Annotated in this window: 60 protein-coding genes (1 of these 60 only partly in view); 48 read left to right on the top strand and 12 right to left on the bottom strand. The window is 37.0% G+C overall.

Annotation, left to right across the window (positions count from 1 at the left end; translation table 11 throughout):
• The 5 genes from BGO84_RS02480 to BGO84_RS02500 all read left to right on the top strand — a co-directional run.
• Positions 1 to 1,060 carry the 3' portion of a glycogen debranching enzyme N-terminal domain-containing protein gene (locus BGO84_RS02480; RefSeq protein ID WP_291027349.1) on the top strand. The gene continues 914 nt to the left of window position 1, outside the view, so the window shows 1,060 of its 1,974 coding nt (coding positions 915–1,974); its start codon lies beyond the left edge, outside the window; the stop codon is at positions 1,058 to 1,060.
• A gap of 73 nt (positions 1,061 to 1,133) precedes the next feature.
• On the top strand, positions 1,134 to 2,390 hold the full coding sequence (locus BGO84_RS02485; protein WP_291027351.1) for a glycosyltransferase: 1,257 nt from the start codon (positions 1,134 to 1,136) through the stop codon (positions 2,388 to 2,390).
• Between the two features lie 18 nt (positions 2,391 to 2,408).
• Positions 2,409 to 3,833, top strand: a complete 1,425-nt coding sequence (locus BGO84_RS02490; RefSeq protein ID WP_283687150.1) for a glycoside hydrolase family 57 protein — start codon at positions 2,409 to 2,411, stop codon at positions 3,831 to 3,833.
• Positions 3,834 to 3,912: 79 nt separating this feature from the next.
• Positions 3,913 to 4,386 carry a radical SAM-associated putative lipoprotein gene (locus BGO84_RS02495; protein WP_291027353.1) on the top strand — a complete coding sequence of 158 codons (474 nt, stop codon included), beginning with the start codon at positions 3,913 to 3,915 and terminating at the stop codon, positions 4,384 to 4,386.
• Positions 4,386 to 5,489 (top strand): TIGR04133 family radical SAM/SPASM protein, encoded by a 1,104-nt coding sequence (locus tag BGO84_RS02500; protein ID WP_283687148.1) that lies wholly within the window; start codon positions 4,386 to 4,388, stop codon positions 5,487 to 5,489. Before BGO84_RS02495 ends, BGO84_RS02500 begins: the two co-directional genes overlap by 1 nt.
• Before the next feature lie 7 nt (positions 5,490 to 5,496).
• Here BGO84_RS02500 and BGO84_RS02505 read toward each other — a convergent pair whose 3' ends face one another.
• Positions 5,497 to 6,246: an RDD family protein gene (locus BGO84_RS02505; protein ID WP_291027355.1), complete on the bottom strand. Its 750-nt coding sequence runs from the start codon at positions 6,244 to 6,246 to the stop codon at positions 5,497 to 5,499.
• 130 nt (positions 6,247 to 6,376) lie between these two features.
• Here BGO84_RS02505 and BGO84_RS02510 point away from each other — a divergent pair, with 130 nt between their 5' ends.
• From BGO84_RS02510 to BGO84_RS02535, 6 genes are all read left to right on the top strand, one after another.
• Positions 6,377 to 7,366, top strand: coding sequence for a stage II sporulation protein M (locus BGO84_RS02510; RefSeq protein WP_291027357.1), 990 nt, complete (start codon positions 6,377 to 6,379; stop codon positions 7,364 to 7,366).
• Entirely contained in the window at positions 7,326 to 8,207 is an 882-nt protein-coding gene (locus BGO84_RS02515; RefSeq protein ID WP_291027359.1) for a hypothetical protein, read from the top strand. The genes BGO84_RS02510 and BGO84_RS02515 overlap by 41 nt, the downstream gene beginning before the upstream one ends.
• A gap of 90 nt (positions 8,208 to 8,297) precedes the next feature.
• Positions 8,298 to 8,981: a hypothetical protein gene (locus BGO84_RS02520; protein WP_291027361.1), complete on the top strand. Its 684-nt coding sequence runs from the start codon at positions 8,298 to 8,300 to the stop codon at positions 8,979 to 8,981.
• Complete coding sequence (locus BGO84_RS02525) at positions 8,971 to 10,353, top strand: DUF4350 domain-containing protein (RefSeq protein ID WP_291027362.1); 1,383 nt, start codon at positions 8,971 to 8,973, stop codon at positions 10,351 to 10,353. Before BGO84_RS02520 ends, BGO84_RS02525 begins: the two co-directional genes overlap by 11 nt.
• A gap of 10 nt (positions 10,354 to 10,363) precedes the next feature.
• The gene (locus BGO84_RS02530; protein ID WP_291027364.1) at positions 10,364 to 11,338 is read left to right on the top strand and encodes a MoxR family ATPase; all 975 of its coding nucleotides are present in this window, start codon (positions 10,364 to 10,366) and stop codon (positions 11,336 to 11,338) included.
• Positions 11,302 to 12,669 carry a DUF58 domain-containing protein gene (locus tag BGO84_RS02535; protein ID WP_291027366.1) on the top strand — a complete coding sequence of 456 codons (1,368 nt, stop codon included), beginning with the start codon at positions 11,302 to 11,304 and terminating at the stop codon, positions 12,667 to 12,669. Before BGO84_RS02530 ends, BGO84_RS02535 begins: the two co-directional genes overlap by 37 nt.
• A gap of 50 nt (positions 12,670 to 12,719) precedes the next feature.
• On the opposite strand, the gene hemW is transcribed toward BGO84_RS02535, so the two are convergent.
• Together hemW and BGO84_RS02545 are read right to left on the bottom strand one after the other, a co-directional pair.
• A complete protein-coding gene (gene hemW / locus BGO84_RS02540) occupies positions 12,720 to 13,850 on the bottom strand; it encodes a radical SAM family heme chaperone HemW (RefSeq protein ID WP_291027368.1) in 1,131 nt (376 codons plus the stop codon).
• Positions 13,851 to 13,900: 50 nt separating this feature from the next.
• On the bottom strand, positions 13,901 to 15,709 hold the full coding sequence (locus tag BGO84_RS02545) for a long-chain fatty acid--CoA ligase (RefSeq protein ID WP_283687140.1): 1,809 nt from the start codon (positions 15,707 to 15,709) through the stop codon (positions 13,901 to 13,903).
• A 224-nt stretch (positions 15,710 to 15,933) separates the two neighbouring features.
• Between BGO84_RS02545 and BGO84_RS02550 the strand changes: the two genes are divergently transcribed.
• The 6 genes from BGO84_RS02550 to BGO84_RS02575 all read left to right on the top strand — a co-directional run bounded on the left by BGO84_RS02550 (position 15,934) and on the right by BGO84_RS02575 (position 24,352).
• Positions 15,934 to 17,451, top strand: a complete 1,518-nt coding sequence (locus BGO84_RS02550; RefSeq protein WP_291027370.1) for an oligosaccharide flippase family protein — start codon at positions 15,934 to 15,936, stop codon at positions 17,449 to 17,451.
• A gap of 224 nt (positions 17,452 to 17,675) precedes the next feature.
• Positions 17,676 to 19,805: a S46 family peptidase gene (locus BGO84_RS02555; protein ID WP_291027372.1), complete on the top strand. Its 2,130-nt coding sequence runs from the start codon at positions 17,676 to 17,678 to the stop codon at positions 19,803 to 19,805.
• Positions 19,806 to 20,053: 248 nt separating this feature from the next.
• Positions 20,054 to 21,316, top strand: a complete 1,263-nt coding sequence (locus tag BGO84_RS02560) for a carboxypeptidase-like regulatory domain-containing protein (RefSeq protein ID WP_291027374.1) — start codon at positions 20,054 to 20,056, stop codon at positions 21,314 to 21,316.
• A 51-nt stretch (positions 21,317 to 21,367) separates the two neighbouring features.
• Positions 21,368 to 21,919 carry an RNA polymerase sigma-70 factor gene (locus BGO84_RS02565; RefSeq protein WP_252638087.1) on the top strand — a complete coding sequence of 184 codons (552 nt, stop codon included), beginning with the start codon at positions 21,368 to 21,370 and terminating at the stop codon, positions 21,917 to 21,919.
• Positions 21,916 to 22,767 (top strand): FecR domain-containing protein, encoded by an 852-nt coding sequence (locus tag BGO84_RS02570; protein ID WP_291027376.1) that lies wholly within the window; start codon positions 21,916 to 21,918, stop codon positions 22,765 to 22,767. Before BGO84_RS02565 ends, BGO84_RS02570 begins: the two co-directional genes overlap by 4 nt.
• Before the next feature lie 13 nt (positions 22,768 to 22,780).
• Positions 22,781 to 24,352, top strand: a complete 1,572-nt coding sequence (locus BGO84_RS02575; RefSeq protein WP_291027378.1) for a carboxypeptidase-like regulatory domain-containing protein — start codon at positions 22,781 to 22,783, stop codon at positions 24,350 to 24,352.
• A 38-nt stretch (positions 24,353 to 24,390) separates the two neighbouring features.
• Here the strand turns inward: BGO84_RS02575 and BGO84_RS02580 are convergent, their stop codons facing one another.
• Together BGO84_RS02580 and BGO84_RS02585 are read right to left on the bottom strand one after the other, a co-directional pair.
• Positions 24,391 to 25,539, bottom strand: a complete 1,149-nt coding sequence (locus BGO84_RS02580) for an iron-containing alcohol dehydrogenase (protein WP_291027380.1) — start codon at positions 25,537 to 25,539, stop codon at positions 24,391 to 24,393.
• Between the two features lie 75 nt (positions 25,540 to 25,614).
• Positions 25,615 to 28,032: a TonB-dependent receptor gene (locus BGO84_RS02585; RefSeq protein ID WP_291027382.1), complete on the bottom strand. Its 2,418-nt coding sequence runs from the start codon at positions 28,030 to 28,032 to the stop codon at positions 25,615 to 25,617.
• 556 nt (positions 28,033 to 28,588) lie between these two features.
• Between BGO84_RS02585 and dnaE the strand changes: the two genes are divergently transcribed.
• Both dnaE and trxA read left to right on the top strand, forming a co-directional pair.
• Positions 28,589 to 32,338 (top strand): DNA polymerase III subunit alpha, encoded by a 3,750-nt coding sequence (gene dnaE / locus BGO84_RS02590; protein ID WP_291027384.1) that lies wholly within the window; start codon positions 28,589 to 28,591, stop codon positions 32,336 to 32,338.
• A 93-nt stretch (positions 32,339 to 32,431) separates the two neighbouring features.
• Positions 32,432 to 32,749, top strand: coding sequence for a thioredoxin (gene trxA / locus BGO84_RS02595; protein ID WP_135105233.1), 318 nt, complete (start codon positions 32,432 to 32,434; stop codon positions 32,747 to 32,749).
• A 136-nt stretch (positions 32,750 to 32,885) separates the two neighbouring features.
• Here the strand turns inward: trxA and BGO84_RS02600 are convergent, their stop codons facing one another.
• Genes BGO84_RS02600 through BGO84_RS02610 form a run of 3 tightly spaced genes read right to left on the bottom strand, consistent with a single transcriptional unit; the run spans position 32,886 to position 37,002 of the window.
• Positions 32,886 to 35,690, bottom strand: coding sequence for a M16 family metallopeptidase (locus tag BGO84_RS02600; RefSeq protein ID WP_291027386.1), 2,805 nt, complete (start codon positions 35,688 to 35,690; stop codon positions 32,886 to 32,888).
• 19 nt (positions 35,691 to 35,709) lie between these two features.
• A complete protein-coding gene (locus BGO84_RS02605; RefSeq protein ID WP_291027388.1) occupies positions 35,710 to 36,567 on the bottom strand; it encodes an endonuclease/exonuclease/phosphatase family protein in 858 nt (285 codons plus the stop codon).
• 45 nt (positions 36,568 to 36,612) lie between these two features.
• A complete protein-coding gene (locus BGO84_RS02610) occupies positions 36,613 to 37,002 on the bottom strand; it encodes a diacylglycerol kinase family protein (protein WP_291027390.1) in 390 nt (129 codons plus the stop codon).
• A 159-nt stretch (positions 37,003 to 37,161) separates the two neighbouring features.
• On the opposite strand from BGO84_RS02610, the gene BGO84_RS02615 reads away from it, so the two are divergent.
• On the top strand, positions 37,162 to 37,512 hold the full coding sequence (locus BGO84_RS02615) for a hypothetical protein (RefSeq protein WP_006842816.1): 351 nt from the start codon (positions 37,162 to 37,164) through the stop codon (positions 37,510 to 37,512).
• 142 nt (positions 37,513 to 37,654) lie between these two features.
• A complete protein-coding gene (gene aroC, locus BGO84_RS02620; RefSeq protein WP_291027392.1) occupies positions 37,655 to 38,743 on the top strand; it encodes a chorismate synthase in 1,089 nt (362 codons plus the stop codon).
• Here the strand turns inward: aroC and BGO84_RS02625 are convergent.
• Positions 38,682 to 39,041 (bottom strand): nitrous oxide-stimulated promoter family protein, encoded by a 360-nt coding sequence (locus BGO84_RS02625; protein ID WP_291027510.1) that lies wholly within the window; start codon positions 39,039 to 39,041, stop codon positions 38,682 to 38,684. The two genes, aroC and BGO84_RS02625, sit on opposite strands and share 62 nt — an antisense overlap.
• 62 nt (positions 39,042 to 39,103) lie before the next feature.
• Positions 39,104 to 39,757, bottom strand: a complete 654-nt coding sequence (locus BGO84_RS02630) for a porin family protein (RefSeq protein WP_291027512.1) — start codon at positions 39,755 to 39,757, stop codon at positions 39,104 to 39,106.
• Between the two features lie 344 nt (positions 39,758 to 40,101).
• On the opposite strand from BGO84_RS02630, the gene BGO84_RS02635 reads away from it, so the two are divergent.
• Positions 40,102 to 40,269, top strand: coding sequence for a 4Fe-4S binding protein (locus BGO84_RS02635; RefSeq protein ID WP_006842812.1), 168 nt, complete (start codon positions 40,102 to 40,104; stop codon positions 40,267 to 40,269).
• Positions 40,270 to 40,552: 283 nt separating this feature from the next.
• The gene (locus BGO84_RS02640; protein ID WP_291027394.1) at positions 40,553 to 40,978 is read left to right on the top strand and encodes a hypothetical protein; all 426 of its coding nucleotides are present in this window, start codon (positions 40,553 to 40,555) and stop codon (positions 40,976 to 40,978) included.
• Positions 40,979 to 41,269: 291 nt separating this feature from the next.
• Here the strand turns inward: BGO84_RS02640 and BGO84_RS02645 are convergent, their stop codons facing one another.
• Both BGO84_RS02645 and BGO84_RS02650 read right to left on the bottom strand, forming a co-directional pair.
• Positions 41,270 to 41,542, bottom strand: a complete 273-nt coding sequence (locus tag BGO84_RS02645; RefSeq protein WP_291027396.1) for a helix-turn-helix transcriptional regulator — start codon at positions 41,540 to 41,542, stop codon at positions 41,270 to 41,272.
• 7 nt (positions 41,543 to 41,549) lie between these two features.
• Positions 41,550 to 41,972, bottom strand: a complete 423-nt coding sequence (locus BGO84_RS02650; protein WP_291027398.1) for a hypothetical protein — start codon at positions 41,970 to 41,972, stop codon at positions 41,550 to 41,552.
• Between the two features lie 214 nt (positions 41,973 to 42,186).
• On the opposite strand from BGO84_RS02650, the gene BGO84_RS02655 reads away from it, so the two are divergent.
• The 25 genes from BGO84_RS02655 (at position 42,187) to BGO84_RS02775 (ending at position 57,625) form a co-directional block, all read left to right on the top strand.
• Positions 42,187 to 42,384, top strand: coding sequence for a hypothetical protein (locus tag BGO84_RS02655; RefSeq protein WP_291027400.1), 198 nt, complete (start codon positions 42,187 to 42,189; stop codon positions 42,382 to 42,384).
• A complete protein-coding gene (locus BGO84_RS02660; RefSeq protein WP_291027402.1) occupies positions 42,381 to 42,791 on the top strand; it encodes a hypothetical protein in 411 nt (136 codons plus the stop codon). The genes BGO84_RS02655 and BGO84_RS02660 overlap by 4 nt, the downstream gene beginning before the upstream one ends.
• Positions 42,781 to 42,993 (top strand): hypothetical protein, encoded by a 213-nt coding sequence (locus tag BGO84_RS02665; RefSeq protein WP_291027404.1) that lies wholly within the window; start codon positions 42,781 to 42,783, stop codon positions 42,991 to 42,993. Before BGO84_RS02660 ends, BGO84_RS02665 begins: the two co-directional genes overlap by 11 nt.
• Before the next feature lie 75 nt (positions 42,994 to 43,068).
• Positions 43,069 to 43,275, top strand: a complete 207-nt coding sequence (locus BGO84_RS02670; RefSeq protein ID WP_291027406.1) for a hypothetical protein — start codon at positions 43,069 to 43,071, stop codon at positions 43,273 to 43,275.
• 111 nt (positions 43,276 to 43,386) lie between these two features.
• The gene (locus BGO84_RS02675) at positions 43,387 to 43,665 is read left to right on the top strand and encodes a hypothetical protein (RefSeq protein WP_291027407.1); all 279 of its coding nucleotides are present in this window, start codon (positions 43,387 to 43,389) and stop codon (positions 43,663 to 43,665) included.
• Between the two features lies 1 nt (position 43,666).
• A complete protein-coding gene (locus BGO84_RS02680; RefSeq protein ID WP_291027409.1) occupies positions 43,667 to 44,086 on the top strand; it encodes a hypothetical protein in 420 nt (139 codons plus the stop codon).
• Positions 44,087 to 44,297: 211 nt separating this feature from the next.
• Positions 44,298 to 44,771: a hypothetical protein gene (locus BGO84_RS02685; protein WP_291027411.1), complete on the top strand. Its 474-nt coding sequence runs from the start codon at positions 44,298 to 44,300 to the stop codon at positions 44,769 to 44,771.
• A gap of 20 nt (positions 44,772 to 44,791) precedes the next feature.
• Entirely contained in the window at positions 44,792 to 45,163 is a 372-nt protein-coding gene (locus BGO84_RS02690; RefSeq protein ID WP_291027413.1) for a hypothetical protein, read from the top strand.
• 22 nt (positions 45,164 to 45,185) lie between these two features.
• On the top strand, positions 45,186 to 45,581 hold the full coding sequence (locus BGO84_RS02695; RefSeq protein WP_291027415.1) for a hypothetical protein: 396 nt from the start codon (positions 45,186 to 45,188) through the stop codon (positions 45,579 to 45,581).
• A 223-nt stretch (positions 45,582 to 45,804) separates the two neighbouring features.
• Positions 45,805 to 46,566, top strand: coding sequence for a phosphoadenosine phosphosulfate reductase family protein (locus BGO84_RS02700; protein ID WP_291027417.1), 762 nt, complete (start codon positions 45,805 to 45,807; stop codon positions 46,564 to 46,566).
• 5 nt (positions 46,567 to 46,571) lie between these two features.
• Positions 46,572 to 47,570 carry a reverse transcriptase/maturase family protein gene (locus BGO84_RS02705; protein WP_291027419.1) on the top strand — a complete coding sequence of 333 codons (999 nt, stop codon included), beginning with the start codon at positions 46,572 to 46,574 and terminating at the stop codon, positions 47,568 to 47,570.
• Positions 47,542 to 47,859, top strand: a complete 318-nt coding sequence (locus BGO84_RS02710; RefSeq protein WP_291027421.1) for a hypothetical protein — start codon at positions 47,542 to 47,544, stop codon at positions 47,857 to 47,859. The genes BGO84_RS02705 and BGO84_RS02710 overlap by 29 nt, the downstream gene beginning before the upstream one ends.
• Before the next feature lie 36 nt (positions 47,860 to 47,895).
• The gene (gene dnaG, locus BGO84_RS02715; RefSeq protein ID WP_291027423.1) at positions 47,896 to 51,963 is read left to right on the top strand and encodes a DNA primase; all 4,068 of its coding nucleotides are present in this window, start codon (positions 47,896 to 47,898) and stop codon (positions 51,961 to 51,963) included.
• A 13-nt stretch (positions 51,964 to 51,976) separates the two neighbouring features.
• Positions 51,977 to 52,249, top strand: coding sequence for a hypothetical protein (locus BGO84_RS02720; protein ID WP_291027425.1), 273 nt, complete (start codon positions 51,977 to 51,979; stop codon positions 52,247 to 52,249).
• Positions 52,250 to 52,259: 10 nt separating this feature from the next.
• Positions 52,260 to 52,589: a hypothetical protein gene (locus tag BGO84_RS02725; protein ID WP_291027427.1), complete on the top strand. Its 330-nt coding sequence runs from the start codon at positions 52,260 to 52,262 to the stop codon at positions 52,587 to 52,589.
• Positions 52,586 to 52,759 carry a hypothetical protein gene (locus BGO84_RS02730; protein ID WP_291027429.1) on the top strand — a complete coding sequence of 58 codons (174 nt, stop codon included), beginning with the start codon at positions 52,586 to 52,588 and terminating at the stop codon, positions 52,757 to 52,759. Before BGO84_RS02725 ends, BGO84_RS02730 begins: the two co-directional genes overlap by 4 nt.
• Positions 52,760 to 52,777: 18 nt before the next feature.
• Positions 52,778 to 53,278 (top strand): hypothetical protein, encoded by a 501-nt coding sequence (locus tag BGO84_RS02735; RefSeq protein ID WP_291027431.1) that lies wholly within the window; start codon positions 52,778 to 52,780, stop codon positions 53,276 to 53,278.
• Between the two features lie 11 nt (positions 53,279 to 53,289).
• Positions 53,290 to 53,895 (top strand): hypothetical protein, encoded by a 606-nt coding sequence (locus BGO84_RS02740; protein WP_291027432.1) that lies wholly within the window; start codon positions 53,290 to 53,292, stop codon positions 53,893 to 53,895.
• A 14-nt stretch (positions 53,896 to 53,909) separates the two neighbouring features.
• Positions 53,910 to 54,368: a hypothetical protein gene (locus BGO84_RS02745; RefSeq protein ID WP_291027434.1), complete on the top strand. Its 459-nt coding sequence runs from the start codon at positions 53,910 to 53,912 to the stop codon at positions 54,366 to 54,368.
• Positions 54,369 to 54,370: 2 nt separating this feature from the next.
• Positions 54,371 to 54,646, top strand: a complete 276-nt coding sequence (locus tag BGO84_RS02750) for a hypothetical protein (protein ID WP_291027436.1) — start codon at positions 54,371 to 54,373, stop codon at positions 54,644 to 54,646.
• Positions 54,630 to 55,229 (top strand): hypothetical protein, encoded by a 600-nt coding sequence (locus tag BGO84_RS02755; protein ID WP_291027437.1) that lies wholly within the window; start codon positions 54,630 to 54,632, stop codon positions 55,227 to 55,229. Before BGO84_RS02750 ends, BGO84_RS02755 begins: the two co-directional genes overlap by 17 nt.
• Before the next feature lie 6 nt (positions 55,230 to 55,235).
• Positions 55,236 to 55,751 carry a hypothetical protein gene (locus tag BGO84_RS02760; protein WP_291027439.1) on the top strand — a complete coding sequence of 172 codons (516 nt, stop codon included), beginning with the start codon at positions 55,236 to 55,238 and terminating at the stop codon, positions 55,749 to 55,751.
• A 5-nt stretch (positions 55,752 to 55,756) separates the two neighbouring features.
• Positions 55,757 to 56,209, top strand: a complete 453-nt coding sequence (locus BGO84_RS02765) for a hypothetical protein (protein WP_291027441.1) — start codon at positions 55,757 to 55,759, stop codon at positions 56,207 to 56,209.
• A gap of 4 nt (positions 56,210 to 56,213) precedes the next feature.
• Positions 56,214 to 56,495, top strand: coding sequence for a hypothetical protein (locus BGO84_RS02770; protein ID WP_291027443.1), 282 nt, complete (start codon positions 56,214 to 56,216; stop codon positions 56,493 to 56,495).
• A 635-nt stretch (positions 56,496 to 57,130) separates the two neighbouring features.
• Positions 57,131 to 57,625, top strand: a complete 495-nt coding sequence (locus tag BGO84_RS02775; RefSeq protein ID WP_291027445.1) for a hypothetical protein — start codon at positions 57,131 to 57,133, stop codon at positions 57,623 to 57,625.
• The last annotated feature ends 46 nt before the right edge of the window (positions 57,626 to 57,671 follow it).

Consider the following 57,671-nt stretch of genomic DNA (forward strand, 5'->3'; position numbering starts at 1 on the left):
TCCTTGGGGTGAGGTTAAGGCCCGAGAGCAATTTATGGCTTTGGAAGGACTTACGCTAGGCGTTGGCAAGAAAGATGCTTTTGAAGAGATTGTTGATACTGCTATTCCTACAATCCAGCAATTTATGGAGGGGAAGCCAATAGCCGGATTTCTGAAGGATATAGGTGATGCAGATGTACTTTTATGGGTGATACGCGCCCTTAAAAAGTTTCAGGTGTATGACCCTGAGCGTTTTTATTTAAAATATGCAAGTTTGGTTAGCCAGATCGTAAGCTTTATACAAGAAGGCAATCACCCGAACTTGAAGCCATTAACGAATGGGTTACTTACTGTAGACAATAAAGTTGGTTATCCGAGTTGGATGCATAATAAGATTTCGGACGGACTTTATTTGGCTCCTCGTACAGGGTGCTTGGTTGAGGTTAATGCGTTTTGGTATAATGCACTCAAGTTTAATGAAGAAATAGCACGCAATCAAGATAATCCGAAACTGGAAAGAAAGATGGCTCTATTGGCTGAGATAACCAAAACATCATTTTTGGAAGTCTTTCTTAACGATGGTGGCTATCTGTACGATTATGTTGTAGGTAATTTCGTAGATTGGAGTGTCAGACCTAATATGTTATTGGCTATAGCTGTCGATTATCCACTGCTGGGTAAGCGACAAAGTAAAAGTATAATTGATATAGTAACTAAAGAATTACTTACACCTAAAGGCATTCGTTCCCTTAGTCCGAAGAGCATTGGCTTTCGTCCGAGATGTGAAGGCTCAATATATGATCGCCTCTACAGTGCTTTTAATGGTGCGGCATGGCCGTGGCTGCTGCGGGCATATCAGGAAGCTTACCTTAAAATATTCCAGCAGAGTGGATTGTCTTTTCTCGACCGTCTTTTGATTGGTGTTGAGGATGAAATGTCTAACGATGGCATAGGTTCTTTATCTTCTGTGTATGATGGCAGTATCCCTTATTTCGGACATGGGCAGATTTCTTATGCCATAAATGTTGCCGGAATAATAACTGCTCTCAATGTCCAGAAAATGTTTGGAGATGAATATTGAATGATAAAGAATACGTCTTTATGCAATATGATTTAGATTTTTTAATTTACAGAATAGTTTCGAACTAAAATATATGAAAGCATTAATGTTTGGATGGGAGTTTCCTCCCCACATATTAGGCGGGCTTGGGACAGCCAGTTATGGATTGACAAAAGGTATGTCTTTGCAGCCTGATATGGAAATCACATTTGTTATACCTAAACCCTGGGGCGATGAAGACCAGAGTTTTCTGAAAATAATAGGAGCATGCAATACCCCTGTAGCCTGGCGTGAGGTATACTGGGATTATGTGAGTGAGCGCCTGTCGAAATATATGGACCCTCAGGAATATTATAATCTACGCGATCATATTTATGGCGATTTTAATTATCTGCATACAAATGATTTGGGTTGTATCGAGTTCTCGGGACGTTATCCCGACAATTTGCTCGAGGAGATAAATAATTATTCTATTGTGGCCGGAGTGATTGCACGCACTCATAGTTATGATATAATACACTCACATGATTGGTTGACTTATCCCGCAGGAATACATGCCAAAAATGTTTTGGGGAAACCTTTAGTTATACATGTGCATGCAACAGATTTTGACCGTAGCCGAGGCAAGGTAAATCCGCAGGTTTATCAAATGGAAAAAAATGGTATGGACTACGCAGACCATATTATCTGTGTGAGCGAGCTGACCCGGCGAACAGTGATTGAGAAATATCATCAAGACCCGGCAAAAGTGACTACTGTACATAATGCTGTAGAACCATTAAGTGCCGAGATTGTCGCTATAGAGCCTCAAAAAGGTAAAGACAAAGTTGTAACTTTCTTGGGGCGTATCACGATGCAAAAAGGTCCTGAATATTTTGTGGAGGCTGCCGCTCGTGTACTCGAAAAGGCTAAACACATTCGTTTTGTGATGGCCGGTAGCGGTGATATGATGGAACGTATGATCTATCTTGCAGCCGAAAGAGGAATATCGGATAAATTTCATTTTACTGGTTTCCTTAAAGGAAAACAAGTATATGAAATGCTGAAGCGGAGCGATGTATATGTAATGCCTTCGGTTTCTGAGCCATTTGGGATTTCGCCACTAGAAGCTATGCAGTGCAGTATTCCTACTATTATATCAAAACAATCCGGTTGTGCCGAAATCCTAGATAAAGCGGTGAAGGTTGACTATTGGGATGTTGAGGGTATGGCCGATGCTATATATTCTATTTGTACATACGATGCCATGTCTGAATTCCTGAGCAGAGAAGGCAAAGAAGAGGTGGATAATATAAAATGGGAATATGCCGGACAAAAGGTTAGGGATATTTATAATAGTCTATGTCAATAATAAAAAACAAAATACATTATGAAAAATATATGTTTCTATTTCCAAATACATCAGCCTCACAGGCTAAAGCGCTATAGATTTTTCAACATTGGCGGAGATCATTATTACTATGATGACTTTGCCAATGAGGATTTTATGCAACAGGTGGCTGAAGTGTCGTTTATACCTGCCAACAGGTTGATGCTTGAAATGATAAAAGAATACGAAGGCAAATTTAAGGTTGCGTTCTCTATTTCGGGCGTGGCTTTAGATCAGATGGAAATATATGCTCCTGAGGTTATTGATGGATTCAAAGAGCTGGCAGATACAGGTTGTGTTGAGTTTTTGACTGAAACACAAGGACATTCTCTCGCTTCTTTGGTAGACCCTGAAGAGTTCAAGAAGCAGGTAAATGAACATAGCAATAAGATAGAAAGCCTGTTCGGACAACGTCCAAAGGTTTTTCGAAACACAGAATTGATATATTCTGACGAAATTGGACACTTAGTCTATGAAATGGGCTATACAGGAATATTGACCGAGGGTGCTAAGCGAACACTGGGATGGAAAAGTCCTAATTATCTTTATCAAGCAGCAGAAGAGCCAAAGCTGAAATTATTGTTACGTAATCCAAAATTCAGTGACGATATTGCAACTCGTTTTTCGAATTATAGCTGGAATGAGTATCCGCTTACTGCCGATAAGTTCATTTCCTGGGTGGCTAATACACCAAAAGAAGAGCAGGTTATCAATTTGTTTATGAATTATGAAGCATTAGGTAATTTCCAAAAGAAAAGCTCAGGTATATTCGAATTTATGAGAGTATTGCCTCGTTTTGCTGCTGAGAATAATATCGGATTTGCTACCCCATCAGAAATATTTAAGACGATGAAGCCTGTTGATTCTATTTCGTCTATGCACCCTATATCATGGGTAGGTGAAGAAAAAGATGTTTCGGCATGGTTGGGTAATACTTTACAGGAAGAAGCATTCAATAAGTTGTATGAAATAGCAGAACGTGTTCGCCTAAGCCAATCGAGACGGATATTACAAGACTGGATATACTTGCAATCGAGTGATCATTTTTATTATATGGGAACAAAAAATGCGTTGCCATTTAGCCCGTATTCATCTCCATACGAAGCATTTAATACCTATATGAATGTGTTGAGTGACTTCAAGGAAAGGGTAGAAGCCGAGTTTCCTAGTTCTATTGATAATGAGGAACTTAATGCGTTGCTTACCACCATTCACAATCAGGCAAATGAAATAGAAGAGCTGGAAGACAAAATTGGAAAGCTGGAAACTCAGTTAAAGCCTAAAACAAAAGCTACAACGGCAAAACCCAAGGCAACAGAGAAGCCTAAAAGTGTAGCAACTGAAACTAAACTTGAGAGTCCCAAGCCTGTAGCAAAGCCGAAGGTAAGTGCTAGGGGAAAAGCTAAGCCATCTGCAAAGAAATAATCATTCATGCAACTTTCTGTGTATTATATGCATCATAATATATAGACAACTAAATCTATACTTATAAAACAGATATATTATGAAAATTAGGCTTCTTTCTGCGTATTCAAGGGTTTTATCATTTGTTCTCATTTTTCTAGGTTTTCATTCATGCTCAACCGTTGATCCTAAAGTTGAGTATGGGACTCCATCTGCTAAATTTATAGTGAAAGGGAAGGTGGAAAGTCGCGATAAAGAAGTTTCGGGGCTTAAAGTTGCACTAGGGGTAATTAACAATGGTTATGATACAGGTAAAGTACGCTATGTAGATAGTGTAAAAACCGATGTGAAAGGATTATTTAATGTATCGATTCAAGACTTTCCATCCAGTCAGAAGTTTGTTATAAAATACGAAGATATCGATGGGGAGAAAAACGGCTTATTGGAAACAGTGATAGATACTGTGAGGTTTGATAATCCGAGCTTTACCAATGGTAGTGGTGGTTGGTATGTCGGCGAAACGACAAAGGATTTGGGTACTGTAAAGCTTAACTCATCTAATCCTGAAAAATAATGAGTGTAGACGACATTTCCTTCCGAAAGCGTTTAGGTTTAGAGCTGTTTCGCCAGCATAAAAAGAATCAGACATCTCTCCATAAATTAAACTATCTCATTTGGGAATGTACCTTGCGATGCAATTTGGCATGCAAGCATTGTGGCAGCGATTGTCACAAAGATATGAGGCAAAAGGATATGCCCTTGGAAGATTTTCTGCGAGTGGTAGATGAAGTTACTCCTTATGTTACTCCTCATGATACAATGATTGTTATAACAGGTGGCGAGCCATTGATGCGTAACGACCTTGAGGCCTGCGGACGGGAGTTGTACAAAAGGGAATATCCGTGGGGGATGGTGTCAAACGGGTTGTTTTTATCCGAACAAAGATTGAAAAGCCTTCTTGATGCCGGTTTGCGATCGGTGACAATAAGCCTCGATGGACTTGAGGAGAAACATAATATAATGCGTGGAAATAAGAATAGCTTTCGTATGGCATTTAATGCTATTTCGATGCTGGCGCAAACTAAAGATATTGTATTTGATGTTGTTACTTGTGTTACGGCAGATACATTTTCTCAGCTCAATGACTTGAAAAAGCTACTCATCGATACCGGTGTTAAATCATGGCGTATTTTTACTGTGTTCCCTATCGGAAGAGCTGTCGTTCATAAGGAACTACAATTATCCCCGATTCAGTTTAAACAATTATTTGAATTTATAAAACACACTCGTAAGGAAGGTCTTATAAACCTCAGTTATGGTTGCGAAGGTTTTGTTGGCAATTATGAAACTGAGATCCGAGATCATTTCTATTTTTGTCATGCCGGTATCAACATTGCATCGGTACTTGTAGATGGTTCTATCTCGGCGTGTCCTAATCTACGATCAAATTTTACTCAGGGAAATATATATAAAGACAGCTTTTGGGATATATGGTCGAATCGCTATCAGCCATTTAGAGATCGTAGATGGATGAAGCAAGGCGAATGTAAAGACTGTAAATACTTTCGTTATTGTGAAGGTAACGGTATGCACTTACGAGATGAAAACGGTGAATTGTTGTTTTGTCACCTAAAGCGTATAAAAGAAGGAGAGACTATTGAACTTAATATTACCTGATAATCATTTATACTTCTTGTACCGCTAAATAGTTGTAGTCGGTGACTACTTTTCGAAGAAAAATTCTGTCAGGGCCATCATACTCATAGCCTGTAATCGATTTTATTCTGTCAGCCAAACGTTGGTTAAAGTATTCGTTGTATTGCATGCGTTGGTCATCTATGATAGAAGTAATCGTTTGAATGTCTCTGTCGGATAACTTGTCAAGCACATCTTTATAGGTAACTTTATAGTCTTCATGAAAATCAAGATCAGAAAGCTTTAACTCTTTGTTTCGTGCATTCAATCTGAGGTCGATGACTGTTGTTCCTGCCAAATAATCACCCAACCGCTGCGACTTTTTTGTAACAGCAATCATTATGATAGCCAGAAAACCCTCTGTAAACGTAAAATCAACTAAGCGAAATAACCATCTTAACAGGTAAGAACTTCCGGATGGAACAGTACCATCTACATTCACAACTCGTATTTTTACGATCATTTTGCCAATGCTTTGTCCTTTATTTAATGTTTCGAATAAGAAGTCATAGAAAAGTACAGGGGAAGCCATTATTATAATTATAAATATCATGGCAGTGTTTCCATCAAACGCACTCCATAATCCGGCTTGGGAGAAAAGAGATATAATTCCAATCCAACCTAAATACCAAATTAAAATTACAACCCAGTCGAGAATATAAGCTAAAAGTCTGTATCCGACACCGGCTGTTTCGTAGTCTATTGTTACGTTTTGGGTTGTTTGTACTTCTATTATCATAAACACTAAAAATAAAGAACAAATTTATGTTTTTTGTATGATTATATAGTATAAATTTTTCATTCTTTTTAACCAAAGAGCTATATTTGTGCTTAAACAATATATTATAAATGCAAACTTGTAGTTTTTGATGAGAGAGGCCGCATTTGTCAAGCAAAATAGAGATAAGTGGCAAGAAATAGATATCCAGACCAAGGAAAAAGATATTCCGGCTGAAATATTAGCGGATAATTTCATTGAACTCACGGATGATTTATCTTATGCGCGTACGTTTTATCCGCGGTCGCAAACAGTAAAATATCTAAATCAACTTACAGGACGCTATTTTATCAATATATATCAGTATAAGAAAAAAGAGAAAGGACGCTTTTTCCGTTTCTGGAAAGAAGAAATTCCTCTTATCATGTACAAATATCGCAGACACATGCTTTATTCTTTTTTGACAATGTTTGCAGGTGTTTTGCTTGGGATATTTTCTTTAGAACAAGAATCTGCATTTGCCAGCCAGATATTAAGTCCCGGATATGTAAATCAAACTCTCGAGAATATAGAGAGCGGTGATCCGATGGCTATATATAAAAGCTCGGATGAGGCGCCTATGTTTTTCGGCATAGCAACAAATAATATTGGAGTTGCATTTTATGCATTCGTCGGTGGCATTTTATTTTCTATGGGTACAGTCTATATCTTATTCTCCAATGGTGTAATGCTCGGTGTTTTTCAATACTTCTTCTTTAAGAAAGGTTTGTTGTTTACTTCGGCTATATCCATTTGGTTGCATGGGACATTAGAAATATCAGCAATCGTAATAGCCGGAGGAGCAGGGCTTATATTGGGTAATAGTATTTTATTCCCCGGTACATACAAACGCTTAGTGTCATTACAGAGGGGTGCAAAAGATGCTGTGAAAATAGTTGTTGCACTGATCCCCGTTTTTATTGTAGCGGCTTTTATCGAGAGCTATCTGACTCGTTTGACCGAAATGCCGGTTTACTTTAATCTGATAATAATTGGCTTGTCTGCCTTATTTATTATATGGTATTTTATCTATTATCCTTATTACATCAATAAAAAAACAAATGAAACAACAACAAAAGATCAGGTTATATCAAAGCCGTGACTTTAGCGGTATTTTTGATACTTCAATTGCATTCATTAAGCAAAATTATGGAGCAATCTTAAAGGGTATATTGGTATTTATACCTATTACACTTATTGCTACATATTTTCTTATGAATTTACTGTCTTTTTCCAATATGAGTATGACATCTATTGGCGAATATGAAGACGATCCATTCGCAATTCTTCGATCTATATTTGATTGGCGATTATTTCTTGGTGGGTTTATCATGATGGTAGCAGGATATTTAATGTCACTTTATCCTGTGTGCTATATGGCATTATATGCCGAATCGAAAGATGGCACGGTAGATAGTAAGGATGTTTGGACAAAAGTAAAGCAAGTAGCACTTCCTTTGTTTGGTTATTCTATCATTTATGGTATTCTGATTTCTGCAGGTTGGATATTGTGTTTGATTCCCGGGCTGATTATTTCGGTATATCTTTCTCTGTATTTCTATACATATATAGTAGAGAAAAAAGGTCTGGTAGAAACTTTTCAGCGGAGTATTGATCTTGTTCGCCATCATTGGTGGATATCTTTAGGTCTATTAATTGTCTTTTATATTATAGTTAGTGTTATTGGTTTTGTGTTTACACTTCCGGTATATGGCACGATGATCGGTAATCTATTAGGAATAGATTTTCTTACCAGCGAAATATATATATACCTTACATACTCTTTGAGTTACACTGCTCGCATGTTGTTGAGCCCTATACTTATAATAGTATTGGGTGTTATGTACTTCAGTTATAGAAGCCAATTGGATGGTATTGGAGTTACAGACGAAATAGATATGATCGGTGTAAATAAAGAAGAAGACCAACCGACTCAATATTAATACTAATATTTCAACATATCCCTTAGGGTGGTAAATACAAATAAAAATATACACATATTCAAGAGCATTATATTAATGCTCTTGGTTTGTATGTGCATAAATCTTTTTGGTCAGGTAGACTCTACAGCAACAACAAAGCCCATACATATTCAAGAGAAGGTAAACATCCGCATACCCGATAAAAGTAAGATCGAGGAATATAGAAAAGATCCGCGATTTGAGTATAAAAAAGAGGAAAGAGGTCTGTCGTGGTGGGATAGGATATTGTTGGCAATCAATAATTTTATCAATAATTTACTTGGCACGGTAGCTAAATCTGGAATGCTGAGTATTGTAGTGCTACTCATCATAGTAGTTGTAATATGTTTGATTGTCTTAAAACTTATCGGGGTTGACTATAGAACATTATTGGGTAAGAAAAAACTAGATAAGTCGGATATAGATATCTATACAGAAAATGTGCATGAAATGAATTTTGATGCATTAATATCTAATGCATTAAGAAACAAAGAGTATCGTCTGGCTGTCCGTTTTCTATATCTGAAAAATCTGAAACAAATGTCTGATAAGGACATTATAGAATGGAGTAGCCATAAGACCAACTATAGTTATCAGTACGAGATACAGAATAGTTTGTTGCGCTCTAAATTTCTTGAAACTACATTAATCTTTGATTATGTATGGTATGGTGAATTCGAGTTGGATGAGAGTAAATTCACTGAAGTAGATTCTCGTATGGGCGACCTAAATAAAATGATAAACCATGAAAGATAAGAAACTAATAATTCTGGTCGGGGTGATTATCCTTTTATTGATTGGTTTGTCGTATGCCCGAACCAAAGCTCCTAAGCCGGTAGATTGGAGACCTACATTTATAAATACCAAGACATCCCCATATGGAACATACATTGCATACGAGCTACTTGGAGATATCTTTCACAAAAAGAATATACGATCTACACGAACACCAATATATAATAACTTGAAAGAGAGCATGGAAGAGTACTTCTCCTATGACAAATCTTATGATTCGTATGGTTCAGGCTATTATGAAGATTCTGATGATGAATATGACTATGCTGAAGAGTCTGATACAACTCAAGTAAATACCGACCTTGTAATAGATACAGTACTTGAGCAAGGGCTTGAGGAACTGACTTCTGACCCTACTGAATGGTATAAAAGTATTAATGCGGAAATAGATACTACAGCATATATTTTTATCAATACCAAATTCACGCTGGATAAAGTAGATATGCAATATTTACTCGATTTTGTTGGGTTGGGGAATAATGTGTTCATCTCGGCAGAAAGCTTTTCTTCGAGCCTAATGGATACTTTAGGAATAAAAACAAAACATAGATATTTTGAAGCAGATACAACTTATTATTTAATAGATTCTCCGCATCAGAAATATAATTTTGCAGGTATAACCGGTGAAACAAGACTTAACACAGATAGTTGCAACTTGGTGTCACGTCCATTGGCCTTTAATAACAAAAAAGATACAGTGTTCTTAGAAGTACAATATGGAAAAGGGCATTTCTATTTGCATACAATTCCTTCTGCTTTTGCTAATGTAAATCTACTGCAACTAAACAAATATGATTTTGCTTTCAGGTGCTTATCTTTTTTGCCACAGAATAGTAAAGTTATTTGGGACGAATATCAAAAGCAAGGTGGTACTGATGCGAATAGTAGTATATTTAAGGCGATGTTGTCTAATCCTTTGTTACGTATCGCTTTATATCTTATACTCGGCGGTTTGTTTCTCTTTGTGATCTTCAGGGCGAAACGTACTCAACGGATTATACCTGTCATCAAACCACATATAAACTCTTCATTAGAGTTTCTAGGTACAATCAGTAATTTATATTATCGCAAAAAAGATTTTAAAACCATTGCCGAGAAGCGACATGCGTACTTTCTTGACTATATAAGGAAGAATTACTACATGTCGACAGAGAAAATTAATAACGACTTTTTGGATGTACTGAGTGCCAAATCAGGAGTTGAAAGAGATAAATTGAGTAATCTATTTAATTTATATAACGATATAATTATATTGCCTTATGCTCCGAATGATATATTCTTGCAATATAATAGTTTGTTGGAAGAATTTTATAGAAAGGTAAAAAACAAATAAAATAAAATATATGTCGGATTTAGAATTTCAATCAAGGATAGATTTTTCCGAATTGAGCCAAAGTGTTCAGGAGATAAAAAACGAAATAGGGCGTGTTGTTGTTGGACAGCATCAACTGATAGAACAGATGATAATTGCGATCTTGGCAAATGGTCATGTATTGGTAGAAGGGGTTCCCGGTGTTGCTAAAACTTTATCTGCAAAACTTCTGGCAAAGACTATCGATGTTGCTTTCAGTCGTATACAGTTTACGCCCGATCTTATGCCTTCGGACGTCTTGGGTACAAGTATCTTTCTGCCCGGGTCTGCCAAATTTGAATTTAAGAAAGGGCCTATCTTTTCAAATATCGTGCTGATTGATGAAATAAACCGATCTCCTGCAAAGACTCAGGCTGCGCTTTTCGAGGTGATGGAAGAACGTCAGGTTACAAATGATGGAACAACATATAAAATGAACTATCCATTTCTTGTAATGGCTACTCAAAACCCGATAGAGCAGGAGGGGACATATCGTTTGCCCGAGGCTCAATTAGATCGTTTCTTATTTAAAATCGTAGTCGATTATCCGAATATCGTGGATGAGATTAATATTTTGGATAGGCAAAACCGAGGTGAATTATCTCCTGAAATAGGTATTCGTCCGGTTCTGACGGCTGAGAAATTAAACTCTTTGCGCTCAGAGGTAGATAAAGTGCTGGTTGAACATCAACTATTAGAATATATTGCGCAGATTGTATCTGCTACACGCCAGAGCCCATGGATAACGCTTGGGGCTTCGCCTCGTGCATCGCTTGCAATACTGAATGCCTCTAAAGCACTGGCAGCCATACGAGGACGTGATTTTATCACGCCTGACGATATAAAGGAAGTTGCTGTGCCTGTACTTAGACACAGAATTTTATTAACACCCGAAAAAGAAATGGACGGTACATCTACCGATACAATTATATGTCAACTGATAGACAAAGTGGAAGTTCCCCGATAAAATGGTTCTTTAAGAGTTTCTATCTCTCAAACCGTTTTTTCTTCACATTGGCTTTATGTGTGTTGGGATACTTCGTATCTTATATTTTCGAGGCCTCACTTTTCATAATGACTGTGGTGATTAGCGTGTTGGCTGTATTCTTATTGTTGGATACAGTTTCTCTTTATCGGCAGACAAAGGGCATACAAGCTTTCCGTAACTGTCCTGAAAGGTTATCGAACGGTGATGTAAATACAATCTCGCTTTCCGTATCCAATAAATATCCATTCAGGGTTGCAATCAAAATCATCGAAGAAGTACCTTTTCAATTTCAAAAAAGAGATTTGACATTTAGTACTTCGATAGGTATACGCAAATCAAAAGTCTTGTACTACGATCTTCGTCCCACCGAAAGGGGAGTGTATCAATTCGGAGCAATAAACGTTTATGTGGCAGGACTCTTGGGGCTCGTTACACGACGCTATATATTTGACGAGAATAAGGATGTTGCGGTATATCCGTCTTTTCTCGAGATGCATAAGTATGAATTATTGGCGGCATCGCATCGTCTTACAGACTATGGTATTAAGAAAATACGACGCATCGGGCATGCTACCGAATTTGATCAGATCAAACATTATGTATTGGGTGACGATCCTCGTACAATCAACTATAAGGCAACAGCTCGTATGAGCCAACTGATGGTAAATACCTATCAGGAAGAGAAGTCACAACCTGTATATTGCTTGATCGACAAAGGGCGTACTATGAAAATGCCATTCAACGGGTTGACACTGTTGGATTATGCAATCAATACTACATTGATGGTAAGTACTACAGCGTTGAATAAAGGTGATAAAGCCGGACTCATAACCTTCTCCAAGAATGTGGATGAAATACTTCCGGCAGATAGGCAACGCCGTCAACGAGTAAAGATTTTGGAAACGTTGTATGCGCAGAAAACAGACTTTAAGGAGTCTGATTATGAACGATTGTACGCTACTGTTCGTCGCAAATTGTCGCAACGCAGTTTGATTGTTTTGTTTACAAACTTTGAGACCGTAAATGGAATGCGTCGTCAGTTGAAATATCTTAGCCACATGTCCAAAGATCACTTGGTGTTGGTTGCATTTTTCTTGAATTCTGAATTCAACGAGGTGCTGGAGTCTTCCCCTGCAGGATTGGAAGATATATTCAGGAAAGGAATGGCGGAAAAGCTATGGAACGATAAATACCTGATCGTAAAGGAACTCAATAGATATGGAATTCATACGATTCTCTCAAAGCCTGAAAACCTTACTATCGATTCTATAAATAAATATCTTGAATTCAAATCAAGAGGATTGATTTAATCCATCTTAAATATTAGTGCTAGATAAAAACCCTTTGCAGAAACTCTAAATTATACCCACATCAGGTCGCTCATTATTCCATCGGATATAAAGATTCCTTGTCGGGTTAATTTTAAGATATTATCCTTTTCGGTTAAGAAACCTTGATCGAGATATTTTCGTGCGTTTTTCAAGCAGAATGCTTTCATTTTAGTGCCAAAAAGAGATTCAAGGTCAGAGAGGTTTACTCCCCATTTGGTACGCATACCTGTTAAAATAAAATCGTTGTATCTTGTGTTTTCATCTAATACCTCAATTTCCAGATTTAGATTTTCAGCCCTTATCCCTTCTATATACTTTGATATAGAGGCAACGTTCCACGAGCGGTTTTGCCCATCATAAGAGTGGGCGGCAGGACCTAGTCCCAGATACTTTTTTCCAAGCCAATACGAGCTGTTATGCTTTGAATATAATCCGTGGCGGGCAAAATTAGAGATCTCATAATGATCAAACCCTGCAGCGGTAAGTTTCTCTATCATTCGTGAAAACATGTCTACACTCAGGTTTTCATCAACAGGATTTACGTCTCCCATTTTGAATAAACGATAGAGCCTTGTGCCCTGTTCATAGATCAAATGATAAGATGAAATATGCTGTACATCGAGAGCAATTGCTTCTTCGAGGTTTCTTTCCCAAATCTGCATTGTCTGGTTCGGCAAACCATACATGAGGTCTATACTGATATTATCATAGCCTAGCGATTGGCAGATTCTGACAGCTTCTTTCGCTTTATCGGCAGAATGCCTGCGCTTTAGAAACTTGAGCTCTTCATCGTCAAAACTTTGAATTCCTATGCTCAGGCGATTGAACGGTAATTTTTCTTTAAGGGTTGCTAAATACTGAGGTGAGAGATCATCGGGATTAGCTTCCATTGTTATCTCGGCATCCGGTGCTATCCTGAATTCATGGTGTAGAGTTTCAAATATACGGAGGAAGTCACTCTCAGATAACTGAGATGGAGTACCTCCTCCAAAATATACTGTCTTTACATCTTCGTCTCCAATGTAGTTTTTACGTAGCTTTATCTCTTCACAAAGAGCCGAAACATAGTCATACTTCGGAGACATATCTGTGCGTGTATAGAAGTCACAATATATGCACCTTGTTTTACAAAAAGGAACATGAATATAAATTCCGGCCATTACGTAATTTTAAGCTATTCGAAAGAATTAATTAGTTGTTGCTAAACATTCTATTCTTTATACATTTTGTCGATAATATCTTTGTATTTTTCTGCTACAAATTTACGCTTTATTTTGAGTGTATTGGTTAATTCACCACCTTCCATCGTAAAAGGCTCGGCCAGCAACCTGTATTTTTTTATTTTTTCATATGGTGCAAAATGAGCTTGCAAGAGTTCTATGCGTCCGTCCAGCATGCGAAGGATATCTACATTAGAAAACAAGTCCTCTACTTTGTCATACTTTATTTGGTGTTCATTAGCATACTCTTCCAATGCTTTATAATCGGGAACAATAAGTGCACTCACAAATTTACGCTCGTCGGCTATAACTGCAATCATATCGATAAACTTGTCTTCGGCTACGCGTGTCTCTATAGCCTGAGGTGCGATATATTTTCCGTTCGCTGTCTTAAACAGGTCTTTGATCCGTTCGGTAATGTACAACACTCCGTTTTCCAATTTCCCTGCATCTCCCGTCCGGAAGAAACCGTCTTCGGTGAAAACTTTAGTTGTTTCTTCTGGTTTGTTGTAGTATTCTCGCATCACGGTTTTTCCTTTTACGAGAATCTCGTTGTTTGTTTCATCAATCCTAACCTCAACTTCCGGCATTACGCTGCCAATAGATCCAATAACAAATTCTTTATCAGGATAGAAGCTGACGGTAGCCGTTGTTTCAGTAAGACCATAACCCACAATTATTGGAATATTTACCGACTGTAAAAACTCAATTATAGAATCAGATAATGGAGCTCCTGCACAAGGGAATATGTTTCCCTTCTCGATACCGATAACCAGCTTAAGAACGAAAAATATCGTATTGTTATATAGAGCAAATTTTATACGAGTACCAAGCGGGGCTCGTAGATTTTTATTTTTAAAGTCCAAATTATATCTTTTCCCTGTCTTGATGGCATCGGTATATAGCCATTTCATCAGACCTTTGGAGCTCGATATTTTTTCGTGAACCCCTGCATATACTTTTTCCCAGAATCGGGGAACACTACACATGATAGTCGGATGAACTTGCTTTATTGATTTTTGTATTTCCTTTGCATCTTGATTAATAGCAATGGTCATTCCCTTATGGATAGCGTAATATGTCCACGCCCGTTCGAAAATATGCGCCAATGGAAGGAAATTCATAGACAGGTCTTTATTCGAAGTCATAGGCAGACGCATATCGTGAATACGGAAAACCTGAGAGAAACACGAATGTGGCAATACTACTCCTTTCGGTTCGCCGGTTGTACCCGAAGTATATATAATGCAAGCTATATCATCTTCTCTTCTCGATTTAAGGCGTACTCGCACGATAACTTCTGTATGCGAATTTTCTCCGGTAGCGATAAAATCATCAAAATAGACAGAAGTCTTATCATCGGGATGGAATTTCACATTATTATCGAATACAACAATTTTCTTCAATACAGGTGAATTTTGTTGCACTTTAAATGCATTATTATATTGGAACTGCTCTCCGGCGAACAGTAACTGTATACTGGCATCCTTTACGATATATTCTACTTGCGAGGGTGATGATGTTGCATAGATAGGTACCGAAATGCAACGGTTGGCAAAAGTACCGAAATCCGCAAAAAGATATTGTGGCATATTCTGAGAATACACAGCGATCCTAGAGCCTTCTTCTACACCCATTTCAGCCATTGCCCAGGCTGTTTTCATTACATTGTCCGAAAACTTATTCCATGAAATATTCTTCCATTTCTTTTCGTACGGGTTCCTATATTTCAGAGCTGTTCTCTTACCATACCTGATAGCCTGACGATGTACCAATATAGACAGATGATAATAATTCATTTGGACTTCCTTTTTTATTTATTATTATCACAAAGGTAATTTATAATATTAAAAAATGATTATTTAATTTCACTTTTTATAGTTGCTTAGGCATCTATTGTAGCCACTATCAGGGGGTTAAGTAATGTGTCTTGACGAGTAAAAATATGGAATTAACTAGCAGGGTATAAAATACAACTCATGATTTATTTTTACTACTTTTGTAGCCAACTAAATATATCTATATGGCAGGGAGTGGAATGAAGAGCTTAGCAAAAGATACTGCAATCTATGGATTGAGTAGTATTGTTGGCCGCATATTTAATTGGTTGCTTGTTCCTTTACACACTTATATTTTTACTGATACTATCGAGTATGGTAAGGTAAGCTATATATACGGTTACACGGCGTTGTTCATGGTTTTGCTGACTTACGGCATGGAAACGGGATTTTTCCGCTTTATGAACAAGAAAGAAGAGCATCCTGATAAAGTATATGCTACATCTTTAATCTCATTAGCTACAACATCTCTGCTGTTTATTCTATTCTGTTTTTCCTTTATCAATCCTATTTCGTCATGGATGGAATATACCGATCATAAGGAACATATCTGGATGATGGCTATTGTAGTGGCACTGGACGCTTTTATGACAATCCCTTTTGCTTATTTGCGCTATCAGAAAAGACCGATTCGGTTTGCTACATTGAAGCTAACGTTTATAGGGTTTAATATATTTTTCAATCTTCTGTTTTTGGTTCTATGTCCTTGGCTATACAAAAATTATCCGGACCTGGCTATTAATAAATTCTTTCATCCCGAGATCGGTATCGGATACATCTTTTTGGCAAACTTGCTGTCTAGCTTGGTGGTATTGATACTATTGATACCGACAACAATGAAGAATGTGAAGCTCCAGTTTGATAATGCTCTGATCAGACGTATGCTGATATACTCATTCCCTCTTTTAATATTGGGGTTGGCAGGAGTTATAAATCAGACTGTAGCGCAATTGACTTACCCTTTTTTATTTGATAATCCCGATGAAGCTTTCAGCCAATTAGGTATATACAATGCTTGCCTTAAGATAACAGTTATTATAACAATGTTTACACAGGCATTCCGATATGCTTATGAGCCCTTCTTCTTTAGCAAGGATAGGGAGAACAGCAGTACAAAACCGTATGCCGATGCAATGAAGTATTTTGTAATATTTGCTTTACTCGTTTTTCTGGCTGTGATGTTTTATCTTGATATCTTGAAGTATATAGTCAGCAAAAACTATACAGTAGGTACAGTCATTGTTCCTATTGCCATGATGGGTGAAATATTTTTTGGGATGTACTTCAACCTTTCAGTATGGTATAAGCTAACCGATAAGACAAAATACGGAGCCTATTTCTCTGTTTTCGGATGTATCCTTCAGGTTGCGATCAATATCATCTTTGTCCCTGTTTATGGCTATATTGCCAGTGCATGGGCTACGCTGATTTGTAATCTGATTATTATGAGTATATCTTATTTTATAGGACAAAAATATTATCCTATAAAATATGACCTGAAGCGCATTTTCTTATACTTTGCTTTGGCTGTCGCATTTTATATTGCTGCCATGTATCCACAGATAGACAACGAAATCTTACGATTGGCATATCGTACGGTATTCCTTGTTGTATTTACAGCGGTTATAATAAAGAAAGATTTACCATTAAAAGAGATTCCTGTCATTGGTAAATATGTTAGCAACAATAAAAAAAATAAGTGACACTTTCTTGTTTCATCGTGTTGTGAAAATTAAATATAATTATCTGTATATAAATGGGATGTGTGCTCTGTGGAGAATAAAAGGTTACACTAAAAAAAGCAGATAAAAACTGTTACTTTTGTCACCTTTTTGCTGTATCTTTCAGCCAGACAGTAGATTATGTAAGTGTGGCTTAAAGGCTATTTAATTATAAAATATATCATTAATTAATAATAACTAAAACGATGAGAAAACTATTTTTAATATTAGCAATTTTCCTTACTGTTGCCGGATTAAAGGCTGACGAAGGAATGTGGCTGTTGAAAGAACTCAACAGGCAGAGTGCTGCCCGCATGAAAGAGCTGGGATTTAAGTTCCCTATTGATAGCATATACAGTGAGACTAATCCATCGCTGAAAGATGCTGTAGTTATTTTTGGTAGAGGCTGTACCGGAGTATCGGTATCTCGTCAAGGGTTGATATTCACCAACCATCACTGCGGATACGATGCAATACAAAAGCTTAGTTCCGTAGATCATGATTATTTGAAAGACGGTTTTGTAAGCCAGTCATTTCAGGAAGAATTACCAGCAGAAGGTTTGACTGTTGCTTTCTTACAAAAGACCGAAGACATTACAGATTTTGTAACCTCCACACTATTACCTACTGACAGCGAGAATGTGCGTGAAGAAAAAATAGACTCTTTGTCGCAAGTATATCTTGAAAAGTATAAAGACAATAAGTTTCTTAGAGCGCAAGTAATTCCTTTCTATACACACAACAAATACTATGTTGTTGTATACGAGGTATTCAGAGACGTAAGACTTGTATTTACTCCTCCATCTTCTGTAGGAAAATTTGGTGGTGAAACAGACAACTGGATGTGGCCTCGCCATACGGGCGACTTCTCAGTATTCCGCGTTTATGCTAACAAAGACAATGGTGCAGCAGAATATAGTGCAGATAATGTACCTTACAAACCTAAATATTCAGTTCCTGTTTCTCTGAAGGGCTACAAAGAGAACGATTATGCCATGACGATTGGATATCCGGGAAGTACCGAACGCTATATGACATCGTGGGGTATCAACCAAATGGTAGAATCGGAACATAAACCTCGGATTGAAGTTCGCGGAGCAAAACAGGATATCTGGAGAAAAGATATGAACGCAAGCGATGCTATTCGTATCAAATATGCGTCTAAATATGCAGGAAGCTCCAACTACTGGAAAAATGCTATGGGGATGAACGAAGCTATTGCTAAACTTGGCGTTATAAAAGATAAAGAACAACTAGAGGCTAAATTTGCGCAATGGACTGCTTCAAAACCGGCATTGCAAGCAAAATATGGAGATGCTCTTACGCTAGTGAAAGAAGGCTATACTGAAACAATGGAAACATCTAGAATCCAGACATATCTGTACGAAACTTTCTTCAATGGGATTGAAATTATCCGCTATGCAAATACGGCACTCCTTGTAAATAGAATGGATCCTGACAAAAATAAAGGTGAAGAATTCACAAAGCGTTTAGCTCCGCTTTATAAAGATTATGAGCCGGCTCTCGATCGTAAAGTAATGCCTGCATTACTAAAAATATATGCAGAAAGAGTTCCTGCTGAATACTTGCCTTCGGTATATACAAAGATTGCAAATGAATTTGGTGGAGACTATGATAAATTTGCCGAGTGGTTCTACAACAATACTAAATTTACCAATCTGGAAGCTGCTACAGCTCTAATAAGTAGTGAAGATCAGGAGGCAATCAATAATGACCCTGCAATTGCATTCGCTCAATCTTTAGAACCATGCTTAAACCTATTACGTCAGGCATCTGCACCTTATTATCCTCAGATAGATAAAGGCAGCCGTCTGTTTATGGCCGGATTAATGGAAATGGAGCCGAATAAAGCTTTCTACCCGGATGCTAACTTCACTCAACGTTTGAGCTATGGCTCTGTGGGTGGATATAAGCCTGCCGATGCGGTTACTTACGACTATTATTCAACATCTCAAGGTGTATTGAATAAACAAGTTCCTAACGATCCTGAATTCGGTGTGCAACAATATATATTGGACGATTTGGCAAGTAAGGACTTTGGACAATATGCAAACAAAGCGGATGGAAAAATGTATGTAAACTTCTTGTCGAACAACGATATTACAGGAGGTAACTCAGGTAGTCCTGTATTTAATGGAAACGCAGAACTAATCGGACTTGCTTTTGATGGTAACTGGGAATCGCTGAGCGGTGACATCTTGTTTGAACCAGAGTTGCAACGTACAATCAGTGTAGACATACGTTACGTACTTTATATAATAGATAAGGTAATGAACTGCCCTCGTCTTATCAACGAGCTGAAAGTGGCAAAATAAAAATATAAGAGTATAAGGAAAACAAAGGCTTGTGATTTTACTATCATAAGCCTTTTATTTTTGTAAGTGGCATATTGTTAGTTGTTTATTGTGTTATTTGTGTCGTTTTTATTGATGTTCAGATTTGTTTAGGACTAAACCTTCATTCATTAAATGTTAAATATCAGATAAAGGATAGGGTTTTCATTTTTTGAACGATCATAATAGTACAACCGGTTTTATTAATCATCATTAAAAACAATATAGCCATGAGAACTAAATGTTTAAAACTGATAAAAACTGTATTTACAGTCCTTATAATTTGGAGTGTAGCACTTCCAACTTATTCGGCCAAAGATCCGGGATATATTACAATAACCGGAGTAGTGAAGGATATAAAGTCAAAGAAGACTCTTGAATATGTAAGTATATCTGTTCCCGGAACAGGTATCGGTACGATATCGAATGCGGATGGAGGATTTACCATTAAGGTCAGAGATTCCCTGAATGTTAAAACAATAGAAGTTTCTCACATAGGCTACTTCAATCAGCGGGTACCTCTATTGGATCAGGATATGAGTAATATTACGATCTTTCTTACACGTAACGAGAACAAATTGAAAGAAGTCGTTGTCGAATCTACTGATCCGTTGCAATTGGTAGAAAAAGCTATAGATAAGATAGGTGATAACAATAGCTTGATGACAAATCTTTTAACCGGATTTTATCGTGAAACTATACAGAAAAGACGAAGCTATATAAATATCTCCGAAGCTGTTATAGATATCTACAAGACCCCATATACTCAATCGGATGCAGGAGATAGGGTACAAGTGTTAAAGGGCAGAAAACTACTCAGTCCAAAACCCGGCGATACCTTGCTTGTTAAATTTGTAGGAGGTCCAAATTTATCTACTTACCTGGATATTGTAAAGAATAGGGATATAATGTTAGATAAAGCTTCTCTTCATTACTATAAGTACAAGATGGAGAACAGTGTAATGATAAACGAACGTCTTCATTATGTGATAAGTTTTGAGCCTCAGGTTGTCATGCCTTACGCCCTGTTTTATGGTAACTTGTACATTGATCAGGAGACATTAGCTTTTTCACGGGCAGAGTTTAATTTGAGTATGGACGACCGCAATAAAGTAACACAGGCCATTCTTCGTAAAAAACCATTCAGATTGCATTTCAAACCTGAAGAGGTAGCCTATTTGGTTACTTATAAGCAGCAGAATGGAAAAAGCTATCTGAATTATGTTCGTAACGAAGTTCGCTTCAAATGTGATTATAAACGCAGGCTGTTCTCTACCAACTATACAATTATATCAGAGATGGTTGTTACTGACAGGCAAGAAAATAATATAGCTAAAATTCCGGCTAGAGAAGCATTTAGCGACAGATATTCGTTATCAGACAAAGTGAGTAACTTCTATGATGCCAACTTCTGGGAGGGCTATAACATTATAGAACCTACAGAGTCGCTCGAATCGGCAGTAAATAAATTAAAGAAACAACAAAGTAACTGATAAATTCGTTATGATTTATTATATTTGGTCTTACTTGTGATTGTACTTATTATGCTGAACGATGTGCTTATATTCAAGAAGATAAAGGATGGTGATATAGAAACTTTCGAACAGGTTTTTCGCCAGTACTATCTGCCTTTATACATGTACTCGTTTGGCATAATTGGTCGTAAAGATGCAGCCGAAGAGATTGTTCAGGAATTATTTTATGTATTGTGGCGCGACCGAGAGGCATTGAATATTGTCCGTTCGATGAAGAGTTATTTATATGGAGCAGTACGTAACCAGTCGCTTCAATATTTCGAACATCAGTATGTAAAAGAACGTCACAGAGAAAATGTATTAAGCAGGAAGCTTGAAGCCTCTGAAACAACAGCGCAAGAACAGATTGAATATAAAGAGTTGCAGAATATAATAAATCGTACGCTAGAACAGTTACCGGAACGACGACTTCGCATTTTCAGAATGCATCGGATGGAAGGTCGTAAATATAAAGAAATTGCACAATTGCTTTCTGTGTCAATAAAAACGGTGGAGGCAGAAATGACAAAGGCATATCAGATATTAAGACAGGAAATAGAAAAATATACACACGCATCATGAATTTGAAAGAAACAAATAATAAGATTACAGATCAGGCTTGGGATCGCCTTTATATGCGGCTCGATCGGGACGGATTGGTGCCGGAGAATAAGATGGCGAAAAAGGCAAGCATACGTACATCTTTGGTAAGATGGGGGGCTGCGGCTGCAATTTTATGTATTTGTGCCATTTCAGTATTCGTTATATGGGGACAAAAGACCAGCCATAAGGAAATGTTGACAATAAATAACGAAAAGGATGCTCCAACTCTGATCTCTACTTTAGAAGATGGATCGGTAGTATATCTCTCAGATCAAGCATCTTTGCAGTATCCGAATCGTTTTTCGGATGATAAACGAGAGGTCGTTTTGGAGGGAAATGCATTTTTTGATATCAGTCGAAATCCAAGTAAGCCATTTGTCATTGAAACTCAGCAAACGATTATTGAAGTATTGGGCACTTCATTTAATGTGAAGAGTGAAAATAAAAATTCATTTTCTTTATCAGTACGGCGTGGAGAAGTAAGAGTCACTTCAAAATTGAACGGGCAGACAGTAAATGTAAGGGCCGGAGAAACAGCCCTTTTGGAATCTGATAATCTACATAAGGTTAAAACCACAGATGTTTCACAGTTTGAATCGTACCTTAAAAGGGTTCATTTTAAAGATCAGCGATTGTCGGATATTGTGAGAGTTATAAATATGAACTCCGATGCAGAGCAGCTAACTGTGTCACCCGAACTGCAAGATCGCCTACTGACAGTTACCTTTTCGGGGGATACTCCATACACAATGGCTGAACTGATTTGTCTGGCTCTTAATTTGCAGTTTAAACAGCAAGATAATGTGATATCTATATCACAAAAATAATATATTAACTGCCATGAAATATACGGCTGAAAATACCTTTCATCGTATTCTTGTATCGTTATTGCTAATGATGGTAGCAGTGATTTTACAGGCAGATGATGGCGCAGTGCTAAATCGGAAGATACAATTACCAAAAAGTAAAGAGAGTGTATATAAGCTGCTGAGGCAAGTATCCGACAAGTCGGGTTATTTATTTATCTATGATAGCCAGATTATAAACAATGACAAGAAGGTTAAGATTGCAAAAGGCGAATATACATTGCGGGAAGCCATATATGCGATCACCGGGAATAATCAACTAAAGATTTCCATTGTTGGAAATCATATCTTGTTACAAGTTGCAGATCGGACAAAAGCACATACTGTAATTTCAATAGAAAAAGTAGATAGTGTAGAAAAAAAGTTCTTTACTTTTAGTGGTGCAATATACGACCAGATCACGGATGAGCCTTTAGCTTATAGCGCAGTAGGAATCAGCAACTCAACAATAGGAACGATTTCTAATCAGGATGGAGAATTCAAATTGATTTTGCCTGATTCTCTTCGTCACTCCAAGGTAAAGTTTACTCATGTAGGTTACGAAAGTCAGGAAGTGGAAGTAGGACTATTGGCCGGACAGCATATTCGTTTTGCTCTCGAGCCCAGAATAATACCATTACAAGAAGTCGTAATTAGAGTAGTTGAGCCTCAAGAAGAGATCAACCGTATGCTGGAGAATCGTAAGAATAACTACTCAACCTCGCCTGTTTATCTTACAACCTTCTACAGAGAGGGTATAGACCATAAAAAAAATAATATAGATGTAACTGAGGCGGTGCTTAAAATGTATAAGACCGGCTATGATGTAAATGTAAATCTTGATCAGGTAAAACTTATAAAGATGCGTCGTATTAAGAGCATTCAGGAAAGTGATACAATCTTTACAAAAATGAAATCCGGTATTAATTCTTGTCTGATATTGGATTTGGTGAAGAACTTACCTGATTTTTTGAAGCCTGAAGAACAAAATAAATATGAGTATGGGCATACAGATATTACAGTTGTAGATGGCAGAAGGGTGAATATTATTTCATTCTGTCAGAAAGAATATATAGATGAACCTTTGTTTAAAGGGCAATTGTTTATTGACGCAGAGAATTATGCATTGATAGAAGCTCATTTCGAGATCAATCCCAAGTTTGTGCAACAGGCTACAGATCTTTATGTTCGAAAAAAAAATAAGGATATTCGGCTAACATTACAACAGGCTCGGTACAATGTCTCGTATAAATTATCCAATGATGGTATTTATTATGTGAACCATATTCGTGGAGACCTGGAATTTAAGATGAAAAGGAAGCGAAAGCTTTTTAGCACTCCATTATATCTGTGGTTCGAAATGGTAAACTGTATGGTAGATACAACAGATGTAAATGCATTTGCCCGAAAGGAAAGAATACCTACTCAAAACATATTCTCAGATACTAAGTATCAATATGACAGAAATTTTTGGGGTAACTTTAATGTAATATTGCCGGAAGAAAAGCTAAAAGAATTAATAATAAATAATTTAAGCGAGGTTTCCGAAGATCTGATTATAAAATAAGCCGATATAATTATCGGCTTACTTTCTATATTTGCGACTTATTTTCTTAAAGTCAAAATGTCTTTGATTACATCAGAAGTAATGTTATGACACTCTCCGAGTTTCCATCCACGGTTTCCTAATCGCTCAGCTACTTTATCTATAGCCTCATCGCCCAATCCGTAGTCAGACAGATGAGTTTTTACACCCATCGATTCGAAGAAGTCTTCCACTGCTTTAATCGTTCTATCTATTGCATCGCTTCCTTGGATGCCAAACACCTCTTTTCCAAGACGAGTGATCTTTCTTCCTTTCTGATCTTTTAGTACTGTCATTACTCCCGGTAATACAATAGCAAGAGTTTGGGCATGATCAAGTCCATAGAAAGCTGTAAGTTCATGTCCGATCATGTGAGTAGCCCAGTCTTCGGGCACACCGCAGGCAATCCAGCCATTCAGTGCCCACGTTGAAGCCCACATCAGATTGGCACGAACGTCATAGTTGTTAGGTTCTTTCAGGGCTTTAGGCCCTTCTTCGACTAATGTTTTTACAATAGCTTCAGCCATATTATCCTGCAGCAAAGAATCTCCTTCGTTATATGTCAGGTATTGCTCCATTACATGTACAAAAGCATCTACAACTCCATTCCCTGTCTGGCGGGGAGGTAATGAATATGTTACAGTCGGATCAAGTACAGAAAACTTAGGGTAGGTGAGGGGAGAACCAAATGCAAGTTTTTCTTGAGTTTCGGCACGGGTAATTACAGCTCCGCTATTCATTTCTGATCCTGTAGCAGGCAATGTAATAATGTCACCAAAAGGCATAGCTTTCTTTACTTTGCTACCTTTAGACAGTATCTGCCACGGATCACCCTCTTCGAAATAGACTGCGGCAGAAATAAACTTTGTAGCGTCAAGAACCGATCCGCCACCTACGGATAATATAAAATCGATACCCTTTTCTTTGATTACAGCGACAGCCTTCATGCAGGTTTCATAGTGTGGATTTGGTTCTATTCCTCCAAACTCATGCCATTCGTAACCGCTTAGAGCTTTTACAGCCTGATCGTACACTCCGTTTTTCTTTATACTGCCTCCTCCGTAAGTCATCAACACTTTACTGCCTTGAGGTATTTCGTTTGTAATCTCTTTGATCATTCCTTCCCCGAATATAATCTTTACGGGATTTGCTAATGAAAAATTTTCCATAATATCTTCGTTTTTGATTGATAGTAAAGTTATATTATTTAACCTTATATGATTGAATTGAATTTATTAAATAAGCTAAAATTCGATTAATAGTTTTGCGTTTAGTTGGCGTCCGGTCAGATAATTTGGTACGGCATATTGGTGGTTGTAGATATCTGTAATCCAATAATACGTATTTGTATTTTGCATGTCGAATATATTAAAGATATCTATTCCTAGCCAGATGTTTTTTAGTGCTTTACATAACGAATTTGTATTTCGTATAGCGAATTTTTCGCCTAGTATTTGCCACGAAAAACCGATATCTACACGCTTATATGCCGGTGTGCGGAAATATCCGTTTTCATACCCTTTGTATGGCGCAGAAATGGGTAAGCCTTGAGACCATAGTCCCCTAAGGCTCATTTTTAGGCGTTCATATCCCGGCATATAATCTTGATAAAATAAGGCAAAGTTGAAACGTTGATCCGTTGGTAGAGGAACTTTTTGTCCATCTATTTCCTGTTGCGTTTTCATTATTCCCAGACTAATCCAGCTATCTACACCCGGAATAAATTCTCCGTACAGCTTCATGTCCATCCCTAGAGCAAAACCTTTGGAACTATTTTCTCCTGAATAACGTATCTTTACATTGTTTACTGTATATGGAATCAGATTAGATAGTTTTTTATAGTAGATCTCCCCTGATAATTTCAGCGGAGGAGAGTTGTGTTCGCCCCCGCCTCCAAAATAATAATCACTTCCTAGTACGACATGAATCGATTTTTGTGATTTAATATCCTTATTCAGCTCGATAACATTGTTCCCATCTACATTTACTATTTTCTGGAATTCTTTGTAAAAAGGAGCCTGATAATAAATGCCTCCCGCTAATCGTATCGAGAAGTTTTCGATTCCACTAGGTACAAAGGCTATAGCTCCACGTGGGCTTACTATCAGTTCTTCATTGAAAGTCCAATAGCTCGCTCTCAATCCGGCATTTATGATAAATAAGCCATTGTCTGTATTGAGTTTATAAGTGTCTTGTATATATCCGGAAAAACGAGAAGGCTTGATTTTGTTATCTGCTTTCAGGTTCGAATATAGATTGACATCTATTCCTGTATTTGGCAGAGAGTAACCCGCAGAATCTCTCATTTCCCACTCTTTGATCTTATCTCTTACATTTTCTTGTTGATAAGTGAGCCCCCATTTCAAGAGGTTACTTCCTATCTTAAAGTCTCCGAAATGACTGATTGTATATACTTCCGATTTTACCTGATTGCGTGCATGTTCAATATATCGTCCTATCCCCAACAGTGAAGATTCGTCAAAGGCTTCATTCCCTTCTACAATGTTCTGCTCTTTCAATATATAGTTGCCTTCTATATCATAACGCTCTCTCTCGTCAGAAGAGAATGTAGAGCCGGTAATACCTATATTTAGATTTTCATTTATTCTACCTTTTAGTGTCAACGCTGCTTGGTAAGTAATAAATCTGTCTTTCTCCCATCCATCAAAATATACCGTAAAGTTACGAGGTGTGGTAAGCGTACCAAAACTAGTACTGCGAGTTTTGGGCCTATATTCATAAGTATTGTGCGCATAGTTTCCGAGCATACTAACTTCCCATTTGGGCGATAATTCGTACGTTATATATGTTTGAGCTTCAATAAATGAGGGGTCGTATTCCGCTTTAGTATCAGAAGTGCTAAGTAAGGACTGAGTCGTTTTATAACGAATTCCCGTAATCTGAGAGAATTTTCCTGTCGAATTACCGATATGAACACTTCCTCCTAGAAGTCCGGCTGAGGCAGACGCTTCAAACTCTTTCGGTTTTTTATATGTAATATCAAGCACTGATGACATCTTATCTCCATACTCTGCACTATATCCTCCGGCAGAAAAACCGACGGTTTGCACCATGTCAGGATTTATAAAACTTAACCCTTCCTGCTGAGCTGAACGCACTAAGAGAGGGCGATAAATCTCATTCCCATTAACGTATACGATATTTTCATCAAAGTTCCCTCCGCGTACCGAGTATTGTGAACTCAGTTCGTTTGTGGAGCTTACTCCCCCCATCGTTGCGAGGAGAGATTCTATACTTTCCCAAGGATTTGAAGCTCGTCTGGTTGCTAAGTAGTCGATTCGTTCAATAACTGTGGTAACGGTTTGTTGCCCTTCTATAGTAATGGCTTCTAAAGTATTATTATCTTCTTTTAATGTGATATTCAGTATCAGGTCACTTTTCATTTTAGGGATTATATATTGGTGACGTTGATAGCCTATCAGAGAGAATATGATCTTAATCGAATCTTTAGGCTGTATAGATAATACATACTCGCCTCTCTCATTTGTTATTACTCCATTGCGGCTATTCATCTCCGAAACAGAAACATGCTCCAACGATTTTCCTTGTTGGCTGGTAACTTTTCCTGTGATTTTTATTTGCTGTGAATAAGCAAGAGATGTTATAAATAAGAGAAGTAATAATATGTTTTTCTTGATCATACGGTCAGTTTTGTGCACACAAATTTAGGTATATATTTCCTGTGTACCAATATATTGTTAATTATAAAATCATATTCGTATAAATTTGAATTTCTACTTTATCAGAAATCAAACACAAGATATTTGAGTAGTGTAAGATGTAGAAAATGGTAAAATCCTAGGGATCTTACCATTTTCACGTTTTGTAAAGTTTGTTAATTCAATGAGAATGTTCTCAGTTAAAGCTAGGAAGCTGTTTAGTCTGATTTAGCATCTGCTACAAAAATATATGAATAGATTTAATAAACTGTCAGTATTTATAATTTCTGACCACATGTTTTATAAATGATGTTTTTAATTATTGTATTGTCTATTTTAAGGTGCTTTTGGTTAGTTGTTTACGTCATGTTCAGAATGTTCTGGTTTTATGATTAGCTGCCAGCGTATCTCTATCTTGGTGACTACAAGGGTATAAAACCTAACGTATATTATTTGTTGAAAACTGATACATATTTTTGTGGTAAAGGCAGGCTATTTATAGTAACTTTACAAATTGTGAAAAAGCAAAGATTGAGATATGAATAATTTTGTACACTTACATGTTCACTCCCAATATTCACTGCTTGATGGTCAGGCTAGTATTCAAAAGCTAGTAGATAAGGCGGTTGGTGATGGAATGAAAGCCATTGCATTGACCGATCATGGCGCAATGTTTGGGATAAAAGAGTTTTTCAATTACGTAAAAAAGAAAAATTCGAAATATGATGCTGCTATTAAGGAATTAAAAACTGAAATAAAGAAATTAGAGGCAGATAAAGAATCAGATAATTCGATTCAGATAGGGGATTTAAAAACCAAAATAAAGGAAGAAGAGGCTAAGAAGTTTAAGCCCATTATAGGTTGCGAATGTTATGTTGCACGTCGAAGCAGACATCTGAAGGAAGGCAAGCCGGATATGAGTGGTTGGCACTTGGTGGTTTTGGCCAAAAATCTTACTGGGTATAAAAACCTTATCAAAATGATTTCGTACGGATGGACAGAAGGTTATTATATGCGTCCTCGTATCGACAAAGAATTGCTCGAAAAATATCATGAAGGACTTATTATCTCTACAGCATGTCTTGGGGGTGAAGTCTCTAAAAAGATTATGTCCGATGATATAGAAGAGGCCGAAAAAACTGTTCAGTGGTTTAAAAATCTCTTTGGGGAAGATTATTATCTCGAGTTGCAGAGACATAAGACAAACCGTCCCGATGCAAATGCAGAAGCATATCCTTTGCAGGAAAAGGTAAATAAAGAACTGCTTCGTATCGGTGAAAAGTACGGAGTTAAGGTAATCGCAACAAATGACGTTCACTTTGTAGATGAGGAGGATGCCGATGCACACGATCGACTGATATGTTTGAGTACCGGGAAAGATTTTGACGATCCTAAACGGATGAGATATACAAAACAGGAATGGTTGAAAACAACAGCAGAGATGAATCAAATCTTTGCAGATCATCCTGAAGTATTGACCAATACGCTTGAGATAGCAAATAAAGTAGAATTTTATTCTATAGATTCGGATGCATTGATGCCTTTCTTTACGATCGATGCCTCATTTGGAACCGAAGAAGGGTATAAAATTATGTACTCCGAAGAAGACCTTATTCTTGAATTCGGAGAAAAAGCATATCACCGTTTGGGTGGGTATGATAAGGTTATTCGTATAAAGCTGGAATCAGACTATTTGCGACACCTTACAATCATAGGAGCAGATAAACGATATGGAAAAGACCGAAGCCCGGAGATCGTAGAACGGCTCGATTTTGAGTTGAATACAATGAAAACCATGGGGTTTCCGGGATACTTCCTAATTGTTCAGGACTTTATTGCTGCCGCACGCAGTATGGGGGTTGCTGTAGGTCCGGGACGTGGTTCGGCTGCGGGTTCGGCAGTAGCTTATTGTTTGGGTATAACAGATATAGACCCTATTAAATATGACCTCCTGTTTGAGCGTTTCTTGAATCCCGACCGTATATCAATGCCCGATATAGATATCGACTTTGATGATGATGGGCGAGGCAAAGTCTTGAAATGGGTGACAGATAAATATGGTCAAGAACGTGTGGCACATATTATCACATATGGAACTATGGCGACTAAGTCGGCTATAAAAGACGTTGCTCGAGTACAAAAACTACCTTTGTCTGAATCTAATCGTTTGGCAAAGTTTGTTCCTGATCGTATTCCTGATAAGAAAAAAGTCACACTACGAGATGCGATAGAATATGTTCCCGAGCTGAAAGAAGCAGCAAACAGCTACGATCCGATAATGCGCGATACAATAAAATATGCGCAGATGCTAGAGGGAAATGTTCGCAATACAGGTGTACATGCATGTGGTATCATTATCGGGCAGCAGGATATTTCAGATATTGTACCCGTTAGTACGGCGGAAGATAAGGAGACCGGAGAAAATATCTTGGTTACTCAGTATGAAGGTACTGTTATTGAAGAAACCGGACTTATCAAAATGGACTTCTTGGGGTTAAAGACCCTTTCGATCATAAAAGAGGCAATTGAAAATATCAAACATACAACAGGTAAAGATATCGATATAGACAGTATATCTTTGGAAGATCCTGTAACATATGAACTATACAGTCAGGGAAAAACGACAGGTACATTCCAGTTTGAGTCTGCCGGTATGCAGAAATACCTGAAAGAGTTGCAGCCTTCCAAGTTTGAAGACCTGATTGCGATGAATGCTCTTTATCGCCCGGGACCGATGGATTACATTCCATCATTTATTGCCCGAAAGCATGGAAAGGAAGAGATCAGTTATGATATTCCGATAATGGAGCGCTACCTGAATGATACGTATGGTATTACCGTATATCAGGAACAGGTCATGTTACTTTCTCGTCTATTGGCTGATTTTACACGTGGACAATCCGATGAACTACGTAAGGCCATGGGTAAAAAGCTTATAGATAAGATGAATGCCCTAAAGGAGAAATTCATTGCGGGAGGAACAAAGAACGGACATCAAAAGAAGACACTGGATAAGATATGGGCCGACTGGGAGAAATTTGCTTCGTATGCATTTAATAAGTCTCATGCGACATGTTATTCTTGGGTTGCATATCAAACAGCCTGGTTGAAAGCAAACTATCCATCCGAATATATGGCTGCGGTTCTATCTCGGAACTTATCTAATATTACGGAAATAACTAAGTTTATGGATGAGTGTAAAGCCATGAATTTGAATGTTTTTGGTCCTGATGTGAATGAATCTTACCTTAAGTTCTCGGTGAACAAAGAAGGAGATATTCGCTTTGGTTTAGCAGCCGTGAAAGGTGTAGGAGAGGGGGCTGTAATGAATATCATAGAAGAAAGGAGAAATAATGGCCCTTTCAAAGATATCTTTGATTTCGTAGAGCGTATCAATCTTAGTGCATGTAATAAGAAGAACATAGAATCTTTAGCCTTGGCCGGAGCATTCGATAACTTTCCGGGAATGACGCGGGAGCAATTCTTTGGAATGAATGGTAAAGGTGAAACATTTATTGATATGCTTATTCGTTATGGAAATAAATTTCAGATAGATAAAAATCAAGCAGCAAACTCCCTGTTTGGAGACGATGCTTCGTTTGATATTGCTCGTCCCGAAATTCCAAAAGTAGAGAAATGGTCAGACCTGGAACGTTTGAATAAAGAGCGGGAGCTGATCGGTATCTATTTATCAGCCCATCCACTTGATGAATACAAGATCATCCTAAATTATGTATGTAATGTAGGTATGTCTGAAATAGAAGATAAGGATGCGTTGAAAAATAAAGAAGTTACTTTTGGGGGGATGGTGAGTGGAATGCGTGAGGGCATCACCAAAAATGGGAAGCCATATATGATATTGCGTATAGAGGATTTTACAGGTAGTGGAGAGATACCTCTTTTTGGCGATGATTATATCAATTTTAGTAAATATGGTCGTCCTGGTTTATATGTATTTGTAAGGGGGCGTGTGCAAGGGCGTAAGTACGATGCAAATCAGATGGAGCTAAAGATTAATTCAATTCATTTGTTGCCCGACATAAAAGATACCTTGGTAGAGAAGATAACTATTACATTGCCTCTGCATGACATGAATACTCAGATGGTAGAAGAATTATCAACTTTAACTAAAAACAATCCGGGTAATTCATTGTTATATTTTGAAGTAGTAGACGGAGAGCGAAATATGAAAGTAGACTTGTTCTCACGAAGCTATAAAATAAATGTAAAACAGGAACTTATTGATTATCTGGTAGAAAATGAAAGTTTTGTCTTTAAGGTAAATTGAAATTTTTATATCTAAAATAGATTATTTACCTTTGCAGAGGAAAAAACAAAATAGACTTAATATATAAAATATATAAACAAATAGACAAAAGTTATGGCTTTAGAAATTACAGATGCAAGTTTTGAGGATGTTCTAAAATCGGACAAGCCTGTCGTTATTGATTTTTGGGCAGAGTGGTGTGGCCCATGTCGTATGGTCGGCCCAATTGTTGAAGAATTGGCCGGTGAATATGCCGATAAAGTAACCATTGGTAAAGTAGATGTGGATAACAATGACGAGATTACCTCTAAATATGGTATTCGTAATATCCCCACTATACTTTTTATTAAAAATGGTGAAGTGGTTGATAAACAAGTTGGTGCAGCACAGAAATCTGTTTTAGTAGACAAGATTGAAAATCTATTGAAATAAATTCTGATTTTCATAGAGTGCAATAATGAATTACAGATATTGACAGTAATTTAGATATTGAAGATATAAATAAGAAAGCCGCCTGATATTCTCAGACGGCTTTCTTTATTTTGAAGTGAATTCTAAAAGTCAGCTTTTATTTTTTCGGGTTCATAATTACTTCTATATGATTTCCTTGAGATACCAATTGTTTAGTTAAAGCTTTGATATCATCTTTGGATAGGGAGTTCACAAGCGCTAGATAACTTGAATGGTTATCTTCTCCGTAGAAATATTTAGAACCTAATATGCCCACCCAATAGCCGTTTTGTTTTTCATCCTCTTGGAATTTCTTTACCATATATTCTTTTACTTTCAGGAAGTCTGTATCTTCAGGGCCGTTCTCAGCTATCTTATTTATTTCGCGGCTGATAATAGGTGTTATTGAAGCGACTCTTTCAGGATCAGTATCAAAAGACATTTGCAATACACTCTGACCTGCCGGAATGCGAGAGATCCAAGAGCGTACCCCAACGCCATACGTACCGCCGGCTTCTTCTCTTACTGTACGCACATATACAATATCCAATATTTGCTTAAGTGCAGATAATGCAATTTGATTTTTTTGCTCATAGTTCAGAGTTCCGCTATACATTTCGAATGCAGATGTTTTTGGCGTTTTCATCTCTTGTTCAAAAACATTTTCAACGTGTCCTTTACGTATATTCGAATCTACATTCTTGTATTTGGCATCTTTGTTTCCTGATGGTAGCGAAGCAAGATATTGTTCTACTAATGGTTTCAGAATAGCTTCGTCTACTGTACCCACAAAGTTGAAAACAAATGAACCCGGATTTGCATATATTTCTTTGTATATTTCAATAATGCGATCGTAGTTCAATTTTTCTGCATCTTCTAACAACATAACTTGCATGCGCGGGTTGTCTCCATACATGGCTTTAGTCTTGTTGATATTCAAGATGAAGGAAGGTTCGGATGTCAGGTTCTTCAGCTGATTTTTGATCAAATCCATAATGTTGGAGTATGCGCCTTCATCTTTACGTGGAGCGGTAAAATATAGATAAGTCAACTGAAGCATTGTTTCCAAATCCTTCATGTTTGAAGATCCATTGAACCCTTGTGTATAAGCAGATATATTATTGTTTACATTCGCTGATTTGCCAGCCAATACTTTCTTGAGATTTGTAGAGCTGAAATTGCCAATACCGCCTACTGATGGAACCATTGAAGCCATATTTGCATTATAGATATCAGCGTCAGGAACTATAGAAGTTCCTCCATAAGCATGAGCAGACATCAGTATCTCGTCATCTTTAAAGTCTGTTTTCTTAATAACTACTTTCATGCCGTTCGATAGTGTCCATATCGTAGTCCCTAGGGTGTTGTCAGCTTCGGTTTTTACGATAGATCCCGGTTTTGGTAATTGGCTTACAAGAGGTTCGTTGGATACGGCTTCTTGGTATGCTGTAATATTTTCGGCTTCTACTTTCTTAAATACATTCAATAACTCATCTGTTGTAGGATATACAAGTCCTTCTTTCTCAGGGCCTGTTACGGTAATGATAATGTTCTTATCCGCAATCAGTTGTTTTACAACAGCGTTAATCGCCTGAGCATTAATAAACGGAGCAAACTTCTTAACGAAATCATATTCGTATTCGATACCCGGTATGCCTTCATCGCCGGTAAAGCTTCTTACATATTCTTGAACATATCTGTTGTTAAGCTCTTTATTTCTGTTGTTATACATATTTTCATATTGTTCCAATAAAGTAGCTTTCGCTCTTTCTACTTCAGCATCAGTATATCCGAATCTTTTGATGCGTTCATTTTCTCTTATCAGGCTCGCTAAAGTCTCATCAACCTTTCCTTCCTTACTTAGAGCAATAGTGGTCCATGCATCTTTTGTTTTCGATACGAAGAACTCTCCATCGTATGCATAGGATGCAGCAAAGGGAGCATCTCCTTTTTGAGATATTTCCTCTAAGCGATCTGATAGCATATTCGAAGCAAGGCTTTTTATGAAGCTAATAATCAGGCCTTCCTGAGTTTGTTTGGTCTCAGCCGGTATTACATCGTGCTTAATATACAGAGTAACTTGAGTTCTTACAGCCTCGGGGTCGGTAATAACAGATACAATTGGTTTATCATTATCCGGAACAGGGAAGTAAACTCTTTCTGCTGGATTAACCGGTTTGGGGATATCAGACCACATGGCTTTTATCTTAGCCTCTACCTCATCTACATTAATGTCTCCAACAATAACGATTCCTTGCAAATCGGGACGATACCATGTGTGGTAGTAATCACGTAATGTCTGATAAGGGAAATTTTCTACAATTTCCATTTTGCCAATCGGCATGCGGTCGGCGTATTTACTTCCTTCGAAGATAACAGGTAGCTGCTTATCCCATATACGGTATTGAGCACCGCTACGGGTACGCCATTCTTCCTTGATTACAAGCCTTTCTTCATCAATCTGCTCATCTTTCAGAGCGATAAATCCAGACCAGTCGTGCAATACCATCAAGCATGAGTCAATGATCGCATCACGTACTACGGGGACGTCATCCAGATTGTATACAGTTTCGTCAAACGAAGTGTATGCATTTACATTTGCACCAAATTTAACTCCGATTGACTCCAGATAGTTTAACATAGTCTTTTTACCCGGAAAGTTTTTTGACCCGTTGAAAGCCATGTGTTCAAGAAAGTGAGCCAATCCTGCCTGATTGTCTTCTTCCTGCATAGAACCTACCTTCTGAGCGATATAAAAGTTAGCTCGTTTCTCAGGGTAGGCGTTATGACGGATATAGTATGTTAGTCCGTTTTCTAACTTCCCATATCTAACCTGCGGATCGATAGGTAGTTTTTCCATTGTTTGTGCTTTGACAAGTCCGGCTATGGCTAGTAAAGCGATAAAAATAAAAGACTTCCTCATATTATTAATGTTTAAAGTGTTATTCTATAATTATTTTAGAAAGTACCGGCTTATGATCGGAGACGAAAGTTCCGTTTAAAGTGTCGGGTAAGACTGCATAATCTTGTACCTTTATTTGTTTACTCACAAATATATAATCAATTAGAGGACGTTCGCTTTCAGCTAGTCTGCCAAAGTTGTGGAATGTCCAGTCTGTACCTAATGTTTTTAGAGCAATCGTTTTACTGTCTAACAAGTGATTGGTCTTTGAAGCATCTGTAATATTCTTAATCGCTTCCGATTGCGGAGTATCATTAAAGTCTCCTGTAAGTACTATCGGCAGACCTTTTCCCAACTCTTCAGCTTTCTTTAATAGTAAGTTTCCGCCTTCTTTTCGGGCAATCAATCCATCGTTATCAAGATGTGTATTAATAGCAAATATTTCTTTACCCGTAGCTTTTTCTTTTAGGATGGCCCATGTTGCCACACGTATGTATGATGCATCCCAACCTTTAGAACCTGCTAATTCTGGAGTTTCGCTTACCCAGAATGTGCCGGACTCTATAGCCGAGAATCTATCTTTTTTATAGAAAATGGGGCTGAATTCTCCTTTGTCTGCACCATCTTCACGTCCTACGCCTATTGCTGTGTATTGGGGCAGGCGTTCTTTCAGGTCATTCATCTGGTTTAACAAAACTTCTTGCATGCCGAGTATATCCACATCATTCATCCGAACCATTTCAGCGGCATTTTCTTTTCTGTATTGCCAGCTGCTAAGACTGTCGCTGGGAACATCCAAACGAATATTGAATGTCATAACATTCAGCTCTAAAGGTTTTGTTTTACAGGATGATATGAAAAGTAGAGAGGGTAGTAATAAGTAAATTAATTTTTTCATTTTAAGAACGTTAATTGAATGAAACTATTTATTGGTATTTGAAATTTATGTAAATAAATTATACAATTTGGGTAAGAAAATAATAGCTCCGCAGATGACAGATATTACAGACGATACAAAAACTGCAGCTGCGGCAAGGTCTTTTACTTTTTTTATAACTTCGTTCCACTGAGGTGATATATAATCACATATATTCTCGATGGCAGAATTTATTATCTCTAGGCTAAAAACTAACGCTATCAGAATACATATAACAAGCCATTCTGTATTTGATATTTTCAAAAGAAATCCCGCCGTAACTACTACTATTACAATAGCTATATGTATACGGGAATTATGCTCTTCCAAAAATAATACTCTCAAACCGTTTAGTGCATATAAAGCCGATTTAGAACGCTTTTTTAGCGAAAATTTCTCCGAACCTTTTTTGCTCATTTCAGGCAACCCTTAAATTGGAATACATTTGAATCGCTAATTTAGTAACAAAAAAATGATAAAAAGACAGTTCCTACTTCTTTTTGACAAATAACTTTTGCTTTTTATTTGTTTCTGATATTCGGTTTCTGTAATTTTGAATAACAAAATCTGAAAAATATGAAAAAGTACATATTCTTTTTATTATTGTCTATCGGATTGACTTCTTGTAATTTGAGTTATCAAAACAATCTGGAGAAAATGGGTGATGCTGTAAGGCAGCACATGAGGTACAGGGATGCAGATAATGGGACTATAACCAAAGTGGAATACTTTAAGCCGATATCGTACGAAAAAATAGCCAAAGAAAAACGTCAGAAACCTGATGAGGCTTATTTATTGCGGGTATACATTCAGGGTACATGGTCTTATGACAACAGTTATAGGATATATAATATCAATGACACTGTCAATTGTTATCTGAACGAAGACAAAAAGGTGTTGAGGATGGATGAGAATAAAGAAAACTAAGAAAACTATCTTCAATATATAGAAAATAAGAGGGCATTTCTTCTTTCATTTTAGAAAGGGAAATTGCCCTCTTTTAATATATCTGCTCGATTATTGAATTATTTCATGTAAATTTGTATTATTATCATATTTAAGATTATCGATGAATACTTTTGGAAATATATTCAGACTTACTTCTTATGGAGAGTCTCATGGTGCTGGTATCGGAGGAGTTATTGATGGTTGCCCTGCAGGGATAACAGTCGATATGGAGTTTATACAAAACGAACTAAACCGCCGTCGTCCGGGACAATCTAAGATAACTACTCCTCGCAAAGAAGCAGATGAAGTAGAGTTCTTATCGGGGATATATGATGGTAAAACGACCGGAGTACCGATAGGATTTCTTATTCGAAACAATAATCAGCATTCGTCAGATTACGATAACCTGAAAGATATTTATCGTCCCTCTCATGCAGACTATACATATTCTCAGAAGTATGGTATACGTGATCACCGTGGAGGAGGCAGGTCGTCGGCCCGCGAAACTATTGCTCGTTGTGTAGGCGGGGCATTAGCTAAGCTTGCGTTGAAACAATTAGGAGTAGAAATATTGGCTTATACTTCGCAAGTGGGACATGTAAAGCTGGAAAAACTATACAAGGATTATGATCTGTTACTTATAGAATCTACACCTGTACGTTGTCCCGATCCGGAGAAAGCGCAGTTGATGATAGAACTTATCGAAGAGGTTAAGTCGAAAGGGGATACTATTGGCGGCGTTATTTCGTGCGTTATAAAGGGTGCTCCTGTAGGATTAGGTGAGCCTGTATTTAATAAGTTACATGCCGCTTTAGGCAGTGCTATGCTTGGTATAAATGCGGTGAAAGGGTTTGAATACGGCGATGGATTCGATGTAAATCACAGAGGATCGGAGGTCAATGATGTATTCTATAACGATAATGGTAAGATAGGAACTAAGACAAACCATTCGGGCGGTATACAAGGTGGAATATCAAACGGGCAAGATATTTATTTTCGTGTAGCTTTCAAGCCTGTGGCAACAATTTTGATGCATCAGGAGACTGTAAATAAAGATGGAGATAGCACAGACCTTAAGGCTCGTGGACGTCACGACGCTTGTGTTCTACCTCGTGCAGTGCCAATTGTTGAAGCTATGGCGGCGATGACTATTTTAGATTATTATCTTTTGAGCTGTACGAATCGTGTTTTCTTGGATAAGCGTTCTTAGGTGATCTCAGCCCTTTGATCAAGTGCTTAGTTGCTAAAATGGGATTGTGAAGTAGCATTCGTGGACCGGAGTACTTCATGATTTCTTTTATTCTTTCTCTCATTTCCGAACTATAGCAATGAACTGTACAGTTTTGGCATGTAGGTTTATCTTCACCAAATATGCATTTCGTTAACTTTCTTTGTGCGTAATTGTTCAGTTCAGCGCAAGATGAGCATAACGCATGACTTGTACCATGTTTATCTTTACAGTACAAGTGAATCATCTTTCCGATCGTCTTTTTTTCTGTAGTATTCATTTCCAAAGAATCTCCTATATAGAAGAACGGTATAGTGATTATGATCAAAAATGATCGCTCTATTATTCAAAGTTAAACACAAGTGATATCATTCGTGTTTTTCCCGATGAAATCGCTTGAGTATATTTAATTAAATCTTTATCTGATAGATCTGATCTGTCTTTATTTACAACATCCGCTAGTCCGAATGAAAATTTTAATTCAGGACATAGTTTGAATAACGGTAAATACAAATTACACCCAACGCCAAATTCCAAACCATAGTCCATCGACTTGAAACGGAGTATATCATTCTTCTTTTGTCCGATATTTAAAGCTGTATATACCCCTGCAAGCAGGTAGGGTCTGAAATTACCTGTACGATCTGCGCTAAATTTGAGATAAAGAGGTAATGTTAAATAATTACTTCTCAAGGCTGATTCGTATTCTTTGCCTGATGTTTGCTCTTTAAAAACAAAACGCCTTTCTCCAAAATGTAGAGAAGGTGTGGTCCGAAGATTGAAATATTGATTTAAATATCTGTCGGCTATCATACCTACACTAAACCCTACCGAATAGGACGGTATTTCCGTAAACCAAGCTTCACCGTTATCTCCCACATAGCCCGAATGTGATATAATAAGGTCTTGCGCTTGGAATCCAACCATAAAGCCTAAATGATACATCTTTTGATCTGCAAAAGGTAAGTTTTGCGGTTTACGAGTCTGTGCCTGCATATTAATACCGAACAGGACAATAAAAGATAGGTATAATAGTATTAATTTCTGCTGTTTCAAAATTCAGTATTTATTTCTAATAACGTAATTTGCTGTTAGTTATTGCAAAGTACTTATTTTAATCTAGAAAGCGTAAAAATAGTAATTTCTTCATCTTATTGATGTAAAACAAAAACTATTCATAATGAGTTTATTGCCAGGTAAATAATGTTGAGCGAGCCTTTCGTAAATAGATATAAACAATATAAATATTAATAATATCTAATCCTATCTATTTTAGATACAGAAAAAACTCATTATATTTGCCAAATCAAAGTTAGTAATAATATTAAAAAACAAAAATCATGGCTTACGTTATTAATGAAGATTGTATTGCTTGCGGTACTTGCATCGATGAATGTCCTGTAAATGCAATATCAGAAGGAGACATCTACAAAATTGATCCAGATGCATGTACTGACTGTGGTACTTGTGCTGATGCTTGTCCAACTGAAGCAATTCATCCTGCTTAATTAGAATTATCAGGATAACAAAATATAAAGGAAGCTTTTTAGCTTCCTTTTTTGTTTTTATAGTAGTTGTCATGAGAAGTCTTAGTGTTTTCTGTTCCTTATTGAATGCTTTATTAGACTATAAAAGTGATTTGCTTGGGAATTGAGGGTGATTGTTATGGAATTATTCCAGATTGAGACTCCATATGATATAAATAATATGATATGAGAACTGTATTGCTACCATCTATCTTTATGCTTATTTTTATACTAATATCTTGTAAAAAAAAATCAAGATCAATCAATGATAGGCAATAGAGAAAAAAAATCTATATGTTGGAAAACTCTTAGAATTGAATCTCAAAATCAGGTAATAGTTATTGATAAATATGAGAATTATGGAGTTCGAGATACATGTGACCTTAAAGAGGTAAGAATCAATGAATCTGTCATCGAATATAAGCCTATAGATAGAGGACAAGAATATTTTGACATAACAGAACAAGAGAAAGATTCAGTGTTTTATTATATCTACGATATTGTAACAAATCCTGTTTATACAGAACAATTCGCGACCTGCTATGTAGGTAATATTTCTATTGGATTTAGTACAGGGAGTGTAACTCAAGTATGTAAATATAATTCCGTTGGCAATTGGACTACAATATCACTTTCAACAGAGAAGTTGTATAATTTATTGAGAAGAAAAACAAAAATTTCAGAGTATTAGATTTCTGTCGAATGATGAATGGATGTTTCTTGCATTCTTCAATGCTGGGTTTCACTGATCATACATTGCAAGCATTATAAAATATTCCAAAATCAATATATATAACAAAAAAGCAATCTCATTTGAGATTGCTTTTTTGTTAGTTGCGGAGACCGGATTTTATTTACCGGATTCGGCTTTGTATGTTATTGATTGTCAGTTGTAAGATTTGTGATTTTTTGATCTTCTGACCCGTTATTGACCCGTTTAAAAGATCGCTAATGCTTCTATCTAAAAGGGTTATCCTATTATTTAGTTTTCATTTTGCTCTTCATTTATACTCTTTTCTACCTTCCCTAGCTTCTTTAAAAAACGATCCACGTTTTTAATATCTTTACTATCTATCCCTATCAATTCGGAGAAAGGAATCCCTGTAGCTTTCGATATTAATATCACTTCCTTTACCGAACGCTCTATCATATTATCGTATCTGTTGATATTAACCCTTTGTAGCCCCAATGCCTTAGCAACGACAGATTGCTGAATCTTATGTTTCTTTAGTATGTCTCTTAAAATATCAGCCATATTCCAATTATTTACTTTTCTTATATTCTATCTCTTTTTCCGCAGCATTTCTATCATTAACATCCAAATCATAACTTCCTTCTCGTTGTTCGTGTGAAAGTAATTCCTGTTTTAACCTTCCTATTTCCTCCCTTAAGTCGCCTATCGTTTTATCTTTTTCTTTTAAGTATTCGAGCAAAAATTCAGGGGATGTTTTTTCGGTAGTTTCAATTTCAGCGTTTGTGTTCTTAAGGATCATTTCACCTTCTCCGGTCAATAACCACACGATATTTACCTCCGGAAACTTGAGTAATATATTACGCATTGGTTTTGTACTTATCTCCTCATTTATATTCTTTATAAATGCTCTGCTCATGCCTATGATTTCAGAGAATTTATTCGGCGTTAGCCCGTAATGTTCTGCTATTTTTAATAGTCTATCTTTCAACACGATATAAAATATTTACCAAAAATGAATAAAAAATATCTCATAAAATTTGTATATGGTAAACATATTTACCATATTTGTATCGTAATTGTTCGAAGATGAACAATCGATGTACAAAGTAAGATGTAAATATAAATAAAATCAATACAAAAAAATGGGTAAAAAACAAGAATGTTCAGAATTTGAAAAAGCAAGAGACAAGATCAAAGCTTATATTATGGATAACGCCCTTTTGCCTCGGTTGATGGTTGAAGCACAATTTACTTCTCGAACCACGTTCTATAATGCTTTCGATGAATCTATCCGTTCCGAGAGTCAGCTTACTCCGAGGCAGCGCATTATATGGAAAAAATCTTTAGCGCTGATGGAAGGGGAGGAAACAATCCTCGCTACTGCATTAAGAGTCGTAAAATGAAGCGTATATCTATCCGGGAATTTGAAATCGTAGAATCTGTGATATATCACGGCTCTAAAAAGGAAGCTGCCGACGCGCTTAACCGAAGCTTATATACGATAGAGACAACGATAAAGAATGTCTACGAACGATTGGGCATCAATAAAATATCCGATCTCACATTATGGTTTTGCGGCGTAAAGTTTGGAATATCCGACCAGGTAGAAGCTTTTAAGAATGTAGCCTTTGCGATTGCTCTTATTCTCATCATCTCTCTTGAGGTAATTAACAACGATATTATTTCTATCCAAGAACCTTTCTCTACACAGTCGGTACAAAATATAGGTCAGAACCGTATACGTCGGCGTAGAAAAGAAAAGTCGGTAAATACAATAGGCATTCAAATAACAAAATCCTATGCGGCATAGATGGAATAAAAATATAAAGTGGGAAGGTCAGATGCCTGAAAGCGTATATAAGATTGATCAGTGCGCTACCTGTGGCTTATACCGAATGCATAAGCAAACCCATAAGATGTTTACCAAGACGTACCTGAAGTCAGGATCTGAAACTGAGAATTTACCTGAATGTAAAGACAAAAACCTATTCTCCGAAGCGTCGGGGAACTAATTAGATACATATTGACACGCAGCCGTATGCTGCACTACCAAGCGATTATTGTAAACAAAAAAACAAAGAAAGATTATGGCATCAATTAACCAATTTGAAACCCTGTTAGACGCTAAAAATGTAGAGATCGATGAGATCAGAATGCAAGGAAAGAATGTAGCGAAGGTATTCGGTAAAATATCCGGACAAAGTTACTACTGGCTTGGATCGGGTATCTGCTTTTCGAGGACAGGTACTCGTAAACCAATACTCGACTTAACGCTGAATAGCCATGAAACCTAAAAGCAAGATCCCCTATTTCTTAATATACATTGGTATACTGGCATTGCTTTTCAGCCTGCTATGCGATCTTGGAATAACCCTTTTAATTAAACTATTATTAAGCCTATTCCCATGACTCCCGATTACACTCACATGCGAATGAACGACTATAAGTGGATATACCATTATATAGATGTAATGGGCAGAACTAAGTTTTTTGAGCTTTTATATAGTCGTTACAAATGGTTGATGTCGAAACCTAAAGGATGGACCTATTATCTTCCACTTAGTGAGAAGCTGGATACAGATGAAGAAAAAGATCTAATGATAAAAACAGTATGCCTATTCATTTCAGAAGGGCACGGCGATTATCAGTTTTCCGAGAATTATACAACGATAATGAGAACCTAAAATGAGTAAAGAAATAAAAACAAGGAAAAGACCTTGGTCTCCGGCAGAAGAAGATTGGTTGTATCTGAATATGTATATAAAAACCATGCCTGAGCTGTGTGCTTATCTTCAGCGTAGCGAAAATGCGATAAAGCTAAAAATGCACCGCGAACGTCAGAATCCGAAATCGATAGTAAAAGATAATGTTTTACTGCGTATTCTCCGGGCTAAGTTTTCCGATCCGTCTCTCTTTACTCCAAACAAAGAGTTCTTCCGTGCCGTGAAAATAGGGCAGAAGCGTTTTTGGATGATTTACAAGGGTCTTGAGAAACTAACCGGCGAAGAATGTCAGCGGGTGTGCGGTCACCTCGGTATGAAGTATGTTGATTATGTAGATTGCTTACAATTAACATTTGAGGGGGGGATTTTAGATGAAAAATAATACGCTGAAACTAATATTAATAGGACTATTCCTGTTAGTTATCATTCTCTCATGCTTATTGTATCTACAGCATAAAGAACTAGAGATATATAAAGACCTCCAAAGGATAAACAGTCGTGCTATTGAGGAATATCGTGAAGATCTATCGAGGGAAGATTCGATAATCGAGTATTTAAATGAAACAAAATAACCATTCAAATAAAATAAAATTATGAATCAAAAACAATTAGAACAGAAGATTATAAGATTACATAAGTCTTCTGCAGAAGTACAGTCAGTCCTTGAGGCTGAATTCGGAAAAGAATTTTTCAATCGGGATATAACCGAGCGTATTAACGGATGGGAAGATATGTTAGCCGAAACAGGTCTACCGGATATACCGGAGTTTACAGAGCTTCCTGAACGCTTGAGAAATCATTTTAAGAAATACTATCGGTGTGTGGTTATGACTGAGGCTTATAACGAAGGTGAAAAAATGGATATATACAACGAAGACGAATATCGCCACTATCCATATTTCGCTACAAATGGTGGTCCTTCTGCGTTCGCTTTCAGGTACTCGGGTTACGTTTTCACGACTGCGGATGCGGGGTCGGGTTCCCGCCTTTCGTTCAAAAGCGAGAAGCTGGCAAATATTGCGGGAACAAAACATGCTGATATCTATCGCGAATATTTAGAGTCATAAATTATAAAAAAAAAGAAACAATGGAAAAAGACATCACAAAACTAGTAACATCTTACGAAGATGCATGTGCCTACTTGAAAAAAGAACCGGTAAATGAAGCTGCTTTATTGGCAGCCGGTGCAACTCCAAAACAAATTGCAGGAATGAAATTAGAGGATATTACACTTGCCTTGAATGAAGGTAAGCCTACAGATATCTATAATGGCCAACGCCGATGGTTTCCTGTCTCTTGGTCGGGTTCTGGTCGTTCTGCGTTCGCTTTCCGGTACTCGTATTACGATTACGCGATTGCGCATGCGGGGTCGGGTTCCCGCCTTTCGTATCACGAAGAGCGTATAAGCGACTATTCGGGAACGCACTTCTGTTCTCTTTGGCAAGAATATTTATCCTAAACAAATCCTCAAATATATCACAATGAAAGAATTAAAGAAATTACTTGAAGAAAGATTATCCTCTATAGAGGATGCATACAGAGAAACCGAGCTTCCTAAAATTGATTTTACAGTCTATCCCGAAAAAATGCGAGAACATCAGGAAGCTGACTATAACGCAAAGGTAATAGTCGAAGCAGCCCGAAAAATTGAGAAAGAATGCGGATTGGGTGAAATAGATTGGTCTGACTCCAACCAACCTAAATGGATACCTTGGTTTTGGATGCGTCCTTCTGCGTTCGCTTTCGTGTGCTCGCTTTACGTTCGCACGGATGCGTTTGCGGGGTCGGGTTCCCGCCTTCGCGTGCTAAGCGAAGTCGCTGCCGATCATATCGGCAAAACATTTCCTGAAGTTTGGGAAGCTGTTCAACTCAAATAATCAATCAAATAAGGCTGTTTGCTTTGAACCCGTGGTCCTTCTGCGTTCGCTTTCAAGAACTCGAATTACGATAACACGAATGCGAATGCGGGGTCGGGTTCCCACAATTGTAAAGTAATAAACCAAAGCAAAAGCCCCGCCGCTTGGCGAAAAATAACAATTCAAAAGGTTCTGGTAGGGAAACCGAACGATCCGATAAGAAACAAAGGCAGTATATAATTATATGAAAAAACTTATATCATTTTCAGGGGGGGTAGAAAGCCGTACTATGGCAATACTATACGGAAATAAAGCTAATGCCATTTTTGCTGATACAGGTAATGAACATTTAGCCTTGTATGCCGGACTCAATACCGTTGAAAACAAAATAAGGGAATTTCATAATAATGATTTTAAAATAATTAGAGTGAAGAATGAGGAATGGGATAGTCTTGATGACTATATAAGGTACTCAAAATTCTTTCCATCATTCAATCAAAGATTTTGTACACGTATGTTCAAGATTGAACCGATAGACAACTATCTAAAGCAATTCAAAGATGAAGGTGTAGAAATTATGATTGGACTGAATGCGGATGAAAAAGATTTGAGAACAGGAAATCATGGACTACTTCCTTTCGTTCAATATTCTTACCCTTTAGCTGATGATGGTATAGATAGAAGGATGTGTTACGAGATATTAAATGCTGCGGGTATAGCACCTAATTTTCCTCCCTATATGAAGAGAGGGGGATGTTATAATTGCTATTATAAGACAAAGAAGGAATATAAAGCAATGGCTTTTATGTCTCCAAATGAATTCGATAAGATTATTTCTTTAGAAGAAGATATTCAAGATAAAAGGGAAGAATATTATCACATTATACCATGTATTCCAAATCTGCGAGAATTTAAGAAAGAAGCACAATCAATGCTTTTTGAGGCGAATGATATGTATCCGGTAATAAATACAGCAACTAAATGTGGTGTATTTTGTAACAGATAATGATAATGAAGAGAATAGGAAACTTATATACAAGAATTTACGATTTAGATAATCTATATCTTGCTTATAGTAAAGCGAAAACAGGAAAGTCCAAATCGAAAGGTGTAATACAATTTGAGTCCAATCTGGATAATAATATCCTGCGGATACAAAAAGAGCTGATCGAACAAACATATATTACTTCAGAGTATAATGTTTTTACAATCCGTGATCCCAAAGAACGGACTATTTACAGCTTACCATTCCGTGATCGTGTTGTTCAGCATGCAATAATGAATATTATTGAAAGCCTATGGACTTCCGTATTTATCTCTCATTCTTACTCGAGTATAAAAGGCAAAGGTATTCATGGAGCATGGAAGCATATCAGGCGCGATATGAAAAATCGGAAACAAACGCAATATTGCCTGAAGATGGATATTACAAAATTCTATCCTTCGATCGATCATCATATTATGAAACAGATAATCCGGAAGAAAATAAAGGATATAAAGCTTCTTGCTTTATTAGATGGGATTATCGATTCTGCTCCGGGTATGCCTATTGGTAATTATCTTTCTCAGTTTTTGGCTAATCTATACCTTTCTTATTTCGATCACTGGCTGAAAGAAGTAAAAAGAGTGAAATATTACTATCGTTATGCAGATGATTTAATTATTCTCGGAGATAGTAAACAGGATCTTCATTTGCTTCGCATCGATATACAAACCTATTTATCCGAAAATCTTAAGTTGAAACTGAAATCTAATTATCAGGTATTTCCTATCGTATCTCGAGGAATAGACTTTATAGGCTATGTGTTCTTTCATACACATACGATGCTGCGTAAGCGAATAAAAAAGAACTTCTGTAGATGTGTAGCCAAATTGAATAGAAAGATAATGACGGCAAAAGACTACCGTATTAAAATATGTTCCTGGCTGGGATGGTGTAAGTATTGTAATTCTAAAAACTTAATTAAAACAATAATTAAACATGAAGAAGTTCTCAGATCTTGGTATTAAGCCAATTGATGATAAAGCAATATTCAGAGTACCAAGAATATCTATTACCGATATTTTAAACTGTGAAATAGAGATCCTTGATTACGAATCAGGTATAAAAACAAGTCAAGGACCTAACCGGTACATAGTAAGAATTAGGCACGAAGGCCAAGAATGTAAATTTTTTACAGATTCAAAACGAATAAAAGATACTCTAGATCAGGTAAAAAAAGAAGATTTTCCTTTTAAAACAACCATTCGTCAACTGAGATTTGATTCTGGTAGTGCTAAATCATTTGAATTTACATGAATACTATTATTGATAAACTTTTAAAAGCAGCATAAAATGTCTCAAAACACTGCCATACCCCAACATATAATCGATCAGGTAAACGATATCGATATTATAGATGTAGTTAGCGAATATGTTTCACTCAAGCGTAGCGGCGTCAACTGGATAGGCCTCTGTCCGTTCCATACAGATAAATCACCATCGTTCTACGTCTCGCCATCGAAACAGATTTGCAAATGCTTTGCCTGTGGCAATCCCGAGAAAGGCGGTGTTATAAACTTTGTCCAACAGATAGAAGGCATTTCTTTTCCTTCTGCCGTTCGCCTATTGGCTAAGAAGCACAATATCGATATACCCGAAATACAACTTTCACCCGAGGAAGAAGCAAAAGAAAAACGCAAAGATTCGCAATATATAGCTCTTGCAGCCACACAAAAGCAGTTCGAAGATAACTATCAGGCTTCTCCCGACACACAGAACTATATAAACAATGTCCGTCAGATATCTGAAGATTTCCGAAAGCTATACGGTATCGGTTTTGCACCCGGAGGCAATCAGTTGTCAAAGCTGTTGCCGTCGAAAGGATATAAAACAGATACCTTGCTCTCAGTCGGTGTTCTCAAGCAGCATGAAGAAAGCGGAAATGTGTCCGACCGGTTCTATAATAGGGCTATGTTCCCATACTACGATTTGCAAGGACGTGTTATCGGTTTTACAGGACGTGATCTTACCGGGCAGGCAGAGCATGGGTTTAAGTATATAAACTCGCCGACTACCGACATTTTCAACAAAAGTATTGCAATATGGGGGTTATGGCAGGCAAAAAAACGCATATCCGAAACGCATAAGGTACATGTCGTAGAAGGACAGACCGATGTCATCAGCTTTGCTCAAAATGGATTGCAAAATACCGTTGCAGGATCGGGCACGGCATTTACCGATGCACAGGTAAAAATATTGCATCGCTTTGCCGATACGGTTGTATTGGTATACGATGGCGACCGAGCAGGGGTTAAGGCGAGTATGAAACAAATACAAACATTCCTGTCGTATGGAATGACTGTGCTTTGCTTCCGTCTTCCTGAAGGCTTAGACCCTGACGACCTCGCAAAGAAGCTCGGTAAAGATTCACTTCCTAAAAAGATACAGCAAGGCGAACAATCTTTCGAAAAATACATGTTTGATATTCTCGATGCCGGCAAGAAAGAAAAGGAAGAGCGTATTGAGGCGCTCGATGCAATTTGCGAATGTATTGCTTGTATTCCCGATACTGATTTGCAGTCGGAATATATCAGGTCTCTAGCCAATATGTTCGAGATGTCGGCAATCGATATCAAAAAGCGTGTGCAGGGACTAAATAAAAACAAGGTTGTTATAGAAGATTGGAAGCCCGGATTCTATGGCATCGAAGAAGCTTCTGCATTCCTGGCTAAAGATAAATCGGTGGTCTGTGAACTAACGTTCGACCATGATCTATTTATGACCGATTCGCATGAGCGTCCCATTGTATACGCCTATGGAAATCCTTCGACGTACGATATACAGTCGCTGCGTACCAAGATTAACCGCTTCCGTGTTTCTGCCGACGAAGATAATATTGTACCGTCCTATACAGAAACGTCCGAACTGGGTACCTTAAAAATGCTATTCAAAGAGGGTTTTGATATTCAGGTGGAAGCATCTATTTATAACTCGAACCGTGACTACAGCGATGATTCCGAAGATGAAGAAAGCTTTGTCTCTTCCGATTCGTATTACGACTTCTGTAACTTCTATATCGTAGGCTATGGCTATATGATATCCGGAGAAACAAACGGTTTGCTAAAATCGGATATGATAGAACGCTGTGCCGAAGTAATTTCGGAACTCAAAGCTGCCGCTCGTGAGGTTATGATGAAAAGTTATGCCAAGCGTCTGGGTGTAGATAAGACAGCCCTCGATAAGATTCTAAAGCCTATCCTTGCCACAAAGAAAGATAATAGCAAATTCAATGCGCAGCGGCTTGCCGAAATGGGCGATATTGCGACCTTATACGACTCTTCTGCCGTTCCTCCCTATGTGTTGGAAGATAAAGTATTAAATAATATTCATACCCTATACAATTTCTATCCCTTGCGTAACAGTAAAGGCGAAAATGTAGCATGGATGTATAAGAATTCGACAGGAAACGGTTATTCCAGAATTACAGATTTTGTAATCGAACCACTCTTACATGTATACGATAAGTTGTCTCAAGCCAACAAGCGTGTTGTTTATCTTCGTCACATGCGCCCTGAATTAAATCGGTATGTAGAGTTGCAGAGTAGTGTTTTGGTAAATCTTACAGACCTGAATAAAAAAATATACGATGAAGGGAATTTTATTTTCAGAGGTACAAATTCTCAATGGCAAGATATCCGTTCGGCTATTTCCTATGACTTTACATTTTGTCGCGAATTGCGTATCCTGGGACAGCATACATCCGAAGTTTTTGCTTTTGGAAATGCAATCTTTCATAAAGTAAAAGATACTGAGACAGGAAGATCTAAATATGAAATTTCGTACGCCGACAAAATTGGTATTGTAAGTCATGGTAATGACAATTTCTATCTTCCGGCATTCTCCGAAATACGCATATCCGACTTTGATAAAGACGATAGCTATAAACAAGCTGTGCATCTCAAATATAAAGAAATACCCGAAAAAGACCGCCTTACGTTCGATCAGTGGGCCTCACTGATGGATGAAGTATACAAGATAAATAACAATGGCAAATGGGCTATATTGTACGCTATTACATCGGCTTTTCGTGATTTCATTTTCAAAGAACGCCGTTTCTTTACCGCATTGTTTTTCATCGGTCCTACTTCTTCAGGTAAATCTCAGGTAGCTTCCAGTATCCGCAATTTATTTATGGATGTCGATATGCCTTTGTTTAACCTAAATACAGGTTCTTTTGCGTCGCTTACCATGCTGATGGAACAGTTGCGAAATATTGTCCTGGTACTCGAGGAATATAACGATAAGCAAATACAAGATCAGGTATTTCAATTACTGAAGGCTGCCGTGTTAGATGGGGTAGGGCGCACCAAGGTAGCCGATACCGCTACTAAAACAACGACCAGTTCAGAGATAAATACACCGCTTGTTTTATTAGGACAGGAAGCTCCGCAAAAAGACGACGGTTCGCTTTCAAACCGTTGTATCCTTCGTGATGTTCCTTACGTGGAAAAAGGAGAGTTTACAGAAGAAGAAACAGAACTCTTCAACACGCTTAAAAAACACGAGCGGATAGGGCTTTGCAATGTTCTTACAGACATACTTTCTCTTCGCGATCTGGTCGAAAAAGAATATCTGACAATCTTCGACAAAGAAGTAAAGCTTCTGAAAGATAAAGTAAAACAAAGCGTTACAAATACCGACGGACTAACCCGTATTATCAACGCCATAGCATTACTTACAGCAACATGCAAGCTGATAGAACAATATACTAACCTAAAACTGCCATTTACATACGATACGTTTTTCGAGCTTGGTGTTACACAGGTTGTGTCGCAGCTTGAACAAATAGCAACTACAAACAAATTGGCGGCCTTCTTTAATGCGATCAACACTTTACTTACTCGTGGTAAGACTGTTCCGGGACGTGATTTCCGTATCAAACCTGAAACATCTGTTCGCCGTGTGGTAAAAGGAAAGGATACCGAACTGCTCGATCTTGAAACAGGAATGAATGTACTATATATAGACCTCAATGCTGTGTACTCTGATTACGAAAACTTCGTAGGGAAAGATGCGGCTGCACCTATGCAAACGCTTGTTATGAACTTTAAGTCAAACCCTGCATATCTCGGGTATAATCGTGCTGTTCGCTACAATTGGACTGAGACGGGATATATAGAACGGGGTACCATCGAAGCTACCGACAACGGCGGCCAGATAAACAATCGTGCTGATCTGAAAATATTGAAAAAAGACCGAACAGGATCTGCTCACATGTTCAACTACGACATGCTGAAGACGCTTTTCGAGATAGACCTGGAACGCATCGAACATCAAGAACCACCAAAGAACGATGATGAACCACCCATGTTCAAAATGACTCCTCCTAGTGAAAAGAACGAAGATGATTTACCTTTTTAAAAACAAAACAATTATGGCTTATAATGTATATTTTTTTAAGAAAACAACGTCAAAGAAAGTAGTTGCTATTCAACTTATTACACATATTAATAGAATCGATCTTTTAATAAAAGAAAAATCCACTTTCTATAGAGAACCCGAAGCTAGAACTTATTCTATGCTTAATTGGCTGACACCACACGACTTTTCTAAATTAGGATACTCGGCTATTTCCGTAAATGAATACCGACAAATAGAGATGCAAGTATTTTCCATACGATATAGAAATGAAGATTTGCCATTTTAAATTAGATATTATGAATAACATATTCCCGGAAATAAGATATCCGCTGTATTATAAGAAGGTCACATATAACAAAACAGTTATCCTTGGCATATTTGAAGATGGAACAATATTACTAAGAATTACTAATCCTAAAAAAGGAGATCGATTATATAACGTGATAAAAAAAGGAGCCGGTAAACTACAACTGAATCCTTCGAGATTGCCGGAGATATCACGATATAAACCATGTTCTAAGGATGATTATATTCAAATGGTTAGACGTATAGATGTCTTAATTGCCTCGGACCTTACTGATGATGATATTCCATTTTTATTTAAATACAAAAACAATAGATTATGAAAAAATTGAATTTAACTGTAAAATCCTGCGCTGATTGCCCTATGCAAAGAAAAGAATATGGACATGGTTATACTAGTTATTACTGTAGATTACAGAAAAGCTTGCCGTCTGTTTTAGAATATATCGAAAAGAAAAAAATACATCCTAATTGCCCACTAGAAGATATTTAAAATTTAAAATAAAGAATAATGAAAATTCAATTTAAGCAAGGTAGCCAAGTAGCTAGTATTGTGCAAAAAATGTTCGAAAAGAAAGAACTTATGCATACGAAGGCAATACAAATTATAGAAGAAGAAACCGGGTGTAAAATAAAAGCAGGATCTGGACTTGGGTTTAGATATGCCTTTTCATTCTGTTACGACTATAGTTTTGCTCATTGTTATTTCGAGGATGTTACTAAAGAAGTTCCCGGATATAAGCAAGAATTCGATAAAGATAAAAATATCGGTTATCGGATAAATCGAAGAACAAAAGCTGCAAAGAATATTGAAGGTAGGTTTTATAAAGAAATATTTGCTATCAGCTCTCGGCAATTGAATGAATTTGGAATTAAAACAGAGACTGACGGACATTGGTATGGATGGCGATTAACAAAAGAAGATAACGGAGAAATTTCAATGGTAATCCATCCTAAGATATACGATTTGATAGATTTCGATAAAGCAAAAGATATAACAATAATCCAATAAATATTTATATTATGAAAACAAAATTTAAAGTCAATGACAAAGTAAAGATTGCATCCTGTCCTATTAAAAAGTATATCGGTAAGATAGGAGTAATAACAAAAGTAATACCTGTATTTGATAATGCAGATCAGGCAAAAAAATCCGGATATATTGGAGAATACTCAATAAAAAAGAATGATGAAACTACTACTGGTTTATATAAAATAGATATTAACGGTAGAGCTTTATCAGGATATGCTTTAGATGAATCTTTTGAGTTGATTTCGCTATCTGATCCAATCTATACAAAAGAGTTTTATGCCAGTCCAGTACTTACCCTAATGGTTTTTAATACTTTTTTAAAGAAGAATCTAGTTTCTGAAAAAGACATGTATAGTTCTGGGACATTTCTTTCTATGGATGTTTTCGATAACAAGGAAACTAGGAAAATATTAGAGGTAATCATATCGGATATAGATGCCTATAAAAAAGAAAACAATGAGGCGTATTTACATGACGAGACAGGTAAAAGTATAGGTCTTTGTTTGTTACATGAAGCTCATTTAAAAGCTCATGGTGCAGAATACGAAATAAAATGGAATGGTTATGAGTTTGTAATCGAGGAAGATGAAGAATAAAAATTGAACACAATATGAAAACAAATAAAATTTTAATATCCATGTCTGCTTCCGCTATTATACTAATAGTGGTGATGGTAGTATTTTATCTAGTCATTATAATCGGAGATCTTATGCCGAGACCGTTGTTTGCGGCTTTTGGAATATTAATCATATTCGCAGTAATAACCTATCTTGTCTACCCCAATGTAGATAGATCCGAAAAAGAAACAGACGAATATATTTCCGATAATAAAATACGTATGCGAGCCCGGAAGTTAAGCGAAATCTCGAGTTACGAAATATACGTTAATAGCTCTCTTTATTCCTGCTTTGAAACACTCAATCCCCGCGATTTAATATTTATCGATGCTGAAGGATATAAATGCGTTACCGATCAGGATTTTAAATACGCAGACGAGAACAATCGTTTTCCTATTACTGTATACCGATTTATCAAAACAACGGATGTAAAACCTGAAAATAAAGAATGATTATGGAAATGCCTGTACCGTGCGATAAATGCAAAGAATGGGTTGAGTTAAACTCAACACGCCAATCAGAATTAAATAAGAATGAAATGCTTTGTCCTGATTGTTATCATATTGATAGCGAAGTTAAGGATCTGTTTGATGAAATAAAAGACATTCAATACATGCTCGACAACAATGAACCCGAAGTGAAAGGAGACCGTCGTGGATGGAAGCGTAATATCAAAGAAGCAAAACAAAAAATTAAAGAACTTGGATACGACTATGACACACTTATCTAATCAAACAAAAGATATCTATTGTAACGAATGCAACCGTTTTCTTTTCTCCACGTCTACCGAGGCGTGGGGAGCTATCGGTTGTGAAGCGCAGAATAAAGGTTTTATTTTTAAAATACCAATACTGTTTACGGATAAATACGAAAGACTATTTTTCTGTTGTAAAGAATGTCAGAAATCATTCTACGATAAGAATATTCCGAAAAATGAAGAGATAAGCAAAACATTATCGGATATGAAATCTCAAATACCTGAGATGGCTAAACAGGTAAGTTCTAAAATGGCCGAGTTAGTAGATCTAGTTGTAAGTAAACCTATAAATTATACTGTTTCACATCGACTTACCTACAAACTCTTAAACTGGGGTGCATTCTGCCATCAGTGGGACAAATTACTTGTAGACTTAGATAAATTATATTCAGATTTCGAGAAAGATTTTAACCCCGAAAAGGGTGAAACTCAAAAAGGCGAATTCGATAAATGGATTGAAAAATTTAAATCTGGAAAATTCTTTGGTACAGAACGCTCGTTCGATATTGATATAGACCAAGCCACTAGAAGTATTTATTTCACAAGAATAAAGTAAAAACAAATGATACCACCCTATAAACAAAATGTAGCGCAACCAAACACGATACGCACTCATTCAGGGCTCTACATGAATGTATTTGCACCAACTGTAGATATGATCTGTATCGAAGATATAGCGCATGCCTTGTCGATGCTCTGTCGTTTTGGAGGCCATTGCTCCGAGTTCTATTCCGTAGCACAACACAGCCTTTTGTGTGCCGACCTGGTACCTGAAGAATATAAGCTAGAAGCTTTGTTACATGACGCTGCCGAAGCTTATTTGGTCGATCTTCCTAGCCCTATAAAACATCGGATGCCCGATTATCAAACAATAGAAGATAAATTAATGAAGGTAATTGCTAAAAAGTTCGACCTTGTTTATCCTTTTCCCGAAGTCATACACAAAGCTGATAAAGACATGTTGAAGTATGAATGGGATGCACTGATCGAAGGATTTAACAAATTTATTACACCTTTGACTGATCAAGCCTTTTTAAAGAGAGGATTTCTTCGCCAGTATTATATTTATAAAAGATAACAGCCATGATACTATCATACAAACAAAAATTTCCGTGGGGCAGGCCGACAAACTTTGAGCAGAAGATCAAAGAAGGCATAAAGAAACACACTATCCGTGACGATATACACGGACGTTGGAAGCCTGGAATGATGATACAGCATGCTCATGGTGTACGTACATCTAATTATAGATGCTTTGCTGAAGGTCAATGTATATATACACAAATACTGGAAATAAAAGCTATTGATTCGCATGAATACAAATTATACCATTCTGAAATAAAGGTTTTAAGGTCTATCTTAAATGGCGATGATAAGATAATTTTTGAACTATTTGTAGATGGTCGCCGACTAAACAATGCAGAAATTCACGACTTTTCACGTAACGACGGTTTCGACGCTACAGAAGACTTCTTCAGATGGTTTAACGAACCTTGCACAAAGAAAATTATTCATTTCACCGACTTTAAGTATTGATATTATGAAAACATGTGCAAAATGCAAAGTAGAGAAGCCAATAGACAATTTTGGTTTTAAATCAAGGAGTAAAGACGGATATAACGGAGTATGCAAATCTTGTAAACGTATTCAAGATAGAGAAAGCAAAATACGAACAGATCGAAATAAAAGAGTGCGAGAAGACAGGAAGAAAAATCCTGAGAAGTACAGAAAGTACGGAAGAGATTACTACTATAGAAACAGAGAGGCTTGTATTGAGCGTTCGATGAAGAAATATCACAAACAACCGAATGACCCTCTCTGAAACATTTAATCACTCAGGGTATACATGGCCGGCATATTGCCGGCCTTTCTTTTCGTGAACGAAAGCGAACCGTTCAGGGAGCGACGGCAGTATGACGGAGCGATAAAACGGTTTGCTGAGAGTGAACACCTTTTGATGATTCTCTCTTGAGAGTATTCAGAAAGTTTAAAAAAGACATGTCTTCGGATATGTCTTTTCTTTTTTATCAAAATCTCCCCCGCACCCCCTCTCTATATAGAATAAATTATATACACACATATTTGAAAAATATTTTTCACTCGACCTTGCCAACATACCAACATACCAACAAAAAAATTATTTTTCAACACAAAAACGGCGTATTATATTATATATTAATTATTTAGAAAATAATATTAATATATAATAGGCTTGTTGGTGTGTTGGCTTTCTGTTGGTATATGTTGGCATGCTTTTTTAGGCTTGTTGGTATGCTTTTGTTGAAAATTGTGTTTGTTGGCTCTGTTGGTATGCTGAAAGTGCACATTTTTGTGTATTTAATTTTTGTGATATTGTTTGATTTCAGTAACTTAGCAAAATATTAATAGTCTTTGTTGGTATGTTGGTACGTTGGTACAAAAAAATACCTTCCTATAATTTGAAAACATGTATATATTATGAATGCCAGATTTATAAAAATAAACCTTCCTGAGTATCTTCTTAATTTTGTCATTCGGCAGATGGGAGAAGAAAAACAACCTCTAAAAGTGCGTAAAAACACATTTTTAGGAAATCTTATATACTCAGAATTATGTAAAGTTCCTGAAGATTGTACTCATTATTTTCGTCAATTACCAAATAAGAATGTACTAACACTCGATATCTTATGGATGGGTGGCCGCGAAGATAAACGAATAAATTGCAATCAGACATATTATTATATCCCTACTTCCGTACAGCGTTCTATGGAAAGCAAAATAGAAGATTTTTTCAACGAGTTATTTTTTAATATTGTTGACATAACCAAAGAATATACCGACGCTGAATATAAAGATTTGATACAATCTTTCTGTAATCGTTATTCAATCGATTTTGCCAAAAATTATGATATGCTAAAAAAGAGGCATTATCGAAAAAGAATAGAAAAATCTAATTGCACGGTTGTCCTCTGAAAACATGATTTTTTGATATATTTTTTATTGCACCATTGTCCCCTAA

Origin of the sequence: Dysgonomonas sp. 37-18 (genome assembly GCF_001899125.1) — a bacterium.
Lineage (GTDB): Bacteria > Bacteroidota > Bacteroidia > Bacteroidales > Dysgonomonadaceae > Dysgonomonas.

Bases quoted from the DNA above. Each gene is read 5' to 3' on its own strand.
- BGO84_RS02705 (WP_291027419.1), top strand. From the start codon at position 46,572: ATGAAGAGAATAGGAAACTTATATACAAGAATTTACGATTTAGATAAT.
- BGO84_RS02630 (WP_291027512.1), bottom strand. From the start codon at position 39,757: ATGCAGGCACAGACTCGTAAACCGCAAAACTTACCTTTTGCAGATCAA.
- BGO84_RS02775 (WP_291027445.1), top strand. From the start codon at position 57,131: ATGAATGCCAGATTTATAAAAATAAACCTTCCTGAGTATCTTCTTAAT.
- BGO84_RS02555 (WP_291027372.1), top strand. From the start codon at position 17,676: ATGAGAAAACTATTTTTAATATTAGCAATTTTCCTTACTGTTGCCGGA.
- BGO84_RS02725 (WP_291027427.1), top strand. From the start codon at position 52,260: ATGAATAACATATTCCCGGAAATAAGATATCCGCTGTATTATAAGAAG.
- BGO84_RS02520 (WP_291027361.1), top strand. From the start codon at position 8,298: ATGTGCATAAATCTTTTTGGTCAGGTAGACTCTACAGCAACAACAAAG.
- BGO84_RS02615 (WP_006842816.1), top strand. From the start codon at position 37,162: ATGAAAAAGTACATATTCTTTTTATTATTGTCTATCGGATTGACTTCT.
- BGO84_RS02735 (WP_291027431.1), top strand. From the start codon at position 52,778: ATGAAAATTCAATTTAAGCAAGGTAGCCAAGTAGCTAGTATTGTGCAA.
- BGO84_RS02710 (WP_291027421.1), top strand. From the start codon at position 47,542: ATGAAGAAGTTCTCAGATCTTGGTATTAAGCCAATTGATGATAAAGCA.
- BGO84_RS02485 (WP_291027351.1), top strand. From the start codon at position 1,134: ATGAAAGCATTAATGTTTGGATGGGAGTTTCCTCCCCACATATTAGGC.
- BGO84_RS02665 (WP_291027404.1), top strand. From the start codon at position 42,781: ATGCGGCATAGATGGAATAAAAATATAAAGTGGGAAGGTCAGATGCCT.
- BGO84_RS02515 (WP_291027359.1), top strand. From the start codon at position 7,326: ATGAAACAACAACAAAAGATCAGGTTATATCAAAGCCGTGACTTTAGC.
- BGO84_RS02720 (WP_291027425.1), top strand. From the start codon at position 51,977: ATGGCTTATAATGTATATTTTTTTAAGAAAACAACGTCAAAGAAAGTA.
- BGO84_RS02645 (WP_291027396.1), bottom strand. From the start codon at position 41,542: ATGGCTGATATTTTAAGAGACATACTAAAGAAACATAAGATTCAGCAA.
- BGO84_RS02670 (WP_291027406.1), top strand. From the start codon at position 43,069: ATGGCATCAATTAACCAATTTGAAACCCTGTTAGACGCTAAAAATGTA.
- BGO84_RS02500 (WP_283687148.1), top strand. From the start codon at position 4,386: ATGAGTGTAGACGACATTTCCTTCCGAAAGCGTTTAGGTTTAGAGCTG.
- BGO84_RS02740 (WP_291027432.1), top strand. From the start codon at position 53,290: ATGAAAACAAAATTTAAAGTCAATGACAAAGTAAAGATTGCATCCTGT.
- BGO84_RS02525 (WP_291027362.1), top strand. From the start codon at position 8,971: ATGAAAGATAAGAAACTAATAATTCTGGTCGGGGTGATTATCCTTTTA.
- dnaE (WP_291027384.1), top strand. From the start codon at position 28,589: ATGAATAATTTTGTACACTTACATGTTCACTCCCAATATTCACTGCTT.
- dnaG (WP_291027423.1), top strand. From the start codon at position 47,896: ATGTCTCAAAACACTGCCATACCCCAACATATAATCGATCAGGTAAAC.
- BGO84_RS02600 (WP_291027386.1), bottom strand. From the start codon at position 35,690: ATGAGGAAGTCTTTTATTTTTATCGCTTTACTAGCCATAGCCGGACTT.
- BGO84_RS02745 (WP_291027434.1), top strand. From the start codon at position 53,910: ATGAAAACAAATAAAATTTTAATATCCATGTCTGCTTCCGCTATTATA.
- BGO84_RS02585 (WP_291027382.1), bottom strand. From the start codon at position 28,032: ATGATCAAGAAAAACATATTATTACTTCTCTTATTTATAACATCTCTT.
- BGO84_RS02640 (WP_291027394.1), top strand. From the start codon at position 40,553: ATGATAGGCAATAGAGAAAAAAAATCTATATGTTGGAAAACTCTTAGA.
- BGO84_RS02695 (WP_291027415.1), top strand. From the start codon at position 45,186: ATGAAAGAATTAAAGAAATTACTTGAAGAAAGATTATCCTCTATAGAG.
- BGO84_RS02760 (WP_291027439.1), top strand. From the start codon at position 55,236: ATGATACCACCCTATAAACAAAATGTAGCGCAACCAAACACGATACGC.
- BGO84_RS02660 (WP_291027402.1), top strand. From the start codon at position 42,381: ATGAAGCGTATATCTATCCGGGAATTTGAAATCGTAGAATCTGTGATA.
- BGO84_RS02730 (WP_291027429.1), top strand. From the start codon at position 52,586: ATGAAAAAATTGAATTTAACTGTAAAATCCTGCGCTGATTGCCCTATG.
- BGO84_RS02495 (WP_291027353.1), top strand. From the start codon at position 3,913: ATGAAAATTAGGCTTCTTTCTGCGTATTCAAGGGTTTTATCATTTGTT.
- hemW (WP_291027368.1), bottom strand. From the start codon at position 13,850: ATGGCCGGAATTTATATTCATGTTCCTTTTTGTAAAACAAGGTGCATA.
- aroC (WP_291027392.1), top strand. From the start codon at position 37,655: ATGAATACTTTTGGAAATATATTCAGACTTACTTCTTATGGAGAGTCT.
- BGO84_RS02690 (WP_291027413.1), top strand. From the start codon at position 44,792: ATGGAAAAAGACATCACAAAACTAGTAACATCTTACGAAGATGCATGT.
- BGO84_RS02625 (WP_291027510.1), bottom strand. From the start codon at position 39,041: ATGAATACTACAGAAAAAAAGACGATCGGAAAGATGATTCACTTGTAC.
- BGO84_RS02755 (WP_291027437.1), top strand. From the start codon at position 54,630: ATGACACACTTATCTAATCAAACAAAAGATATCTATTGTAACGAATGC.
- BGO84_RS02490 (WP_283687150.1), top strand. From the start codon at position 2,409: ATGAAAAATATATGTTTCTATTTCCAAATACATCAGCCTCACAGGCTA.
- BGO84_RS02575 (WP_291027378.1), top strand. From the start codon at position 22,781: ATGAAATATACGGCTGAAAATACCTTTCATCGTATTCTTGTATCGTTA.
- BGO84_RS02530 (WP_291027364.1), top strand. From the start codon at position 10,364: ATGTCGGATTTAGAATTTCAATCAAGGATAGATTTTTCCGAATTGAGC.
- BGO84_RS02685 (WP_291027411.1), top strand. From the start codon at position 44,298: ATGAATCAAAAACAATTAGAACAGAAGATTATAAGATTACATAAGTCT.
- BGO84_RS02655 (WP_291027400.1), top strand. From the start codon at position 42,187: ATGGATAACGCCCTTTTGCCTCGGTTGATGGTTGAAGCACAATTTACT.
- BGO84_RS02675 (WP_291027407.1), top strand. From the start codon at position 43,387: ATGACTCCCGATTACACTCACATGCGAATGAACGACTATAAGTGGATA.
- BGO84_RS02750 (WP_291027436.1), top strand. From the start codon at position 54,371: ATGGAAATGCCTGTACCGTGCGATAAATGCAAAGAATGGGTTGAGTTA.
- BGO84_RS02545 (WP_283687140.1), bottom strand. From the start codon at position 15,709: ATGAATTATTATCATCTGTCTATATTGGTACATCGTCAGGCTATCAGG.
- BGO84_RS02680 (WP_291027409.1), top strand. From the start codon at position 43,667: ATGAGTAAAGAAATAAAAACAAGGAAAAGACCTTGGTCTCCGGCAGAA.
- BGO84_RS02565 (WP_252638087.1), top strand. From the start codon at position 21,368: ATGCTGAACGATGTGCTTATATTCAAGAAGATAAAGGATGGTGATATA.
- BGO84_RS02535 (WP_291027366.1), top strand. From the start codon at position 11,302: ATGTCAACTGATAGACAAAGTGGAAGTTCCCCGATAAAATGGTTCTTT.
- BGO84_RS02560 (WP_291027374.1), top strand. From the start codon at position 20,054: ATGAGAACTAAATGTTTAAAACTGATAAAAACTGTATTTACAGTCCTT.
- BGO84_RS02505 (WP_291027355.1), bottom strand. From the start codon at position 6,246: ATGATAATAGAAGTACAAACAACCCAAAACGTAACAATAGACTACGAA.
- BGO84_RS02765 (WP_291027441.1), top strand. From the start codon at position 55,757: ATGATACTATCATACAAACAAAAATTTCCGTGGGGCAGGCCGACAAAC.
- BGO84_RS02635 (WP_006842812.1), top strand. From the start codon at position 40,102: ATGGCTTACGTTATTAATGAAGATTGTATTGCTTGCGGTACTTGCATC.
- BGO84_RS02580 (WP_291027380.1), bottom strand. From the start codon at position 25,539: ATGGAAAATTTTTCATTAGCAAATCCCGTAAAGATTATATTCGGGGAA.
- BGO84_RS02700 (WP_291027417.1), top strand. From the start codon at position 45,805: ATGAAAAAACTTATATCATTTTCAGGGGGGGTAGAAAGCCGTACTATG.
- BGO84_RS02510 (WP_291027357.1), top strand. From the start codon at position 6,377: ATGAGAGAGGCCGCATTTGTCAAGCAAAATAGAGATAAGTGGCAAGAA.
- BGO84_RS02550 (WP_291027370.1), top strand. From the start codon at position 15,934: ATGGCAGGGAGTGGAATGAAGAGCTTAGCAAAAGATACTGCAATCTAT.
- BGO84_RS02770 (WP_291027443.1), top strand. From the start codon at position 56,214: ATGAAAACATGTGCAAAATGCAAAGTAGAGAAGCCAATAGACAATTTT.
- BGO84_RS02610 (WP_291027390.1), bottom strand. From the start codon at position 37,002: ATGAGCAAAAAAGGTTCGGAGAAATTTTCGCTAAAAAAGCGTTCTAAA.
- trxA (WP_135105233.1), top strand. From the start codon at position 32,432: ATGGCTTTAGAAATTACAGATGCAAGTTTTGAGGATGTTCTAAAATCG.
- BGO84_RS02570 (WP_291027376.1), top strand. From the start codon at position 21,916: ATGAATTTGAAAGAAACAAATAATAAGATTACAGATCAGGCTTGGGAT.
- BGO84_RS02605 (WP_291027388.1), bottom strand. From the start codon at position 36,567: ATGAAAAAATTAATTTACTTATTACTACCCTCTCTACTTTTCATATCA.